Source organism: Mycobacterium sp. Dal123C01 (genome assembly GCF_052566995.1).
On the sequence record NZ_CP199580.1, the window covers coordinates 5,304,042 to 5,361,712 of the forward strand.

General features: G+C 66.0%; 45 protein-coding genes (2 of these 45 cut by a window edge). 14 read left to right on the forward strand and 31 right to left on the reverse strand.

Annotated features, from left to right (window positions below; translation table 11 throughout):
* Together ACTXG5_RS24805 and ACTXG5_RS24810 are read right to left on the reverse strand one after the other, a co-directional pair.
* Positions 1 to 728, reverse strand: partial view of a GMC family oxidoreductase gene (locus tag ACTXG5_RS24805; protein ID WP_445164580.1) — the 5' end (the start) only. 826 nt of this gene lie to the left of the window's left edge; the window shows 728 of its 1,554 coding nt (coding positions 1-728); it begins with the start codon at positions 726 to 728; its stop codon lies off the left edge, out of view.
* Between the two features lie 196 nt (positions 729 to 924).
* Positions 925 to 1,905: an AraC-like ligand-binding domain-containing protein gene (locus tag ACTXG5_RS24810; protein ID WP_445161307.1), complete on the reverse strand. Its 981-nt coding sequence runs from the start codon at positions 1,903 to 1,905 to the stop codon at positions 925 to 927.
* 858 nt (positions 1,906 to 2,763) lie between these two features.
* Here ACTXG5_RS24810 and ACTXG5_RS24815 point away from each other — a divergent pair.
* On the forward strand, positions 2,764 to 14,109 hold the full coding sequence (locus ACTXG5_RS24815) for a WXG100-like domain-containing protein (RefSeq protein ID WP_445161308.1): 11,346 nt from the start codon (positions 2,764 to 2,766) through the stop codon (positions 14,107 to 14,109).
* A 72-nt stretch (positions 14,110 to 14,181) separates the two neighbouring features.
* Here the strand turns inward: ACTXG5_RS24815 and ACTXG5_RS24820 are convergent, their stop codons facing one another.
* The 3 genes from ACTXG5_RS24820 to gatC are packed head-to-tail and all read right to left on the reverse strand — an operon-like array spanning position 14,182 to position 17,044.
* Positions 14,182 to 15,213 carry an ATP-dependent 6-phosphofructokinase gene (locus ACTXG5_RS24820; protein ID WP_445161309.1) on the reverse strand — a complete coding sequence of 344 codons (1,032 nt, stop codon included), beginning with the start codon at positions 15,211 to 15,213 and terminating at the stop codon, positions 14,182 to 14,184.
* A gap of 47 nt (positions 15,214 to 15,260) precedes the next feature.
* Positions 15,261 to 16,748, reverse strand: a complete 1,488-nt coding sequence (gene gatA / locus ACTXG5_RS24825) for an Asp-tRNA(Asn)/Glu-tRNA(Gln) amidotransferase subunit GatA (RefSeq protein WP_445161310.1) — start codon at positions 16,746 to 16,748, stop codon at positions 15,261 to 15,263.
* Positions 16,745 to 17,044: an Asp-tRNA(Asn)/Glu-tRNA(Gln) amidotransferase subunit GatC gene (gatC, locus tag ACTXG5_RS24830; RefSeq protein WP_445161311.1), complete on the reverse strand. Its 300-nt coding sequence runs from the start codon at positions 17,042 to 17,044 to the stop codon at positions 16,745 to 16,747. The genes gatA and gatC overlap by 4 nt, the downstream gene beginning before the upstream one ends.
* Positions 17,045 to 17,186: 142 nt before the next feature.
* Between gatC and ACTXG5_RS24835 the strand changes: the two genes are divergently transcribed.
* The gene (locus ACTXG5_RS24835) at positions 17,187 to 17,846 is read left to right on the forward strand and encodes an amino acid-binding protein (RefSeq protein WP_445161312.1); all 660 of its coding nucleotides are present in this window, start codon (positions 17,187 to 17,189) and stop codon (positions 17,844 to 17,846) included.
* Between the two features lie 6 nt (positions 17,847 to 17,852).
* Here ACTXG5_RS24835 and ACTXG5_RS24840 read toward each other — a convergent pair whose 3' ends face one another.
* The 7 genes from ACTXG5_RS24840 to ACTXG5_RS24870 all read right to left on the reverse strand — a co-directional run bounded on the left by ACTXG5_RS24840 (position 17,853) and on the right by ACTXG5_RS24870 (position 26,020).
* The gene (locus ACTXG5_RS24840; protein ID WP_445161313.1) at positions 17,853 to 20,777 is read right to left on the reverse strand and encodes an MMPL/RND family transporter; all 2,925 of its coding nucleotides are present in this window, start codon (positions 20,775 to 20,777) and stop codon (positions 17,853 to 17,855) included.
* The gene (locus ACTXG5_RS24845; RefSeq protein ID WP_445161314.1) at positions 20,774 to 21,205 is read right to left on the reverse strand and encodes an MmpS family transport accessory protein; all 432 of its coding nucleotides are present in this window, start codon (positions 21,203 to 21,205) and stop codon (positions 20,774 to 20,776) included. Before ACTXG5_RS24845 ends, ACTXG5_RS24840 begins: the two co-directional genes overlap by 4 nt.
* Positions 21,206 to 21,376: 171 nt before the next feature.
* Positions 21,377 to 21,973 carry a TetR/AcrR family transcriptional regulator gene (locus tag ACTXG5_RS24850; protein ID WP_445161315.1) on the reverse strand — a complete coding sequence of 199 codons (597 nt, stop codon included), beginning with the start codon at positions 21,971 to 21,973 and terminating at the stop codon, positions 21,377 to 21,379.
* Positions 21,974 to 22,021: 48 nt separating this feature from the next.
* Positions 22,022 to 24,106 carry an NAD-dependent DNA ligase LigA gene (ligA, locus tag ACTXG5_RS24855; RefSeq protein ID WP_445161316.1) on the reverse strand — a complete coding sequence of 695 codons (2,085 nt, stop codon included), beginning with the start codon at positions 24,104 to 24,106 and terminating at the stop codon, positions 22,022 to 22,024.
* Between the two features lie 42 nt (positions 24,107 to 24,148).
* On the reverse strand, positions 24,149 to 24,478 hold the full coding sequence (locus ACTXG5_RS24860) for an ArsR/SmtB family transcription factor (protein ID WP_445161317.1): 330 nt from the start codon (positions 24,476 to 24,478) through the stop codon (positions 24,149 to 24,151).
* Positions 24,475 to 24,966, reverse strand: a complete 492-nt coding sequence (locus ACTXG5_RS24865; RefSeq protein ID WP_445161318.1) for an SRPBCC family protein — start codon at positions 24,964 to 24,966, stop codon at positions 24,475 to 24,477. The genes ACTXG5_RS24860 and ACTXG5_RS24865 overlap by 4 nt, the downstream gene beginning before the upstream one ends.
* Positions 24,967 to 25,033: 67 nt before the next feature.
* Positions 25,034 to 26,020: a methionine synthase gene (locus ACTXG5_RS24870; protein WP_445164581.1), complete on the reverse strand. Its 987-nt coding sequence runs from the start codon at positions 26,018 to 26,020 to the stop codon at positions 25,034 to 25,036.
* A 138-nt stretch (positions 26,021 to 26,158) separates the two neighbouring features.
* On the opposite strand from ACTXG5_RS24870, the gene ACTXG5_RS24875 reads away from it, so the two are divergent.
* Positions 26,159 to 26,800 carry a sensor domain-containing protein gene (locus ACTXG5_RS24875; RefSeq protein ID WP_445161319.1) on the forward strand — a complete coding sequence of 214 codons (642 nt, stop codon included), beginning with the start codon at positions 26,159 to 26,161 and terminating at the stop codon, positions 26,798 to 26,800.
* Positions 26,801 to 26,910: 110 nt separating this feature from the next.
* Here ACTXG5_RS24875 and ACTXG5_RS24880 read toward each other — a convergent pair whose 3' ends face one another.
* From ACTXG5_RS24880 to ACTXG5_RS24910, 7 genes are all read right to left on the reverse strand, one after another.
* On the reverse strand, positions 26,911 to 27,186 hold the full coding sequence (locus ACTXG5_RS24880) for a DUF4190 domain-containing protein (RefSeq protein WP_445161320.1): 276 nt from the start codon (positions 27,184 to 27,186) through the stop codon (positions 26,911 to 26,913).
* A 108-nt stretch (positions 27,187 to 27,294) separates the two neighbouring features.
* Positions 27,295 to 28,371: a tRNA 2-thiouridine(34) synthase MnmA gene (gene mnmA, locus ACTXG5_RS24885; protein WP_445161321.1), complete on the reverse strand. Its 1,077-nt coding sequence runs from the start codon at positions 28,369 to 28,371 to the stop codon at positions 27,295 to 27,297.
* On the reverse strand, positions 28,368 to 29,546 hold the full coding sequence (locus ACTXG5_RS24890; protein ID WP_445161322.1) for a cysteine desulfurase family protein: 1,179 nt from the start codon (positions 29,544 to 29,546) through the stop codon (positions 28,368 to 28,370). The genes mnmA and ACTXG5_RS24890 overlap by 4 nt, the downstream gene beginning before the upstream one ends.
* A gap of 34 nt (positions 29,547 to 29,580) precedes the next feature.
* Positions 29,581 to 30,411, reverse strand: a complete 831-nt coding sequence (locus tag ACTXG5_RS24895; RefSeq protein WP_445161323.1) for a lysophospholipid acyltransferase family protein — start codon at positions 30,409 to 30,411, stop codon at positions 29,581 to 29,583.
* Complete coding sequence (locus tag ACTXG5_RS24900) at positions 30,408 to 31,256, reverse strand: GNAT family N-acetyltransferase (protein WP_445161324.1); 849 nt, start codon at positions 31,254 to 31,256, stop codon at positions 30,408 to 30,410. Before ACTXG5_RS24900 ends, ACTXG5_RS24895 begins: the two co-directional genes overlap by 4 nt.
* 228 nt (positions 31,257 to 31,484) lie before the next feature.
* Positions 31,485 to 32,441 carry an electron transfer flavoprotein subunit alpha/FixB family protein gene (locus ACTXG5_RS24905; RefSeq protein ID WP_445161325.1) on the reverse strand — a complete coding sequence of 319 codons (957 nt, stop codon included), beginning with the start codon at positions 32,439 to 32,441 and terminating at the stop codon, positions 31,485 to 31,487.
* A gap of 53 nt (positions 32,442 to 32,494) precedes the next feature.
* A complete protein-coding gene (locus tag ACTXG5_RS24910) occupies positions 32,495 to 33,286 on the reverse strand; it encodes an electron transfer flavoprotein subunit beta/FixA family protein (RefSeq protein WP_445161326.1) in 792 nt (263 codons plus the stop codon).
* A 228-nt stretch (positions 33,287 to 33,514) separates the two neighbouring features.
* Here ACTXG5_RS24910 and ACTXG5_RS24915 point away from each other — a divergent pair, with 228 nt between their 5' ends.
* The 4 genes from ACTXG5_RS24915 to ACTXG5_RS24930 all read left to right on the forward strand — a co-directional run bounded on the left by ACTXG5_RS24915 (position 33,515) and on the right by ACTXG5_RS24930 (position 38,584).
* Positions 33,515 to 34,345, forward strand: a complete 831-nt coding sequence (locus tag ACTXG5_RS24915; protein ID WP_445161327.1) for a class I SAM-dependent methyltransferase — start codon at positions 33,515 to 33,517, stop codon at positions 34,343 to 34,345.
* Positions 34,342 to 35,910, forward strand: a complete 1,569-nt coding sequence (locus ACTXG5_RS24920) for a 1,4-alpha-glucan branching protein domain-containing protein (RefSeq protein ID WP_445161328.1) — start codon at positions 34,342 to 34,344, stop codon at positions 35,908 to 35,910. The genes ACTXG5_RS24915 and ACTXG5_RS24920 overlap by 4 nt, the downstream gene beginning before the upstream one ends.
* On the forward strand, positions 35,907 to 37,163 hold the full coding sequence (locus ACTXG5_RS24925) for a glycosyltransferase family 4 protein (protein WP_445161329.1): 1,257 nt from the start codon (positions 35,907 to 35,909) through the stop codon (positions 37,161 to 37,163). Before ACTXG5_RS24920 ends, ACTXG5_RS24925 begins: the two co-directional genes overlap by 4 nt.
* Before the next feature lie 62 nt (positions 37,164 to 37,225).
* A complete protein-coding gene (locus tag ACTXG5_RS24930; RefSeq protein WP_445161330.1) occupies positions 37,226 to 38,584 on the forward strand; it encodes a TIGR01777 family oxidoreductase in 1,359 nt (452 codons plus the stop codon).
* Positions 38,585 to 38,604: 20 nt separating this feature from the next.
* On the opposite strand, the gene ACTXG5_RS24935 is transcribed toward ACTXG5_RS24930, so the two are convergent.
* Positions 38,605 to 39,114, reverse strand: coding sequence for a MarR family winged helix-turn-helix transcriptional regulator (locus tag ACTXG5_RS24935; RefSeq protein ID WP_445161331.1), 510 nt, complete (start codon positions 39,112 to 39,114; stop codon positions 38,605 to 38,607).
* Between the two features lie 71 nt (positions 39,115 to 39,185).
* Between ACTXG5_RS24935 and ACTXG5_RS24940 the strand changes: the two genes are divergently transcribed.
* The 4 genes from ACTXG5_RS24940 to ACTXG5_RS24955 all read left to right on the forward strand — a co-directional run bounded on the left by ACTXG5_RS24940 (position 39,186) and on the right by ACTXG5_RS24955 (position 43,798).
* Positions 39,186 to 41,291 (forward strand): MMPL family transporter, encoded by a 2,106-nt coding sequence (locus ACTXG5_RS24940; protein WP_445164582.1) that lies wholly within the window; start codon positions 39,186 to 39,188, stop codon positions 41,289 to 41,291.
* A complete protein-coding gene (locus ACTXG5_RS24945; RefSeq protein ID WP_445161332.1) occupies positions 41,288 to 41,776 on the forward strand; it encodes a TspO/MBR family protein in 489 nt (162 codons plus the stop codon). Before ACTXG5_RS24940 ends, ACTXG5_RS24945 begins: the two co-directional genes overlap by 4 nt.
* Positions 41,776 to 43,107 (forward strand): cryptochrome/photolyase family protein, encoded by a 1,332-nt coding sequence (locus tag ACTXG5_RS24950; RefSeq protein ID WP_445161333.1) that lies wholly within the window; start codon positions 41,776 to 41,778, stop codon positions 43,105 to 43,107. Before ACTXG5_RS24945 ends, ACTXG5_RS24950 begins: the two co-directional genes overlap by 1 nt.
* Positions 43,108 to 43,249: 142 nt before the next feature.
* A complete protein-coding gene (locus ACTXG5_RS24955; RefSeq protein WP_445161334.1) occupies positions 43,250 to 43,798 on the forward strand; it encodes a DUF4333 domain-containing protein in 549 nt (182 codons plus the stop codon).
* A 23-nt stretch (positions 43,799 to 43,821) separates the two neighbouring features.
* Here the strand turns inward: ACTXG5_RS24955 and ACTXG5_RS24960 are convergent, their stop codons facing one another.
* Both ACTXG5_RS24960 and ACTXG5_RS24965 read right to left on the reverse strand, forming a co-directional pair.
* Positions 43,822 to 44,130 (reverse strand): hypothetical protein, encoded by a 309-nt coding sequence (locus ACTXG5_RS24960; protein WP_445161335.1) that lies wholly within the window; start codon positions 44,128 to 44,130, stop codon positions 43,822 to 43,824.
* A gap of 53 nt (positions 44,131 to 44,183) precedes the next feature.
* Entirely contained in the window at positions 44,184 to 44,921 is a 738-nt protein-coding gene (locus ACTXG5_RS24965; RefSeq protein WP_445161336.1) for an acyltransferase, read from the reverse strand.
* A 78-nt stretch (positions 44,922 to 44,999) separates the two neighbouring features.
* Between ACTXG5_RS24965 and ACTXG5_RS24970 the strand changes: the two genes are divergently transcribed.
* Positions 45,000 to 46,349 carry an outer membrane protein assembly factor BamB family protein gene (locus ACTXG5_RS24970; protein ID WP_445161337.1) on the forward strand — a complete coding sequence of 450 codons (1,350 nt, stop codon included), beginning with the start codon at positions 45,000 to 45,002 and terminating at the stop codon, positions 46,347 to 46,349.
* Positions 46,350 to 46,352: 3 nt separating this feature from the next.
* On the opposite strand, the gene ACTXG5_RS24975 is transcribed toward ACTXG5_RS24970, so the two are convergent.
* The 8 genes from ACTXG5_RS24975 to ctaD form a co-directional block, all read right to left on the reverse strand.
* Complete coding sequence (locus tag ACTXG5_RS24975; protein ID WP_445161338.1) at positions 46,353 to 47,036, reverse strand: esterase; 684 nt, start codon at positions 47,034 to 47,036, stop codon at positions 46,353 to 46,355.
* A 72-nt stretch (positions 47,037 to 47,108) separates the two neighbouring features.
* A complete protein-coding gene (locus tag ACTXG5_RS24980; RefSeq protein ID WP_445164583.1) occupies positions 47,109 to 48,365 on the reverse strand; it encodes a THUMP-like domain-containing protein in 1,257 nt (418 codons plus the stop codon).
* Positions 48,323 to 49,306 (reverse strand): class I SAM-dependent methyltransferase, encoded by a 984-nt coding sequence (locus tag ACTXG5_RS24985; RefSeq protein ID WP_445161339.1) that lies wholly within the window; start codon positions 49,304 to 49,306, stop codon positions 48,323 to 48,325. Before ACTXG5_RS24985 ends, ACTXG5_RS24980 begins: the two co-directional genes overlap by 43 nt.
* Positions 49,278 to 50,030, reverse strand: a complete 753-nt coding sequence (locus ACTXG5_RS24990; protein ID WP_445161340.1) for an enoyl-CoA hydratase — start codon at positions 50,028 to 50,030, stop codon at positions 49,278 to 49,280. Before ACTXG5_RS24990 ends, ACTXG5_RS24985 begins: the two co-directional genes overlap by 29 nt.
* The gene (locus tag ACTXG5_RS24995; protein WP_445161341.1) at positions 50,027 to 50,866 is read right to left on the reverse strand and encodes an NUDIX hydrolase; all 840 of its coding nucleotides are present in this window, start codon (positions 50,864 to 50,866) and stop codon (positions 50,027 to 50,029) included. The genes ACTXG5_RS24990 and ACTXG5_RS24995 overlap by 4 nt, the downstream gene beginning before the upstream one ends.
* Positions 50,863 to 51,741 carry an ABC transporter ATP-binding protein gene (locus tag ACTXG5_RS25000; protein ID WP_445161342.1) on the reverse strand — a complete coding sequence of 293 codons (879 nt, stop codon included), beginning with the start codon at positions 51,739 to 51,741 and terminating at the stop codon, positions 50,863 to 50,865. Before ACTXG5_RS25000 ends, ACTXG5_RS24995 begins: the two co-directional genes overlap by 4 nt.
* 58 nt (positions 51,742 to 51,799) lie before the next feature.
* Positions 51,800 to 53,035 (reverse strand): phosphoserine phosphatase SerB, encoded by a 1,236-nt coding sequence (gene serB, locus ACTXG5_RS25005; RefSeq protein WP_445161343.1) that lies wholly within the window; start codon positions 53,033 to 53,035, stop codon positions 51,800 to 51,802.
* A 25-nt stretch (positions 53,036 to 53,060) separates the two neighbouring features.
* Positions 53,061 to 54,806 carry an aa3-type cytochrome oxidase subunit I gene (gene ctaD, locus ACTXG5_RS25010; RefSeq protein WP_445161344.1) on the reverse strand — a complete coding sequence of 582 codons (1,746 nt, stop codon included), beginning with the start codon at positions 54,804 to 54,806 and terminating at the stop codon, positions 53,061 to 53,063.
* Positions 54,807 to 55,030: 224 nt separating this feature from the next.
* Between ctaD and ACTXG5_RS25015 the strand changes: the two genes are divergently transcribed.
* Entirely contained in the window at positions 55,031 to 56,110 is a 1,080-nt protein-coding gene (locus tag ACTXG5_RS25015) for an iron-siderophore ABC transporter substrate-binding protein (RefSeq protein ID WP_445164584.1), read from the forward strand.
* Positions 56,111 to 56,231: 121 nt separating this feature from the next.
* Entirely contained in the window at positions 56,232 to 57,272 is a 1,041-nt protein-coding gene (locus ACTXG5_RS25020; RefSeq protein WP_445161345.1) for an NAD(P)-dependent alcohol dehydrogenase, read from the forward strand.
* On the opposite strand, the gene ACTXG5_RS25025 is transcribed toward ACTXG5_RS25020, so the two are convergent.
* On the reverse strand, positions 57,261 to 57,671 hold the 3' portion of the coding sequence (locus tag ACTXG5_RS25025; protein WP_445161346.1) for a DUF3349 domain-containing protein. The gene runs 12 nt beyond the window's last position; the window shows 411 of its 423 coding nt (coding positions 13-423); its start codon lies beyond the right edge, outside the window; it ends in the stop codon at positions 57,261 to 57,263. The genes ACTXG5_RS25020 and ACTXG5_RS25025 overlap by 12 nt on opposite strands.

The following is a 57,671-nucleotide window of genomic DNA, read 5'->3' on the forward strand; positions in this document are numbered from 1 at the left end:
CGAATTTCCACGCCGACGGCTTTGCCGCCTTCGACAACGATCCGCTGCACGAGCGCATGGGTGAGGACGGTGAGGTTGGGCCGATCCATCAACGGGAAAGTGTAGGAGCGAAATACGGACTCCCGCTGCCCATTTCGTATACGAAGATCTCCGAGCGCCGCGCCCGCAGTGCCCTCCATCATCCGCCCGTTGGCGGACGGATACACCGCTGTGCCGGTAGCCTTCGCGGCGTCCAACGTCGCCAGGGCAAGCGGATGGGGATCCGGTGCGGGCTGGACGAAAACCGGCCCGCCGAGTCCGCGGTACGCCGGATCCGGGGTGCCCTGCCAATCTTCGATGTCGCGGTAGATGTCGAGGACGGACTCGTAGTTCCACGCCGGATCGCCCGCTTCGGTGGCGAAATGGTTCCAGTCGTCGCGGTGACCTCGAATCCAGGCCATCACGTTGATGCTCGAGCTGCCGCCGAGCACCTTGCCCGTCGAGTACATGATCGAGCGGTTGTTGATGTCGGGGTTCGGTTCGCTCCGATAGCCCCAGTCGCGTTCGGAACCGAGGTTGGCGGGCCATTGACCCGGGGCGACGACATCGGCGACGTTGTCGTCGCCGCCGGCCTCGACCAGCAGGACGTCGGCAGCTGGGTTCTCGGCCAGCCTGCGCGCGACGACCGAACCCGATGAACCCGAACCACACACGATGAAGTCGTACCGTGGCTTCAGTGCCGCGGTCAGCCTGGCCTGATTAGCCGCTACCCGCTCCGCGAGGGCTTTGTCTACGTTGAACCCACGGTCGGCCGCGAATTCGAGGGCCGTGTCTGGCATCTGGCCTCCGTTACGTGGGCAGTCGCCCATCAGCACCCACTATCGTCCCGGCCACAACGCACGTCTTGCGCGCACGCGACACACCATTGCGCGACTGCGCCGCGCCTCAGGTCAAAGCCCAGAGGCGATACTCCCGCGGCGACAGGCCGTGTGCCGCCTTGAACAGCCGGGAGAAATGCGCGGCATTGACCAGACCCCACCGTGCGCCAATCTCGCTCACCGGTATCGCGGCCAATTCGGCGTTCGCAAGGTCCTTGCGGCAGTGCTCAATCCTGCGGCTCCTGATCCAGTCGGTGACGGTACGACCGTCGCTCTCGAACAACCGTTGCAGCTGGCGAATCGAAATATGCTGCGCCGCCGCGACTGCCATGCCATCCAGGCCGGGGTCACCGAGGTTTTGTTCGATGAAAGCAAATGTTCGCAGCATCAAGTCGGATTGGACTCGGCTGCGACCCTCAGGGCGGTCACACGCCAACTGCTCGCACAACGCCGCCTCCAGCATGTCGAACACCGCATCGGCCAAACGGATGTTGGCCGGCCGCGCTTCTTTGGTTGTTTGGCGTCCGAGTTCAACGAGGAATGGAGCCAGCAGCGCGCCCATTCCCTCTCGACCGTTGAAGCGGCGAGCCGTGAGCCGAGAGAGTTTCGCCGGCGGAATACGCACTAGTTGTCGAGGAAGAATCGCGCTGCACATCTCGAATTTTCCGCTCACCGCGAAGTCGAACGGTCGCGCCGTGTCGTACACGACGTATTCCCCGGGCGACAGGTTTGCCTCACGGCCGTCTTGCCGGATCACGCAGCGCCCCCCGATGTGCACGGCGACCTTCACATACTCGGGGCTGTGGTGCGCTATCAGCCGAGGTGCGTTCCGCAACAGCTGCCGAGGCGTTCGGCGCATCACGATGTCACCGTCGAATTGCATCCGGTTCATCCGCACCGTGCCGAGATTTGACGTACGCAGGTTTGCCCGCAGCGAGTCGGTGTCGGCGACCGACAGCGCCACCGGAACGAACGTGTCGTCGGTGAGGCGTTGAAACGCCTCGAAGCGCTCCGCCCCGCTTCGCCGCACGGATTTGCTATCGGTCATAACCGTTCACAACGTCTTCGGCGCGGAATTTGTTCACCGGTGTTAGCCGAAGAACGCGGCGCCTCGTGGTGGCGGGCGTCTTGACCGGCGTCGGGGTGGTTCCGCAGCGACTGGCGCCGGCGACCACGACAGGTGTTGTGCACAGTTGGCTTTGGCGTTGCATCCCCAGGCGTGGCTTGCTGGGCGGCCAAATCAGGTCAGCAACCCAGAATCGATTGGGCGCCAGTGATCCAAAGCGGCGCTGCACAGATCGGCCGGGCGAGACACCGCCGGCGATGGCAAGCGCCGACCGAGCCTAGTGCGCGCCTGGTTACCGGCTGTTTACGTCGGCGTGACGTAGGCCGGTCTCGGCGTGGTTAGCGTTATCCCCGGGGTTGCCTTACCACTTGGACGTCGGGGCGGGATCATCGTACAGCGGTGGCAGTCATTCCCGGATGCGGGTCGCCGCTGGCATCGATGTGGTTGCGGGTGAGTCGATCTCGACGCCAGGATGGGCCAATTCACTAGCTGAGCAGCATCGACGCGGACGTACGGTGGCCGTCCCCAGAAGAAGGATTGGCGCTTGCGCGCATCCGACGGTGAGGAGATATCTGGTGGACCGTGAACTCAGCGCTAATCTCCAGGATCGGTCTGCTGCGCGTGATCAGCTTGGGGGGACGACGCGGTCGGTACTCGTTTGCCAACGGACCCAGCGGTTTACCTCATGCAGCGGGACTGGATATTTGGCGTGATAGCTAACAACGCTGATCTATTTGATGGTTACTCGGCGTCGATTATCGACTCGGCGAAAATGTTGAACGACAGCATAACTCGTAAGCAGCTTCCTGGCTGGAAACTGAGGCGTCCGCGGAGGCCTTCATGACCATTCCGTTCCCGCCAGACTTGCAGTGGGTTGCTTATTTGGCGGGCTCGGCGTGGCCGAAGGGCGATGAGACCGCGATGTTCAACATGGGCGATGACTGGAACGCTGCGGCCCAACAACTCGAGGCCCTGATCCCCAGCCTTAAGCAGGTGTCTTCGAAAATATTGTCAGCGTTATCTGGTGCCACTGGTGATGCGGTCGCCGCACAGTTCCAGATGCTGCTCTCCGGTGACAATTCGATCCAGAGTCTGGTGACCGCTATGTCGACACTGGGCTCTCTGTGTCGAAATACCGGCACCCAGATCGAATACACCAAGCTGCAGATACTGAGCACGCTGGCGATCGCGGCGGTCGAGATTGCGTATCTACTGGCCATGGCCGACTGGACGCTCGGGCTATCGCTTTTGCAGATTCCGATGGTTGAGGGCATCACCATGGCTGCGATACGCACGATGGTGTCGCAATTAATGCGGCGGATTGTCACCGCTGTGGCCGAGGCGATGACCAAGACCGCGGTCAAGATGTTCATCAAAGACCAGGTGCCTAAGTTGCTCGCTGCTGGTGTGCGCGAAGCGGTGCAAGAAACGGTCATCTCCGAGGTTCAAGAGTTCGCGATCGAGGGCTATCAATGGGCGGCGGGGCATCGTGATGGCTTTGACTTCAAGCAACTAGTCGACGCCGGCGGCGGCGCCGCCCTGGGTGGTTTCACCGCCTCTTTGCTGCACGGGCCATTGACGCATGCTCTGGGTGAATCGACAACCATCGCAGGCAAAGTCGTCAATGGTGCGATCACCCACTACGGGCTGGGTTTTGTCGGCAACGTCGTGGGATCAGCGGCGACCGGAGGTCTGGACACCGTATCGCTGTTCTTGGGCCCGGCCACCGGCGGCATTCACGGCGCGCTGCATGGCGTGGCACACGGCGGCATTCACGGCGGTACCGGGGAGCCCCACGTGGGCACTGTGAAACCGGTTGACCCTGGTGTGGATGGCGATTCGGGGACTCCCAACGTGGATTGGGCGAAGATGGTCAAGCCCGATCTCGGCAGCGATGGGGATAGCGATACCCAAACTCTCGTTGGCGATGACGGAAAGGGATTCACCGACGACCCACACGAGGAGGGCTGGGGCAGCGACACGGCAACCCTCAACGGTGACCCGCGCGGCAACCAGAACATCCGGGGATCGGATGAGGGCACGAGCAGCGGGTCGCACCCACCGTCGTCACCGATGAGCAGCTCCGGCGAGGGTACTTCTACTGGTAGCCAGAAGACCGGCGCCCTCGGCCTGGAATCCGACCTCGCGAATTCACCCGAAGGTGCCGGCAGCAACGGATCTCCGACCCAGGGTGCTACCGGGTCCAGCATCTCGGGATTGGGGCCAACCTCCGGTTCGACCGCTGCGCCAACGATCAACAATGCGTCAGGGTCGCACGGCGATGCCGAATCGACTGCGCCAGCCGTCCAACAACGCCCGAATTCGGTGGCGCCCGCACACGGTGTTTCCCAGGCTGGTTCGCCGAACTCATCCCTGTTGAATCCGCCTGGAACTGGCGCGCGCGCAACCGCCACGGGACAACCGAACGAGACGCTAAATTCAACGCCGCCTGCGCGGACATCGTTAGCGGGCTCGCCGTCAGCCTCAAAGATCGACGCCACAGCCGGTACGCCCGCCGCGCGCAGCGCACCTACCGCTGTACTCAAGGCCGGGGATGCCCCAAAATCAAACGATCTCCGCCACCCAGCGCCGGGGGCCCTACAGCCGGTCCGTTTGCAGCCATCACCGGGCTTAGAGACGAATGGGGGCGATCGCTCTTCGGAGACCGAAGGCGCTGTTCCGGGTTTGTCGGGTGATGACATCGGGCAGGCGGTGCCGAAAACGGTTGATCAACAAGATCTTTCGCAAGGTTCTTCGTTGCCGGGGGTCGAGGCAAGGCACTACAACGATGGCGATGGGCGTCAAAGCGAACGTGTCAGCGCATTTGAGGACGAGGAGTTGAGTTCCCGACGCCGACGCGATGTGGCCGGTGATGAGTCGTGGCGGCATAGTTCGGTGTCGTCGGCGACGTGGTTTGATCCTCGTGATCCGGTGTTGGTGGAGGCGTGGTGGTCGCGTCGTGACGGCGCGCATGTAGCGACGGTGGATACCGAGATTGCCGATGTGTTGTCACACAGCACGCCGGCCAAGCCGGTGTCGATCGTCGGTTTGGTCCGGTATGACTTACGGCGTATTGAGGTCGCCCCGGGTCGGTTTGTGCAGGACTACACCGTCAAGATTCATCTCGGTCCCGCCGGTCGTGGTGATGGCGGTGTGGTTGCGACCACCGTTGGTGAGCTCAAAGATCGGGCGATCGTGGGCGTGGAGAAGATGCTCAACCAGGGGTATCGGCTGCCCACCGGGGACCAATTCCACGTCAGTGTCGAGTTCACTGACAATGCCGCTGACGCGCACACCGTGATCAAGGTGGTCGGTGAGGGCGACACCGATCAAACGCATTGGCGTGCCGATGCCAGTGGCGCGGTGTTGGCGCATGAGATTCTGCACTATTTGGGCGTTCCTGACGAGCACCGCGACCCCGAACGGGTGTTGCTTCGTTCTGATCGCAACGCCGGGGTGCACCGTCACGACGGTGGGGTGATGGGCGCCGGCGTGTGGGGTCACGATCCGCGTGTGATGCCGCGGCATCTGTGGTTGGTGGAGCGCACCGCGCGCAGTCAGGTCGCCGTCACTGACACGCTGGTGCAAGGCACCGGGGGGACCCACCATGTCCGGCAAAGCAGCGATGACACCGCGGCGAGACCCATGAATGCCACACGGCCAGCGCCTAAACATCCCCGTGGGGGCGCGTCTGGCAGTGGTGATCGGCGTCGGCGTCCCGTCGCGGGCGCCTCGAGGAGTCAACACAGCCCGCCTGATAGCCAAGCCGCTGCCGCTGATGTCGAAATGGTCGACGTCAACGATCACCAGGAGAGCAGTTCGGAGCGACCCGAATTAACGGTCGGGCCCCAGGAATTGCGTGTGCCCCCTGACGGTTGGTGTTTGCTGTATTCGGTGGTGGCCAGCACCCCGCCGCACTGGTGGCCCGCCAGGTTGTATCAAGGCTGGGCCAACAGCGCCCACGATGCCCACCAACAAGTCATCGACCAACTTCATGACTTTCAGCGGGGGCCCGGGCGGGTCGCCCCGACCTCGCCGTTGAGACGCGCCGCGCGCGCACTGCATGCGATGGTGGTGGACTGGGTAACAACCCACGGACACGAGGCTGTGCCTGCCGAGGCGATACAGCCGTTCCGCAGCACCGAATCCCAGGAGCAAGCACGGTTTCACCGGGTGTTCGGTGAAAACGTGCCGACGTTGCGCGCTCAACTCCACGCACTCGGGGTTAACGAGGTGCGATCGGGCGATTGGCTGGATTGGGAAGATTTACGTTCCTACTACATCGAGGAACGCGCCCGCGAAATCTCTGCCGAACTGGGCCTTGACGCCGAAACTGCCCGGTACAACGCGCAATTGGCGGTCCATCTGATAGTACAGACGGTAAGTGGGCAACAAAGGGCCAGGTTGGCCGATGACGCCCTCTCGGTTCGAGATCAGTACGAGTATCTTCGGCAGCGTCAAGCGCTGCCGTCGATCGATGATCTCGACGAGGACGGCGTGCGCCAAGCGGTGATGGATGCCGAACGCCATCAACCCCTGACCATCAGGGAGTTCAACCGGCTATCTCGAGCACTGGAACGCTGGCAACCGGAGACCGCTGGCTGGAACACCGCCGAGGGTGAGATGTTTCCCGCCCTGGTGGCTCACACCCTGGGCGTGCAACTGCACAACCCCGGCTACCACATGGATCACATCGGCCCGCCAGGCCGCCCAATCCACCTGTACTACAACGGCTTCGACCACTGGAACGCAAGCCAACCAACCCACCACACCGCCCCAACAACGACCCACGCCGCATCAGACTCCTCCGAACTCAGCGAGCCACCTTCCGACTCCTCGGAACTCAGCGAGCCTGCGTCCTCACGCAATAGCGACGACGACGCCTACCAGCCTGCGACCACGTCACCGTCAATAGGGGGTCGCGTTAAACGCACTGCACCCGCCGCCAGGTCGTCTAAACACAGCCGAGACGACCAACCCTCCCCCACCGAGCCGCCGAGTAAACGACCCAAAACGGGGAGCGCTGTCGACACGTCATCCTCAGTACTTCGCGCGGAGGATGCCAACGTCGTCAGTGCGCAGCGCGTCTGGTTTTTACTTGACGCGCTGTCGACGGCGAGAGCGAGTTCGAGCAGCGTGACCGCAAACGAGATTGCTGAGCGCCACGGAGGTTTGGGCACCGAGGCGGTGACATCGGCTGATTGGCTGAGGCGACGCGAGTGGCCTCACCGTGGGTTGACCGGTCGATTGAGTCGTATGCCGGACTATCCACAGTATCGGGACCGTATTCAGCAATTGGTCCGGGAGCTTGGGATATATGACGGGGTGCTTCCTGAACCGGTCGTCACTTTCGGCGCCAAGCATCTGCTCGATGCGCTGAACGCGCTGATCGAGTTTCGTGGCACACCGTCTTCATCGAAGGTTTACTCGGGCGCGGGAAATGTTATGGCTGAAAAAGCGGGCATTCACCGGGGTGCGATTGAGAGGTGGATTAAGACGGACGGGACATTGAAAGTCGCGCCACAGCGTCTGAATAGCCTGTCAGAATTTGGTAGGTACCGTGACGATTTAAAGAACGCTTTCGAGCAGCTGGGGCACGATGAGACGGCACGACAACTACCCGAGCCGGGCGCACGGATCTTCCACAATAAGATGACTGCCGATGACCTGTTGAACGCGTTGGAGAAGTTGGTCGAAGACCCGGGGAAGTCGCTGGGGCAACTCGCTAGGGATGTCGGGAAAACGCCCGATACGTTAAGTCAGTATCTTGATACCACCAAGGGAACATTACGCAAGACCCAGCACGACCTTCAAAAACTACCCGGGTACGCTGCTCAGCGCACTTCCATCAATGCATCGTTGGCCAGAGCGCAAAAGCGCATACAAGAAATGCAGGCGTCGCTCCGCGGCTCCCAGGCAGACGAGCTCCACAGTCGAAGTGCACAAAGCGTATTGCAATTACTGAGCGAGTTTGAGTCGGCGAAAAAGCAGTCGAGCAGTGTCACGGCGGTCGCTATTGCTCGGCGACACGGGGAATCGGTTGATACGCGCGGTGGGATCGCAGACTGGTTGCGAGCGTCTAGTTGGAGGTCGGGTGGGATAAATGCGCCTCATCGTCTCAGACGTTTGCCGGATTACCCACAGTACCGTGAACGTATTCAAGCCGTGGCCCAACGTCTCAACTTTCTCAGTGGTAACCTGCCCGATCCGGTCACCCCTTTCGGTGCCTCACATCTACTGGCCGCGCTGCGAGCGCTGCAAGATTTCAGAAGTGACGTGAAGCTGCAGGCAGAGATTGGGGAGAAAGAAAGGGCGGAGTACCCCAGGTATCGATACCCTGTCGGTGCATTACTGGCTAAAAAGGCAGACGTGAATTTGACCACGTTGGAGAGCTGGATCAGAACCGATGGGTCGCTCACTGGGGCCCCGCAGCGGCTGCGGACGCTGTCGGACTACGCCGATTACCGTGACCAGTTGCGCGACGCTTTCGCGGAACTCGGTCTCAGCCTGACAGCGAGTCAACTGCCCGAGGTCGATGGCAAGACCGCACACAGGGTGACGGGCGATGACGTGGCTGATGCGTTGGCGAAACTGGCCGACGACCCCACCAAACCGCTACGACAAGTCGCCGCCGAACTCGATGTTTCGCCGGACACGCTGAACACCTACATCGCTCCCGGCACCGGCGGACTGCGCAAGGCAGAGGCGGACATGCAAAAATTGCCGGGGTATTCCGCCCGCCGCCGCTCCATTCAGGCCTCACTCGATAGATTGCGGGAATACGGGCAAGCGATGGTTGCCGAAGATTTCCTGACCACGATGCGCCAAGGCCGCGATCAGGTCGCGGATGCCATCGACCGGATGCGACGCGACTCGACGCTGACGCCGCACGACGCCGCAGTCGCCGCTGGCGCGCCCAGGCAGGCTTTCGCGCTTGCGGTCAACCGTGGCCCCACCGTCCGTGACCAGCACGACGTCGAATATCGATTGCGGAACGTCACTCCCGAACTGAGGCGGGGGCTCGACCGAATCTTCGAGCAACTGACCACCCTTGCCAGGGGCGAGTCGATCGCTCACACCATGGGCATGAACCAGGTGACGCTCACCAGGCAGGCGATGTTCGGCGGTAGGAGGGGATCAGGGTTCAAAGCACCGTCCCGGATTTTCATCGTCGATCATCCTGAATTTAATGGCAGAGAAAATCACAGCGTGCTCAAGCGTCTGTATGCGTCGAACCCGGCTTTCATGCGAGGGCCGCGATCGTACCAGGACGACCGACCCCGGCAATTGCTGCGCTGGATTTCCAGCGTCTTGAAAGAGCACGTAGAAAAAGCGGGAGAGGTACAGGCCTACTTCGACGCCGACACTGAAACGATCTACGTCTCGGCAAATACCGTCAGAGCCAACCACGAACTTCGTCGTCTTCTCGAGAGGGGGGGAGATGGTTTACAACGTTTGTTGGATCGTCGCCAACTTCAGGATCGAGAATTTGAGGGTCGCATCAGCAGGGAGACACGCCACTGGAACAAACTTAAAAGCACTTTATCTGAATCGGGCGCGGACGTCTTCGACGATGATCTTTTTAATCGAGTCCGCTCCGCGATTCACCAGGGCAGATTTGTGGTTCCGGTCGAGCATTTCTGGCGAGGCCCCAATAGGGAAGTGGATCTGCATGGCGAACGACGCATTAGCAGGGCGTTAGCCGACGCAGGCCGCAGTCGCATGGATCTGAGCCTGCTCGCGGGGACCATGAGGGCCTGTGGGTATTGCGGCGACGCTCTGGGACTCAACGACGCGGACCCGCGTGGCCCTTTCTGGCAGTCAGAATCGGCGCGCTATGGCCTCGACGACGAGGGGATCCTCACCCACAACACGCAGAAATCCATCGGCACCTACGTCACCCGGTTGCGAGACGGCAAGGTTACCGCCAATTACAACACCGACAGCGCCTCATCCTCAGATGAAGCAACCGGGTCGCATGGCCAACTCGTCGGCAACCAGATGACGGCCGATATCCTGGCCGACGTGCTGCAGAAGCTGGCGCAGCACCCAGGCGCGCTGGGCCAGATTGGTCGCGAACTCGGGCTTGACCCTGGGACCCTGGGCGACTGGATCGACCCTGAATCCGCGGGACTCGCAGCCACAACAGAAGAGTTGTTGCCGACGTTGCGCAACTATGCCACACGGCGGGGGGACATCGAGGCCGCACTGACTGCGCTGGGCCGTCACGAGCAGGCCGAAAGCCTGCCGTTGCCAGTGATCACCGCGCCGGAATTTCTTCGGACGCTGCGAGATCACCGCGCTGAGGTTTCCGAGGCAATTGAGCGTATGCGACGCGACGCCACTATATCGGCACGCTCTGCTGCGCAGGCGGCGAACATGCCGTGGGAGGCGTTCGCGATGGCAGTCGACCGTGGCCCGACAATTCGCGACTTTTCGAGTCTTCAGAGCACACTGTCAGATGTTGAACCGTGGCTGCGAGACGGTATCGAAGACATGCTTGACCGCCTCAATCGCCTAGCCGACGGGGTGAAAATCGACGATAGCGGCATGACCGTGGTGCGGGTTCGACGTCAATTGACCAGCCGGTCGTTCATCGTGGACAATCCAGGATCCGAATCGCACGGAAACGTTAATAATTCAAGTGCGAGACGGCTGTTCGAGCAGAATCCCGATTCGGTCAGGCCCCCACGATCCTACGAATCCGACCGGCCGGTGCAACTCCTGAGGTGGATTTCCTCTGTCTTGCTGGCCACACGCCGGAGTGGCCAGGAAGTGCAAGCCTATTTCGACCGGGCACGTCAAACGGTGTACGTGTCGTCGAATTCCCTCGAAGACAACCGGGAAATAATGCGGGCGCTCCGCGACGGTTCTGGTCTGCGAGGCCTGGCCGATTCGTTATCGAGGGCGGGTCATGACGCGCGCGCGACTCGCCACGCGCTCAAACTAAGAAATGCGCTGTCGGAAGGAGCGCCAACAAATCAGGATGAACTGGTAGACGAGATCTTGACGGCGATCAGGTCGAACCGTTTTGCGATCCCTGAAGATCGCGTCCTCGGCGCGGGTTTTAGCGAAGTGGGCCTTCATGCCGAACGCCGAATCAAACGCTTGGTCGAAAGCCACGAGCGCGGGCCTTTGGACTTGGGCCTTCTCGCGGGCACCAAGCGAGTCTGCGGACAATGTGCCGCCGCCCTCGGATTCGAGCCCGCCAGACGACGCGGGCCGTTCTGGCTGACGAAAAACGCCGGCTTCGAGCTTGACAGTGACGGGATCGCCGAGAACAACCGCAGGCAACGTATCGGCAGTTACGTCTCCAAGACGCGCGACGGCAAGCTCACCACCGACTACAACACCGACAGCAACTCCGAGGCCCCATCCACCAGCACCGAGTCCGACGCGGGCACCGAATTCGACGCGGACACCGAGTTCGACCCTGACTACGAGTCCGATCCGGACACACATTCCGATACGAGCTCGGTCACTTCTGATTTCGAGCCGTCACGAACCCGGCCTGTTCCGCGAAGGGCCGCGTGGTCCGCGCCACAGGATGCAGCCGACCGGCCTTCGGGGCACGGCGCGTCCACCCAATCGTCGTTGTCTCGATCAGCGCCCGCGCCCGACAACACCCAAGTGACAGCTTCGCACCACATTGCCCCAGCGGCGCCCCACCCGGCATCGGACTCCTCGGAGCTCAGCGACGCCATGTCCGTCGACGACATCGCAGACGCCGATTACACCCCGCCGGTTGCACGGCTGTCTTCGCACACTCCAGCCGTGCTGCCAGTTACGCATCGAGCAGATGGCAAGAGGCTCACTACGGCGACGACCAAACGCGCCCGCACCGATGAGCAGTCGACACGAAACGGCGACTCGGTCAAGCGACCCAAAACGAGCGCTCTGCCAACCACGCCGTCGACGACAGCCGGTTCGTCGGGCAGAACTGACGCCACTGCAGACCAGGTCGTTGAGCTACTCACCGAATTACTCACAGAGCGAAACAAAGGAGTTCTCGGCCGCAGTTCAGGCCAAATCGCCAAGAGTCACGGCGGTAACAGCCGTAAATGGTTATTTGCTTCCAAATGGAATGACCGCGCCACCGGGCTGGACAGATCCGTCAGTCGAATGCCCGATTACTTGACGCATCGTGCGACCATTCAACAATTACTAGCTGATCTTGATTTTTATCATGGCCGTCTGCCTGAACCCCCCGCGGCCCAGCGCGTTCTCGGCGCTCAGGACGTACTCGCTGCGTTGCAATATCTGATTCGACGGCAACAAGAGCCAGAAAGTCAGCGCGGAGACTTCGGTCGAGACGTTGCGGAGTCGACAGGAATAAGTCGCACAACCGTACGGCGACACATAGCATCTCGCGATGGCGCGTGGTTGAAATCATTAGATCAGCTGAGGGCGTTGCCGGACTACGTCGAATACAGTGATCGACTCGCAGATGCCTGGGAACGCCTCGGACACAATACGTTTGCGAGGGCGATGCGTGACTCCCAAGAATCTCTTGGGACCGAATACGAAGATGCAGAACCGCACAGGGTGACAGTCGAACACGTGGCCTCCGCGCTTGCAGCCCTGGCCGTGGACAACCAAACTTCGATAAGCGAACTTGCCTCAAAACGGCACTTCGCCGACAAGGCATTCCTTCGAGTTGTTGCTCCAGCTTGGGGCGGTCTACGCGTTGAACCGGACTGGCTGGTCAGACAACCGACCTACCCTGCATATTGGGAGTCGATTCGAGACTCCTTGCACACCATGGGTCAACATGAGCAAGTCGATAGTCTGCCACCGCCATTCACCGCTGGTGATCTCGCGCACGTTCTCAGCGACCACGGCGGTGCGTTCGCCGACGCGATGACGCTCATGCGGGCTGACGTTGCGCTGACGCCGCGTGTCGCCGCGGAGGCGGTCGGCTTGCCGCCTGTGGTCGCGGCGGCGTTCGCGATCGTGGTCGGTCATGGCCCAACGGTTCAGGAACTGAGCAATATTGAGGCTCATCTCCGCGATCTGTGGCCGCGCCAGCGACACGAGGTGGCTACGGCATTGCAGGACTTGGCGGAACGTGCCCAAGGGCGCTGGCCTCGCGAAACAACGGCCGACAGCGTGACTGCGGCCGACCAGGATTCGGGTGGTCGCATGTCACTCCACGAGCGTCCAGCTCAAGGCTTTAGACGACCACCGCAGCGGTTCATCGTCGATCGCGAGTCGCCAGAGGATTATGTACAAGCTCCCCGAACGTACGAACATGACCGGCCGCGCCAGGTATTGCGGTGGCTAGCGACGGTTATCAAGCACAGGTTCGTCGATACTGGTGGCGATCACACGTTCGGCGACGTGCAAGCCTATTTTGACGAGCACGCCGATGTGATCTACCTATCGTCGAACACCGTCGGCGTGAATAAACAAATTGATGCTTTGCATCGCAATGGCGGTCTTGACCGTTTATTAGCCGACGGCCCAAACAGCGATCTGTCTTCTCGACAGGCCAGGCATTGGCACAATTTGGAACGTAAGCTTTCCGAAGCATCTGACGGCCAGGATGCAATCGTTGATCGGATCGTGGCAGCCATTAGGAATCAGAATTTTAGAGTTCCTCTCGCGGAATACCGAAGGCCCAACCCCACAGGTGGAAGGCCGCTCTTCGTCCATCTTCATGCCGAACGTCGCATTTTGCGAGCGTTGCCACGGGGTAGCCTGATCAACTTAGATCTACTTGCCGGAACAATGCGTGCATGCGGATTCTGCGCGGCCGATCTGGGATTCGAGAAGGAACGGCGACGGGGGCCATTCTGGATGTCGCAAAACGCTTCCTATGATTTAACACCTGAAGAAATCATCCAGGGGGACCTCGAAAATTCCATCGGAACCTACTCCACGCGCCTCCGAAATGGTGAGATTACCGTCGACTACAACACTGACAGCGCTGACAGTGATGCCGGTTTTGAGTCGGACCTAGACGAGCCCGATCTAGACCGCGCGGGGAGTGCGGAGAGCAGCTCTGAATTGAGTGAGATCGGGTCGTCGTCGGAGTGGTCGCAGATGGGTGCGGTCGGCCGGTCATCGGCCTCTCAGGCTCCCGTCGCCCTTTGCGTGGCTGTCGCTTCGTCGAGAACTGTTAGCGGGCAGAATGGTTCGCGTGTTGCCGCCGCGGGCACCGACGAGAACGATGCGCCGGAGTAGCGCTGACGAAGGCGTCGGCTGCGGGCGGTCCGAGCGCCGCGGCATTTGTTCACCGCACACACCGCGGGCGCCCTAACCGAAGAAGGCGGCGCCCTCGTCGTAGCGGTCGTCGGGCACCAGCTTGAGGTGGCGAGTCGCGTCGGCCAGGGACACCCGGCCGATGTCCTGCCCCTGCAGCGACACCATCTGGCCGTATTGGCCGGCATGCGCGGCGTCGGCGGCGTTGACCCCGAACCGGGTGGCCAGCACTCGGTCGTAGGCCGTCGGCGTACCGCCCCGCTGGACGTGGCCCAGCACGGTCACCCGAACTTCCTTGTTGATCCGCCTCTCCACCGCGATACCCAACTGCTGGGCGACGCCGGTGAAGCGCTCATGCCCGAACTCGTCAATCCCGCCCTCACGCAAGGGGATCGAGCCGGGGATCGGCTTGGCTCCCTCGGCCACCACGCAGATGAAGTGCGAGTCCCCGCGCTGGAAGCGGCGTTTGACGAGCCGGCACACGTCCTCGATGTCGAAGGGCTGCTCGGGAATCAGCGTCATGTGCGCACCGGAAGCCAGCCCGGCATTGAGCGCGATCCAGCCGGCGTGGCGGCCCATCACCTCCACCAGCATCACCCGCTGGTGGGATTCGGCGGTGCTGTGCAACCGGTCGATGGCGTCGGTGGCCACGGTCAGCGCGGTGTCGTGACCGAAAGTCACGTCGGTGCAGTCGATGTCGTTGTCGATCGTCTTGGGCACGCCGACCACGGGAACGTTCTCCTCCGACAGCCAGTTCGCGGCCGTCAGCGTGCCTTCACCGCCGATCGGGATGAGCACATCGATGCCGTTGTCGTCCAGGGTCTGCTTGATCTGGTCCAGCCCGGCCCGCAACTTGTCGGGGTGCACGCGGGCGGTGCCCAGCACCGTTCCACCCTTGACCAGCAGCCGGTCGTTGCGATCGTCGTTCTGCAGCTGTATGCGGCGATTCTCCAGCAACCCGCGCCACCCGTCCTGGAAGCCGACCACCGACGAGCCATACCGGGCGTCGCAGGTGCGCACCACTGCCCGGATGACGGCGTTGAGCCCAGGACAGTCGCCGCCTCCGGTGAGAATTCCGATCCGCATCCCTTTATCTTGCCCGTGCAGGCCGTCGCCGGGGCAAATTGGGCCCGCTAAACGGTCGGAGCCGCGGGCAGCGGTCCGCGCGCGGCCTCATAGGCGGCACCCACCCGATAAAGACGGTCGTCAGCCAGGGCGGGCGCCATGATCTGCAGCCCCACCGGTAGCTGGTCGTCGGGTGACAGCCCCGACGGCACCGACATCCCGCAATGGCCGGCCAGATTCAGCGGCAGCGTGCACAAGTCGAACAGGTACATGGCCAGCGGATCGTCAACCTTCTCGCCGAGTGGAAACGCTGTGGTGGGGGTCGCCGGCGAGATCAGAACGTCGACGGAGCGGTAGGCCTCGTCGAGATCGCGGGCGATCAGGGTGCGCACTTTCTGCGCCTGGTTGTAGTAGGCGTCGTAGTAGCCGGACGAGAGCGCATAGGTGCCAATCATGATGCGGCGCTTGACCTCTGGTCCGAAGCCCGCGGATCGCGTCAGTGCCATCACTTCCTCGGCGCTGTGGCTGCCGTCGTCACCGACCCGCAGCCCGAAGCGCATCGCATCAAAGCGCGCCAGGTTGCTCGACACCTCCGACGGCAGGATCAAGTAGTACGCGGCCAGCGCGTAATCGAAGTGCGGGCAATCGACTTCGCTCACCTCGGCACCCAGCTCGGTCAGCTGCTTGACCGCGGCCTCGAACGACGCCAGCACTCCCGGCTGGTAGCCCTCGCCGCGCAGTTGCCGGACCACGCCGACCCGCACGCCGCTCAGATCGCCGGCCGCGCCGGCCCTGGCCGCGCCGACCACGTCGGGCACCGCCGCCTCGATGGAGGTGGAGTCGAACGCGTCGTGCCCGGCGATCACCTGATGCAGCAGCGCGGTGTCCAGCACGGTGCGCGCACACGGACCACCCTGATCCAGCGACGACGCGCAAGCCACCAGCCCGTAGCGGGACACCGTGCCGTAGGTGGGCTTGACCCCGACCGTCGCGGTCAGCGCGGCCGGCTGGCGGATGGAGCCCCCGGTGTCGGTGCCGATGGCCAGCGGCGCCTGAAAGGCGGCCAGTGCCGCCGCGCTGCCCCCGCCGGAGCCGCCGGGCACCCGCGCGAGGTCCCACGGGTTACGGGTGGGGCCATAGGCCGAGTTCTCGGTCGAGGAGCCCATCGCGAACTCGTCCATGTTGGTCTTGCCCAGGATCGGGATGCCGGCGGCACGCAGCCGCGCGGTGACGGTGGCGTCGTACGGCGGACGCCAGCCCTCGAGGATCTTGGATCCGCAAGTGGTGGGCATGTCGATGGTGGTGAACACGTCTTTGAGCGCCAGTGGAACGCCGGCCAGGGCCGAGGGCAGCGGCTCCCCGGCCGCCACCGTCGCGTCGACGGCGGCTGCCGCCGACAGCGCCTCGTCGGCCGCGACGTGCAGAAACGCGCCGTAGCGGTCGTCGGTCGCCGCGATCTGGTCCAGGTAGGCCTGGGTGATCTCGACCGACGACAGCTCCTTGGCGGCGACCTTGGCGGCCAGCGTCGCGGCGTCGGATCGGATGATCTCGTTCATGCGCTGTCCCCGAGGATCTGCGGGACAGCGAAGCGGCCGTCCACGGCCTCGGGTGCGGCGGCCAGCGCCTGCTGCTGCGTCAGTGACGGCCTGGTCTCGTCCGGGCGAGTGACGTTGACGTCCTTGAGCGGGTTGTCGGTCGGTTCGACGCCGGTGACATCGACCGCCTGGATCTGGCTGACGTGGGTCAAGATGGCGTCGAGTTGGCCGGCGAAGCTGTCCAGCTCGGTATCGGTCAACGCCAACCGGGCCAGCTTGGCCAGGTGCGCTACCTCGTCGCGGGAGATCTGGGACACGAGCGAAAAGCCTATCCGGGCTCCGGTCGCGAACGTGCAGCCGGCCGCACGCTCGCCGCCCACCGTGAAGCTGGTTTCACGCTCGTTGGCAACCCCGCCCTGCGGAAATGCCGTGCGCGCGGCTCTGTGCAAAAGTGGGCGCGTGCCGTCGTATCTGTTGCGCATCGAGCTCGTCGATCGCCCGGGAAGCCTGGGCGCGCTGGCGGTCGCGCTCGGTTCGGTGGGTGCCGACATCCTGTCGCTCGACGTGGTGGACCGCAGTGCGGGTTATGCAACCGATGACCTGGTCATCGAACTGCCTGTGGGGGCGATGCCCGACACGCTGATCACCGCGGCCGAGTCGCTGAACGGTGTGCGGGTGGACAGCGTCCGCCCACACACCGGCCTGCTGGACGCCCACCGCGAGCTGGAACTTCTCGACCACATCGCCGCGGCGCCCCGCGACAAGGCGTCGCGGCTGCAGGTGCTGGCCGACGAAGCGCCCCTGGTGCTGCGGGTGAGCTGGTGCACGGTGTTGCACGATTCCGACGGGGAGCTGCAGCGCCTGGCCGCCAGCCCGGGCGCGCCGGAAACCCGCGCGGTGTCGGCCCCGTGGCTGCCGCTCGAGGAGGCCGCGATGCTGGACGGTACCGCCGACTGGGTGCCGCAGGCCTGGCGCGATATGGACATCACGATGGTCGCCGCGCCGTTGGGCGATCCGCACACGGCGGTGGTGCTGGGCCGTCCGGGTCCGGAATTCCGGCCTTCGGAGGTGGCCCGCCTGGGCTACCTGGCCGGGATCGTGGCCACGATGCTGCGCTGAGCCGAATCAGTGCGACTGCGACTTCGATCCGGCCAGCACCGCGTCGTCGTCATCCCACAGCAGCAGCTGACGCACCGCCGGGCGCGGGCCGTAGGGCCGAAGCATGGTGCTGGCCGGACGCGGACGCACCAGTTGGGGCCACCAGAACCAGCGCCCGAGAAGCCTTGCGATAGACGGCGTCATGAATGAACGCACGATCAGCGTGTCGAACAACAAGCCAAGGCCGATCGTGGTCCCGATCTGACCGAGCACCAGGAAACCGCTGAACACAAAGGCGCACATGGTGACGGCGAAGACGATGCCGGCCGAGGTGACCACCGATCCGGAGCCGGCCATCGCCCGGATGATGCCGGTATTCAGCCCGGCGCCGATCTCCTCCTTGAACCTCGAGATCAACAGCAGGTTGTAGTCGGATCCCACCGCCAGCAGTAGGATCACCGCCAGTGCGAGCACGACCCAATACAATTGGATGCCGAACATGTACTGCCACACCAGAACTGACAGCCCGAACGAGGCACCCAGCGAGACGGCTACCGTGCCCACGATGACAACTGCCGCAATCAGGCTGCGCGTGATGATCATCATGATCAGCAGGATCAGGCTCAGCGCGGCGAATGCCACGATCAGCAGGTCGTACTTGGCGCCGTCCTGGATGTCCTTGTACGTCGCCGCCGTCCCGCCAAGATAGATCCCCGCGTCCGCCATCGGCGTACCCTTCAAGGCCTCATGCGCGGCCTTCGCAATCGGATCGATGTGTGAAATGCCTTGGGTCGTCGCGGGATCGCCCTCGTGGGTGACGATCATGCGAGCGGCCTTGCCGTCCGGCGAGAGGAACAGTTTCAGCCCGCGCATGAAGTCGGGGTTGTTGAACACCTCGGGCGGCAGATAAAAAGTGTCATCGTTCTTGGCCGCGTCAAAGGCCCGGCCCAGCGCCGTCGCGTTGTCGATCGCGGCAGCAGTCTGCGCGTAGATGCCCGACAGCGTGGCGTAGTTCGCCAGGGTCAGATCGCGATTGGTCTCCTGGCTTTGGATCTGGGGCGGTATCAACCCCACCAGCTTCGGTTGCAGCGCATCGAGTTTGTCCAGCGTCGCCGTGAGGTCTTCGAACTTTTCACTGAGCTGGTCGGTAGCGTCGAGAGCCTCGAAAGTGGACCGAAATGCGGCGCAGGCGGGGATGTCGTAGCAGTGCTTTTCCCAATAGAAATAGCTACGAATCGGCCGCAGGAAGTCATCGAGATTGGCGAGCTTGTCGCGCAGATCATTGATCGTGTTGATCGTGTCGTGAAAGCTTTGGGTCTCGCTGTGGGTGGCGTCGGCCAGTTGCTGCTGCAGGGCATACTGCTGCTTCAAAATGTTGATCGTCTTCGACAATTCGTTGGCTTGCTTGAGGGCGTCGTCGGCCCGATCCCGTTGATAGGGCAGGTTTTGCTGCTGCGCCGCGCTCTGATTGCTGACCACGAACGCGAGCGAGCTGTGGACGAGCGGGGTACCCAACGGCCTGGTGATGGTCTGCACCTGCGCGACCCCGGGCACGTGAAACACGGCCTTGGCCACCTTGTCCAGGATCAGCATGCTTTCCGGGTTACGCATGTCGTGATCCGTCTCGACCATCAGCAACTCGGGCTCCAGCCGGGCCCGCGAGAAGTGCCTCTCGGCGGCCGTGTAACCGACATTGGCCGGGGCGCTGGCCGGCATGTAGGGACGAGTGTCGTAACTGGTCTTGTATCCGGGCAAGGCGATCAGGCCCACCAGGGCCAGCGCGCATGCGGCCGCGAGAACGGCGCCGGGCCAACGGACGATCGCGGTGCCGATCCGCCGCCAGCCGCGGGTTCTCATCGCCCGCTTGGGGTCGAAGATGCCCGCCTTGGCTCCCAGCGTGAGGATCGCGGGCCCCAGTGTCAGGGCCGCGAAGAGCGCAATCAGCACCCCCAAAGCGGCCGGAATGCCCAGACTTTGGAAGTAGGGCAACCGGGTAAAGCTCAGACAGGCCACCGCGCCGGCCACCGTCAGCCCGGAGCCCAACACGATGTGGGTGGTGCCGTGATACATGGTGTAGAAGGCGTTTTCCCGGTCCTCACCGGTCCCGCGCGCTTCCTGGTAGCGGCCCGCGAAAAATATTGCGTAGTCCGTTCCGGCGGCGATCACCAACAGGGTCAGGATATTCGTCGCATACGTCGACAGCCCGATGATTCCGGCGTTACCCAGAAACGCGACAAGACCTCGGGCGGCGGACATTTCGATGAGGACCGTGGCGAGCACCAGCAGTGTGGTGAGCACCGATCGATAGACGAAGAACAACATCAACGCGATCATCCCGATGGTGATCGCGGTGACCTTCGCGGTCCCCTTGCTGCCGACATCGAACTGATCGGAGATCAGCGGCGCCGCGCCGGTCACGTAAACCTTGACTCCCGGTGGCGGCTTCATGTGCTCGACGATGTCGCGGACGGCGCCCACACCCTCGTTGGCCAATGCCGAGCCCTGATTACCGGCGAGGTTCACCTGAACGTAAGCGGCCTTGCCGTCGCCGCTCTGCGATCCCGCCGCGGTCAGGGTGTCGCCCCAGTAGTCCTGGACATGTTGGACGTGCTTTTTGTCCTGCTCGAGCTTGCGGACCATCTCGTCGTAGAAGCGGTGGGCGTCGGCGCCCAGCGGCTTGTCGCCTTCCAGCACGAGCATGGCCTGGCTGTCGGTGTCGAACTCATGGAACGCTTGGCCGATGCGCTTGATCGCCTTGAGCGACGGGGCATCCGGCGAGTTCAGCGCCACATTGTGGGTTTTCCCCACCTCTTCGAGCTGCGGCACCGCAATGTTCGTGAGGGCGGCCAGCGCCACCCAGAACAGCAGGATCGGTAGCGCAAACCGGCGGATGTTGCGCGGCACGAAGGGCCGCGTCTGCTGCTGGTTGGTTTCGTTGCTGTGGTTGCTCATCCCGACTTATCCAGACAGAAGGTGTAGGCGTCGACTTTGTTGACGGTGCGTTGGTCTTTGACTTCGCCGTTGATGGTGATCCGGCAACCGAGGGTGTCTCCGTCGCCTTGCGCCACGACGTTGGCGACGACCGCGGGCTCGGTGGTGGTGATCGTGAACGACCAGGGCAGCGGCGCGTTTTTGACTTGCTGCGGCTGGGCGTTGACGTCCAGGTAGTTGATGGTTGCCACCGCGCCCGGTGCACCGAAGACCTCGAGCACTACCTGCTTGGGGTTGAACGGGACGATCTCGTTGGACAGGCCGCCGTTGGCCGAGGTGTTGTTGTGCGAGCCGAAGATGCCGTGCAGGCGATAGATGCCGAATGCCGCGACTGCGACGACCATTACCGCGACCAAGACCATCCACCCCTGCCTGAGCACGGCGGACATTGAAATCGCCTTCACCCGTCGGCCTTTCGATGGTCGGGGCGTTCTCGATCACTCTATGACTACGACGGTTGTCTCGCGCGAGCGCGATCAACGGATCTCACAGTACGGTACTGGACCGTACTGGACAAGAGACGCGCCCGTACACATCGAACGGCGCATGATGCCTGGCTCTTACTTGTTGAATCGGGTGAGGCCGGGGATCAGGAACCCGTCGACGAGTGCCTGCACCGTGTCACGAGTGGGCGGGCGCCCGGGGATGATGGACCGGAAGATCAGGTAGCCGGGCAACAGATCCCAGAGCTCATCGGTGACGACGTCTTGGGCGATCTCGCCACGGTCGACGGCCTGTTGCAGCACATGCTGAATCATGGCCTTGCGTTGCTTGAGGAATTGCTCCTGTAGGGCGTCGTTGAGCGCTGGATGGCGCGACACCTCCATCATCACTGCGCGGACGGTGCTGGCGTGCTCGAGGCCATGCTGACCGCACGCCTCCCCCAGCTGGAGCAGATCCCCCCGCAGGGTGCCGGTATTGGGCATCACCGCCACCTGGCGGACGCCCTCGATGAAGGCGGCCAACACCAATTCGGCTTTCGACGGCCAGCGCCGGTACACCGTGGCTTTGCTGGCGTGCGCGGCGCTGGCGACCGCGTCGATCGTCAACTGGTCATAGCCGTGTTCCTGCAGCAACCGCAGGGTGACGGCCAGCAGTTCGGCCTCGCGCGCAGACCACGGCGAAGCCTCCGCGCACGGATCGGCCGTCTGGGTCATAGCGCCCACGATAGATCCACTAGGGCAGTACGGACCAGTACTGCCCTGCTAATCGGCCGTGGCGTCGGCGGCAGGGCCCTTTTCGAGCAGCCGGCGAAATCCGGCTTCGTCCAGGATCGGCACGCCCAGTTCCACGGCTTTGTCGTACTTCGAACCCGGCGAATCGCCGGCGACGACGTACGCGGTATTTTTCGACACCGCGCCGGCGGCCTTGCCGCCACGCGACACGATTGCCTCCTTGGCGTCGTCCCGGGAGAACCCGGGCAGCGAACCCGTGACCACGATGCTCAGCCCGGAAAGCGTGCGCGGCACGCTGACGTCGCGCTCGTCGGCCATCCGCACGCCGGCCGCTTGCCACTTGTCGACGATCGCGCGATGCCAGTCGACGGTGAACCACTCGGTGACCGCGGCGGCGATGGTCGGCCCGACACCCTCGACCGCGGCCAGCTGCTCGGTCGAGGCCGACGTGATCGCGTCGAGGCTGCCGAACTCGGTCGCCAGGGCGCGGGCGGCCGTCGGTCCGACATGCCGGATCGACAGCGCCACCAGCACCCGCCACAGTGGCTGGGCCTTGGCCTTGTCGAGGTTGGCCAGCAGCCGCTTACCGTTGGCCGACAGCGTGCCGGCCTTGGTGGTGAACAGCTCGGTGCGCAGCAGGTCGTCCTGGGTGAGGGTGAACAGGTCTCCCTCGTCGGTGATCACCGCAGCCGCCAGCAGGGCGGTGGCGGCCTCGTAGCCCAGGCCTTCGATGTCGAAGGCGCCGCGGCCGGCGACGTGAAATACCCTCTCCCGCAACTGCGCCGGGCAGGATCGGGAGTTGGGGCAGCGGATGTCGGCGTCGCCCTCCTTGGCCGGGGCCAGCAGGGTGGCGCACTCGGGACAGTGTGTGGGCATGACGAATTCGTGTTCGGTGCCGTCCCGCAGATCGGCGATCGGACCGAGCACCTCGGGAATCACGTCGCCGGCCTTGCGGATCACCACGGTGTCGCCGATCAGCACGCCCTTGCGCTTGACCTCGGCGGCGTTGTGCAGGGTGGCCATCCCGACCGTCGAGCCGGCGACCTTGACCGGAGTCAAGACCGCGTACGGCGTCACGCGTCCGGTCCGGCCGACGTTGACCCGGATGTCGAGCAGTTTGGTCTGCACTTCTTGGGGCGGATACTTGTACGCGATCGCCCAGCGCGGTGCTCGCGAGGTTGAGCCCAGCCGGCGCTGCAGAGTCACGTCGTCGATTTTGACGACGACACCGTCGATTTCGTGATCGACGTCGTGGCGGTGCTCGCCCCAGTAGGCGATCCGCTCCAACGCACCGGGGGCGTTGTCCACCCGGGTGGTGTGGGTGGAGACGGGCAGACCCCAGGCGCCCAGCGCGAGGTACGCGTCGTGCAGGCTGGCCGGCCGAAATCCTTCGGTGTGCCCCACCCCGTGGCAGATCATCCGGAGCTTGCGGCGAGCGGTCACCGCGGGATCCTTCTGCCGAAGTGACCCGGCGGCGCTGTTGCGCGGGTTGGCGAACGGTGTCTTGCCGTCTTCGACCAGCGCGGCGTTGAGGGCTTCGAAGTCGGCGAGCCGAAAGAACACCTCACCGCGCACCTCGAGGACATCGGGTATCGGAAAGCTGTCGCTGGCCGTCAGCCTTTCCGGGACATCGTCGATGGTGCGCGCGTTGTTCGTGACGTCCTCGCCGGTGCGCCCGTCGCCCCGGGTGGCCGCCCGGACCAGCCGACCCTTGCGGTAGACCAAGGCCAGCGCGACGCCGTCGATCTTGAGCTCACACAGAAAGGGCACGTCGTTACCGACCTCGGCGTGGATGCGTGCGGCCCACACGTCGAATTCCTCGGTGCTGAACACGTTGTCCAGGGACAGCATCCGTTCCAGGTGCTCGGCCGAGGTGAAATCGGTGGCGAAGCCCGCACCACCGACAAGTTGGGTGGGCGAATCGGGTGTGCGCAGCTCGGGATGCTGTTCCTCGAGCGCGGCAAGCCGGCGCAGCAGCTCGTCGAAATCCGCGTCGGAGATAGTCGGCGCATCTCGCACGTAGTAGCGGAACTGGTGTTCGCGCACCTCGTCGGCCAATTCACGCCAAAGACGGCGAGCCTCGGGCCCGACGGGGTCAGCTTCTGGCGAACTCACCTTGGCAGGCTATCGAAGAGCGCCGCACCGATCGCGAGGCGCTCAGTCCCCTCGTTCCACGAAAACCCGCAACCGGTCCTCCGCCGCGTCCCACCGGCGAGACAGCTGGATCAGATAGTCGCTGGCCCGCGCCAGAGGTTCGGTCTGCACCGTCCACACGCGTTCGCGACCGCGACGGTTGCTCGTGACCAGCCCGGCCGACTCCAGCAGCTGCAGGTGTTTGGTGGCCGCCTGCCGGGTGACCGGAATGACGTTGGTGACTTGCGATGTCGAGCTCGGACCCAGATCGCAGAGCCGGACGATGATGCGTAGCCGGTTGGGATCCCCGAGTGCATCGAAGAGTGGTGCGGTTACCGCGGTTTGGGCACTCATACCCGCGCGTCCTCGGTGTACCGGCGCACCATGTCGGTCTGGATTGCCCAGCCTTCTGAGTTGGCCTCGAACGAGGCGGAGCGCCGCGACGCCGGGATGGCGTCGAACCCGGATTCGGCGATGGTGAGCAGCACGCCGTCGGGGGCTTCGGTCAGGGTGAACTCGACGAGTGTGGTCGGCTCGGATTCGTAGTCGACATCGGGATCGATCGCGAATGGATGCCAGCGGTAGGCAAATCGCCGCTTGGGTTCGATCGCGACGATCTGCCAGGTGCTTTTCGCCCCGGTGTGCGCCTCCTGGCGCTTGGCGACCTCGTCGTCGACGGTGGTGGGAACGATCGCCGCACCGACCGCGGCGCCCGCCACGAAGGGGCCGTCGAACCGGACGCCGAACCAGCGCCCGAACTGCTCGGCATCACTGATGGCCCGCCAGACCCGGTCCAGTGGGGCACGCAACACCACGCGTTTCTCGATCCGATCCGTGTTCATAGGCAACCTCCTGGTTGCCTTTTAGCTCATCACGCGACGACAGCAAAAGCAACCAATTGGTTGCCTATCAGATGGAGTCGGGGTCCTGGGCGAACGCATCGGCGGCCTTGCGGGCCAGTTCGATCGCGGTGCGGGCCCACTGCGGCGTCGCCGCGGCGAGGCCACACGCCGGGGTGACACCGATGCGCTCGCGTAGCTCCAAGCGGCCGAATCCGAGTCGGTCGGTCACCGCGACCACTGCGGCGGCCACCTCTCGCACGGCGGGCGGGTGCTCCGGAGCGGTGGCCGCGACCACGCCCAGCATCACGGGGCGACCCGATTCGACGAACCCCGCGATCCCGTCCAAGTCCGCCGCCTTGAGCGTTCCGACGTCGACAGATATCGCGCTAATAGCACTGCGCTGCAACAGGTTCCACGGCAATCCTGGCGCGCAACTGTGCAGCAGCACCTCGGCGCCCACCGTCTCGGCGCAGGTGTCGAGCAGCGCGGCGGCCACCGACTCTTCGAGCGCCGCAACCGGACTCAGCGCGGTGACCCCGCTCAGCCGACCGCTCAATGCCGCCGGTAAGGACGGCTCGTCGAACTGCACCACCACCGGTGTGTCCAGCCGGCGCGACAACGCCGCACGGTGTGCGGCAACGCCTTCGGCCAGTGAGGCAGTCAGGTCTCGCAACGCGCCGGGATCGCTGATCGCCCGATGGCCGTTGGCCAGCTCGAGCCCGGCGGCCAGCGTGATCGGGCCGGGAGCCTGGACCTTGACCACCCGGCCGTTGCCGCGCAGACCGGCGATCTCCCAAGCTTCCTCCAGGGCGTCCATGTCCTCGTCGAGGAGGCTGACCGCCCTGCGCATCACCGCGCCGGGACGATCGGCGATCCGGTAACCGCGCGGCACGGTGTCGATCGCCACGTCGATCAGGAGCGCGCCGGCCCGCCCAAGCATGTCGGCGCCCACTCCCCTGGCGGGCAGCTCGACGATATGGGCCAGCGCCGCAGCCAACTCGCCGACGACAACCTCCGCCGACGGCCGCGCCGCGGTGCCGGGCCACGATCCCATGCCGCTGGCCTTCGGAAAGATATCCGCGAAAACACTCACCGGCCAACCGTATTCGACGTCACATCGCGCCCCGACGGCCAGGGGTGTTTGCCGCTGGCCAACGCGGCTACTCTCGGAGGTTTGGAGGGATGCAAAACGGTGTGGCGCAGAGCGAGATTCGCGTGGCCGCTGCTCATCTGCAGCGCGGTGGTGCTGACTGCGGCATGCACCCGGGTCGTAGGTGGTACGGCACTGCCGGGGTTTACCGGCGGCGCCAGGGGTGTCAACGGCGTCAACGTCGACACGATCCTGCTCGACCAGTCGCGGATGCAGGCGATTACCGGCGCCGGCGAGCACCTGTCGATCATCCCCTCGATGGACGGCACCAATCCGGTCGACATCGACACTCTGGCCGACACCACACCGCGGCCGTGTCGCTTCCTCTTCGCCGAGACCGCGACGTTCGGGCCCGATATCGAAGAGTTCCACAAGACCACGTTTCAGGACCCACCCGACGGCGCGCTGATCTCTGAGGGCGCCGCGGCCTATCGCGATGTCACCACCGCGCAGCACGCCTTCACCGCTCTGGTCTCGACCGTCACCGACTGCGCCGGCTCGGCCGGCCAGGTGTTCGTCGGCGACTGGAAGGCCGATACCAACTCGCTGCACCTGGGGCCCGGCGGCTGCGGCCGCGACTACCGGGTGCTGTCGGTGACCTTGGTGGAAGTCACGTTTTGCGGCTTCCCGCAATCGGTGTCCGACATCGTGATGACCAATATCGCCGCCAACGTACCGCGCTAGCGCGGCGGGCTCCGCGTTGGTGCGCAACAGCCGCCTGGCTCGTGTCTCGAGGGGTGCCAGGCGGCTGCGCGGCTTTCATGGAAGTGCTTTTACGGCAACGGCAATCGTCGTCACCAGTGCGCCGTGGTCGTCAACTCGAAATTCGGGTGGCCACATTCGATCCACATCGTGACGTGCAGGGCGGTGACGGCCGCCGAAACCACCAGGGCGGTGATTGCCAGCCCGAAACCCTGCTGCCCACGCTGTTTGACCTGCCAGATTCCGGCGAGGGCGAGGATGCTGCTCACGATCGGGCTGGCGTACATGCCCAGGATGCTCAGCACAAAAGCCGCAATGGCCAGGCCGTTGGTAGGCACCGCCGGTGCTCTGACCTGGTTTTCGCTCATCGTCGCTCGTTCCTTCCCGCGCTGGGGCCACCCGCTTGCCGAGATATATATTCACCGACAGCCCTTGGAGAATTCTTGGAACGCGGCGACGTCCGCCGGCGAGAAAGATCAGCGCGAAGTACTGGCGATGGTCGCGCTGCCGAGCACCTCGTCGCCCTCTGAATCCGGGCGGTACAGCACCACCGTCTGACCGCAGGCCACCCCGCGCAGCGGAGCGCACAATTGCACGACAAGCTCGTCGCCGGCCAATTCGGCCACCGCACTCACGGTTTCACCATGGGCCCGCACCTGTACCGCGCACTCGATCCGACCCTGGGGCGCGGTTCCCGCGGTGAAGACCGGAGCGCGGCCCGTCAGCGCATGCATTTCGAGGTCGGCGGCACTGCCCACGTGCACCGTCGCGGTATCGGCATCGATAGCCGTCACGTAGCGCGGGCGACCGTCCGGTCCCGGACCGGCGATGCCCAAACCCTTGCGCTGACCGATCGTGAAACCGTGCACCCCGTCGTGGGTAGCCAGCACCGCGCCGTCCGCACTGACCACGTTGCCCTGCCGAACGGCGATGCGCTCCCCGAGAAAAGCCTGGGTGTCCCCCGACGGGATGAAGCAGATGTCATGGCTGTCGGGCTTGTCGGCGACCGCCAGGCCGCGACGAGCCGCCTCCGCACGGATCTGCGGCTTGGGAGTGTCGCCAATCGGAAATGCGGAGTGGCGCAACTGCTCTGCGGTCAGCACGGCCAGCACGTAGGACTGATCCTTGTCCAGGTCGACGGCGCGGCGCAGCCGCCCTTGCGACAGCCGAGCATAGTGTCCGGTGACCACAGTGTCGAAACCCAATGCCAGGGCGCGCGCAGACAGGGCGGCGAACTTGATGCGCTGATTGCAACGGATGCACGGGTTGGGCGTCTCGCCGCGCGCGTAGGACGACACGAAATCGTCGATCACGTCTTCGGCGAACTTCTCCGCGAAATCCCAAACATAGAACGGGATTCCGAGCACATCGGCGACTCGGCGCGCATCCGAGGCGTCTTCTTTCGAGCAACAGCCACGCGAGCCGGTGCGCAGCGTGCCGGGCGCCGACGACAGCGCCAGGTGCACGCCGACCACGTCGTGCCCGGCATCGACCATGCGGGCGGCGGCGACCGACGAATCGACGCCACCGCTCATTGCGGCAAGAACCTTCATCCGGATGCTCCCGCAGCGGCCAGGGCAGCTCGCCTGGCCCGATCCACCGCACCGGGAAGTACTCGCAGCAACGCATCGACATCGGCGTCAACGCTGGTGTGCCCCAACGACAGACGCAGCGACCCCCGGGCAGTGGCGGGATCGTCGCCCATCGCGATCAGCACGTGCGAGGCTTGCGGGACGCCGGCGGTGCAGGCCGACCCGGTAGAACACTCGATTCCGTTGGCATCCAACAGCATCAATAGGGAATCGCCTTCGCAACCGCGAAAAGTGAAGTGGGCGTTGCCCGGAAGCCGCGGCTCGCTGGACCCGTTGAAACGGACGTCGTCGATCGCGGCCAGCACACCCTCGACCAGACGATCGCGCAACGCGCGCAGCCGTGCGGTGTTGGCCTCCAGGCCGTCGACCGCGAGCCGGACCGCGCTTGCCATTCCGACCGCACCAGCGACATCCGGTGTGCCGGAACGGATGTCACGCTCCTGTCCACCGCCGTGCAACAGCGGCACACACGTCACGTCACGGCGCAGCAGTAGGGCGCCCACGGCCGGCGGACCGCCGAACTTGTGCGCCGCAATGCTCATCGCCGAGAGCCCGCTGGCGGTGAAGTCGACGGGCAGCTGCCCGACCGCCTGAATGGCGTCGCTGTGCATCGGGACGCCGAACTCGGCGGCGACGGCCGCGAGTTCGGCGATCGGCATCACGGTGCCGACCTCGTTGTTGGCCCACATCACCGACACCAGCGCCACGTCGTCGTGGCTGCGCAGCGCATCCCGCAGCGCGTCCGCCGACACCGATCCGTCCGCGGCGGTGGGCAGCCAGGTCACCTGGGCACCTTCGTGCTCGACGAGCCAGTCCACCGAGTCCAGCACCGCGTGGTGCTCCACCGCACTGGTGATGATGCGGCGATGACTCGGATCGGCGTCGCGGCGGGCCCGGTAGATCCCCTTGACGGCCAGGTTGTCGCTCTCGGTGCCGCCCGCGGTGAAGATCACCTCCGAGGGGCGCGCGCCCAGCTTGTCCGCGATGAGCTCACGGGACTCCTCGATGCGGCGCCGCGCCGCCCGGCCGCTGGTGTGCAGCGACGAGGCATTGCCGACGGTGCCGAGCACAGCCGTCATCGCCTCGATGGCGACAGGGTGCATCGGGGTGGTGGCAGCGTGATCGAGGTAGACCATGACGCGCCCCAGGATACCGGGCCGGTCAGGAGCCCTAGGCCACCAGCACGTGGCGTTGACCTGGACGCTGCGACACTCCTACGCCGACCGCCGACTGGCAGCGGCGGGCCAGCGCCCGCCGATCGGTGCCCGGCAGCTGCAGAGATTCCACATGAACATGCGCCAGGGTGCGGCGCGCGGCCAGCAAGCGGCCCATCGCCCGCCACAAGGTGTCGTCACCGACGAAGGCCGGAGCGGTCGAGATGAGGCCGTCGACGTGGTGGTAGGTCAACCGGAGGGGCTGCACCGGGCGACCGGCATCGATCGCGGCCTGGAACATCGCCGGGTAGAACGACCCGCAGGCCACCCCGCACCACGTGGTGCCCTCGGGAAAGGCGACCACGGTCTGGCCCGCGCGCAGCCGATCCGCGACGGTATCCACCACCGCGGGCAGCCGCCGCAGGCTGGCCCGCTCGATCGGGATGATGTTGAGCAGGCGCACCGAGAGGGCGCCGAACATGTCAGCGCGGGCCACGAACGACCCGGGCAGCACCGAGCAGATGGCGAAGACGTCCAACCAGGACATGTGCGGACTGACCACCAGGACCCCACGCAGGTTCCGGATCGGAGCCCCCGACACGCTGATCCGGACACTGAAGAAGCGCAGCACCATGCGGCAGTAGAACCGCTTCACCCGCATCTGGCCGGGCAGTGGCATGAGCGCCAGCGGAACCCCCGGCGCCAACAACAGGGCCGCCACGACGCGAAGCGTTACCCGCAGCACCACCAGCCACCGCGGCGACGCGGGGCCGGCACCCACACAGCTGCTGTCGCACGTCGCGCGCGGCAGCCAGGCGTGATCGGTGGCGACTGCGGGAGCGGTCATCGCGCGCCGCCGGCCATCTCGGAGGCCGCCGATACCGACCGCAGTCTTCGCAGATATCGGGTATCGGCGTGGCGTTTGTCCAGCAGAACGCAGAAGTCGCCCACCCCGAAGTCCACGTCCAGGGCGGGCTCCCCGCAGGCTTTGGCACCCAGCCGCAGGTAGCCGCGCATCAGTGCCGGCACCGCGGGCCGCCGCGGCGGCGCAATCTCGTCGAGAGTCCGGCCGTCCACGACCACCGGCCGGTACGGGTACACCTGGTATTCCGGTGGTGCGACATGACGGCTCAGGACGAAGTCGCGGACACCCCGAAGCTGGCTGCCCGGCGCCTCGTCACCCGATTCGCTGCCGATCGGTACCGACACACACCCGGTGACGTAGTCGTAGCCGTAGCGGTCCAGGTAGGCCAGGATCCCCGCCCACATCAACAGCACGACGCCACCGTTGCGGTGGCCGTCGCGGACCACGGCGCGGCCCATCTCCACCAGCGACGGCCGCAGCGGATCGAGCGCGCGAAGGTCGAATTCCGTCGCGGTGTACAGGCCCCCGGCCGCGATGGCACCCGTCGGCGCCAGCATCCGGTAGCAGCCCACCAGCTCGCCGCTGTCGTCGTCGCGGACCAGCAAGTGGTCGCAGAATTCGTCGAAGCGGTCGACGTCCCGGTCGCCCGCACCGGCCGTCGGCAGCGCGAAGCCCGGGGTGCTGGTGAATACGTCGTACCGGAGCCGCTGTGCTGCCTCGACCAGGCTGGGGTCGGTGGACAGCAGCAGCGAATAGCGCGGCCCAGCCAAACTGGTCGCGGTTCCGACCGGCTTGTCACTCGGGATCAGGACAGAAGCAATGCTCATGCCAACAACGTGGCGTAATCGAGGAGCGAATCGGCATCGGTGCTGTGACGTGTTGGTGCACGTGAGATGACCAAATGTCGCGGAACGCGCCCTGGCTGGCGCGGATGCGACCTGCGTCACAGACCGTGCCGGCTCAGGCAGGCAGCGCTGGCGCGCGGCAGCAAAAGGCCGTGACGCAAAAAGCCCCCGACGCGACCTGCGCGCGGGGGCTTCTGCGTGACGCGAAGATCAGCCCTTGCGAGCCTTGATCGCGTCGGTCAGCTGAGGAGCCACCTTGAACAGGTCACCCACCACGCCGTAGTCGGCGATCTCGAAAATGGGTGCCTCTTCGTCCTTGTTGACCGCGACGATGGTCTTCGAGGTCTGCATGCCCGCCCGGTGCTGGATCGCACCGGAGATGCCCAGCGCGATGTAGAGCTGGGGCGAGACCGTCTTGCCGGTCTGGCCGACCTGGAACTGGCCCGGGTAGTAGCCGGAGTCGACGGCGGCACGCGAGGCCCCGACGGCCGCACCCAGCGAGTCCGCCAGCGCCTCGATCACGTTGAAGTTCTCCGCGCTGCCGACGCCGCGGCCACCGGAGACCACGATGGTGGCCTCGGTCAGCTCCGGGCGGTCACCGGCGACCGCGGGCTCGCGGGACGTGATTTTGGTGGCGTTCTCGGCGGGAGCCGGCACCTCGACGGTGACCTGCTCACCCGCGCCCGCGGACGGCTCCGCGTCGACCGCGCCGGCCCGCACGGTGATCACCGGGGTGTCGCCGTTGGCCTGCGCCTCGACGGTGAACGCGCCACCGAAGATGGAGTGGATGGCTTTGTTGCCCTCCTTGACCTCGACCACGTCGACCAGCAGACCGGAACCGAGCCGGGCCGCGAGCCGGCCGGCGATCTCTTTGCCGTCGGCGTTGGCGGCCAGCAAGACTGCGGCCGGGGAGTTCGATTCGACCAGCGAGGCCAGCACATCGACGACCGGGGTGACCAGGTACTTGTCGACGTCGTCGGATTCGGCGACGTAGATCTTGACGGCGCCGGCTTCCTTCAGTCCGTCGGCCAGCGGCGCGGCCGTGCCCGACGCACCGACGACGACCGCGGAGGGCTCGCCCAAAGCGCGTGCGGCGGTGATCAATTCGGCGGTGACCTTCTTCACCGCGCCTTCAGCGTGCTCGACGAGCACCAGTACTTCAGCCATGGGTTATATCGCTCTTCTCGTGTTTTGGGGGACCGTTTGAGGTTGGTGCGGTGTTAGACGATCTTCTGTCCGACCAGGTATTTGGCGATGTCGTTGCCGCCTTCACCTTCGTCGGTGACCTTCTCACCCGCGGTCTTGGGCGGCTTCGGTGTCGACTCCAGCACGGTCGACCCGGCATTGGCCAGACCGACCTCCTCGCCCTCGACGCCGATTTCGGCCAGGGTCAGCACCGTGACCTCTTTCTTCTTGGCGGCCATGATGCCCTTGAAGGACGGGAAGCGCGGCTCGTTGATCTTCTCGGTGACGCTGACCACCGCCGGCAGGGTTGCCTCCAGGGTGAACAGGCCGTCGTCGGTCTCCCGCTCGCCGGTGACCTTGTCGCCCTCGAGGGACAGCTTGCGCAGGTGGGTCAGCTGCGGCAGGCCCAGGTACTCGGCGATGATGGCCGGGACCGCACCGCCGGTGCCGTCGGTGGCCTCATTACCGGCGATGACCAGCTCGGTGCCCTCGATGGTGCCCAGCGCACGCGCCAGCGCCCATCCGGTCTGGACCACGTCCGAGCCGTGCAGGCCGTCGTCCTTGAGGTGCACGGCCTTGTCGGCCCCCATCGACAGCGCCTTGCGGATGGCCTCGGTAGCGCGTTCGGGGCCCGCGGTCAGCACGGTCACCGAGCCCTCTCCGCCTTCCCGCTCCCGGATTTGCAGGGCCTCTTCGACGGCGCGCTCGTTGATCTCGTCCAGCACCGCGTCGGCGGCCTCGCGGTCCAGCGTGTAATCGCCGTCGGTCAGCTTGCGCTCCGACCAGGTGTCTGGGACCTGCTTGATCAGGACCACAATGTTCGTCATGAGTGTGGTTCGTCCTCCTTGAAGGAGTCTCGCAGCCTTCAACCACGAGACTTTCAGTACGCGTTTAGCAGCGCACGGTCGTGTTACTACTGGGTAACTTTGTGCAGCCTGCCATCACACCATAGCGGGTCGTACTGCACGTTCTTGCGGCCTGTCTCTCCCTGCCAGCGGGGGGCTACCCCACTGGCGGTTCGCTAATCCGACACTTAGCGTTAGCCTCCCTATGCAATGAGCGCATTCGTCCCCGACGTTCCCCACGGCATCCCCGACGGCACCGCACCGGCGGTCTCACCAGGCACCCCAGCGGTGTTGACGCTGACGGGCGAGCGCACCATCCCTGACCTGGACATCGAGAACTACTGGTTCCGGCGCCACCAAGTGGTGTACCAGCGCCTGGCAACGCGCTGTGTGGGCCGTGACGTGCTCGAGGCCGGATGTGGCGAAGGTTACGGAGCCGATTTGCTCGCCGACACCGCCCGGCGGGTCGTCGCGGTCGATTACGACGAGTCGGCGGTGGCCCACGTGCGGAGCCGCTATCCCCGGGTAGAAGTCATGCAGGCCAACCTCGCCAAGCTGCCGCTGCCCGACGCGTCAATGGACGTCGTGGTGAATTTCCAGGTCATCGAGCACCTGTGGGACCAGGCCCAATTCGTCACGGAGTGCGCCCGGGTGCTGCGTCCTTCGGGGTTGCTGATGATGTCGACGCCCAACCGCGTCACCTTCTCCCCGGGCCGTGACACCCCGATCAACCCGTTTCACACGAGGGAACTGAACGCCGGCGAGTTGACCGAACTGCTGGTCGACGCGGGTTTCTCCCAGGTGTCGGTCAGCGGCGTGTTCCACGGCGCGCGCCTGCAAGAGATGGACGCCCGCCACGGCGGCTCGATCATCGACGCGCAGATCGCACTGGCGGTGGCCAGCGACGAGGGAGTGCCATGGCCGCCCGAGCTGGCGGCCGACGTCGCCGCCGTCACCACCGACGACTTCGACCTGGTGGCATCCGGCGACCGGGACATCGATGGCAGCCTGGATCTGATCGCGATCGCGGTACGGCCGTGAGCACATCCACCACCCCGGTACCCGGCATGTTCACGCTGGTGCTGCATACCCACCTGCCGTGGCTGGCCCATCATGGCCGCTGGCCGGTCGGCGAGGAATGGCTCTACCAGTCCTGGGCGGCGGCCTATCTGCCGTTGATGCGGGTGCTGCGCACGCTGGCCGACGAGGATCGTCACCGGCTGATCACCCTCGGCATCACGCCGGTGGTCAATGCCCAGCTCGACGACCCGTACTGCCTCGACGGCATGCATCACTGGCTGGCCAACTGGCGACTACGGGCGGCAGAGGCCGCCAGCGTGCGGTCGATTCCCAAATCGAAGTCGGCCGGCTACCTATCCTGCACTCCGGAAGCCTTGCGGGAGTTCGGGGTTCTTGAATGCGCGGAGGCGGATCGGGCGCTCGACGACTTCGCCACCCTGTGGCGGCACGGCGGCAGCCCACTGCTGCGCAGCCTGATCGACGCCGGGACGGTGGAGTTGCTCGGCGGCCCGCTGGCCCACCCGTTCCAGCCACTGCTGGCGCCGCGGCTGCGCGAGTTCGCGCTGCGCGAAGGCCTCGCCGACGCGCAGCTGCGGCTGGCACATCGCCCCGCCGGCATCTGGGCGCCCGAGTGCGCCTACGCCCCCGGGATGGAACATGACTACGCCGCCGCGGGGATCACCCACTTCATGGTCGACGGCCCATCGCTGCACGGCGACACCGCGCTGGGCCGGCCCGTCGGCGACAGCGACGTGGTGGCATTCGGACGGGACTTACAGGTCAGTTACCGGGTGTGGTCACCGAAATCCGGCTACCCCGGGCACGCCGCCTACCGTGACTTCCACACCTACGACCACCTGACCGGGCTCAAGCCGGCGCGGGTCACCGGCCGCAACGTGTCCTCGGAGGCCAAGGCGCCCTACGACCCGGAGCGCGCCGACCGCGCCGTCGACACCCACGTCGCCGACTTCGTCGACATGGTCCGGAACCGGCTGTACAGCGAGTCCGAGCGCATCGGGCGCCCGGCGCACGTCGTTGCCGCCTTCGACACCGAGCTGTTCGGCCACTGGTGGTACGAGGGCCCGACCTGGCTGGCGCGGGTGCTGCGGGCGTTGCCCGCCGCCGGTGTGCGGGTAGGCACCCTCAGCGACGCGCTCGCCGGCGGATTCGTCGGCGAGTCGGTCGCGCTGCCGCCCAGCTCGTGGGGTTCGGGCAAAGACTGGCAGGTGTGGGCCGGCGACAAGGTGGCCGACCTGGTCCAGCTCAACAACGAAGTCGTCGACACCGCGCTGAGCGCCGTCGACAAGGCACTGTCGCTGGACGGGCCCATCCCCCGTGATCGCGTCGCCGACCAGATCCTGCGCGAGACGCTGCTCACCGTGTCCAGTGACTGGCCGTTCATGGTCAGCAAGGACTCGGCCGCCGACTACGCCCGCTACCGTGCTCACCTACACGCACACGCCACTCGCGAGATCGCCGGAGCGTTGGCCTCGGGCCGTCGCGACACCGCGCAGCGGCTGGCCGAGGGGTGGAACCGCGCCGACGGCCTGTTCGGCGCCCTGGATGCCCGAAGGCTGCCCCGATGAAGATCCTGATGGTGTCGTGGGAATACCCGCCGGTCGTGATCGGCGGGCTCGGCCGCCACGTGCATCACCTGTCGACCGCGCTGGCCGCCGCCGGCCATGACGTGGTCGTGCTGTCCCGGCGTCCGTCGGGCACCGATCCCAGCACGCATCCATCGTCGGACGAGATCAGCGAGGGCGTCCGGGTGATCGCGGCCGCACAGGATCCGCACGAATTCGGCTTCGGCACCGACATGATGGCCTGGACTCTGGCCATGGGTCACGCGATGATCCGCGCCGGACTGCCTCCAAAGCTGCACGAGCAGAAACACGGCACCGACCGGTCCTGGCGTCCCGACGTGGTGCACGCGCACGATTGGCTGGTCGCCCACCCCGCCATTGCGCTCGCCCAATTCTACGACGTGCCAATGGTTTCCACGATTCACGCGACCGAGGCCGGCAGGCATTCGGGCTGGGTTTCCGGAGCGATCAGCCGCCAGGTGCACGCGGCCGAATCGTGGCTGGTGCGTGAATCCGATTCGCTGATCACATGTTCGGCGTCGATGAGTGACGAGATCACCGAGCTGTTCGGTCCCGGCCTGGCCGAAACAACCGTGATCCGCAACGGTATTGACGCGGCGCGCTGGCCGTTCGCGCCGCGGCGCCCACACACCGGGCCGGCCGAACTGCTCTACGTCGGGCGCCTGGAGTACGAAAAGGGCGTGCACGACCTGATCGCCGCGCTGCCGCGGATCAGGCGCACCAACCCGGGTACCACGTTGACCATCGCCGGTGATGGAACCCAGCAGGACTGGCTCGTCGAGCAGGCTCGTAAATACCGGGTACTCAAGGCAACTCGTTTCGTCGGGCACCTTCACCATGACGAACTGTTGGCGGCGCTGCACCGGGCCGACGCCGCGGTGTTCCCCAGCCATTACGAGCCGTTCGGCCTCGTCGCGCTGGAGGCCGCCGCGGCCGGCACTCCGCTGGTGACGTCCAATATCGGCGGCCTGGGCGAAGCGGTGATCAACGGGCAGACCGGAGTGTCGTGTGCGCCCCGCGACGTGGCGGGACTGGCGGCGGCGGTGCGCACCGCGCTCGACGATCCGGCCGCCGCCCAGCAGCGCGCTCGCGCCGCCCGCGAACGGCTCACCTCAGATTTCGACTGGCACACGGTGGCCGACCAGACCGCGCAGGTGTATGTGGCGGCCAAGCGCGGTGAGCGTCAGCCGCTGCCCCGCCTGCCCATCATCGAGCACGCTCTGCCCGACCGCTGAGCCGCACGCATTACCCCGATGCCCCGGCGCATGCCCGCGTGGTCATTGGGTAACCCTCGACAATGGGACTTGAGTATTCGAGCGTGGTCGACGCGCCGCGCGACGACGTGTTCGCCTGGTACGCACGACCAGGTGCCTTCGAGCGGCTATCGCCGCCGTGGGCGCCGATGCGGCTGGTGACTGAGGCCGGCTCCCTGAAGGACGGGCGAGCTGAACTCTCCCTGCCGGGCGGCCTGCGCTGGGTGGCCGAGCACCAGGCCGACTGCTACGACCCGCCGCGGCGCTTCGTCGACGCCATCGGCAGTGCCGGACTGGCCTCGCTGCCGGCCCGCATCGCCGTACGGTGGCGACACATCCACGAATTCGAGGACCTCGGCGACAACCGCACCCGGGTGATCGACCGCGTCCAAACACCGGTGCCCGGTGCCGCGCTGCGTCCGATGTTCATCTATCGGCACCGCCAACTGGGCGACGATCTGGCCGCGCACCGGCTGGCCGCCGAGCGGGGCCTGGCCCCGTCAACCGTCGCCATCACCGGGTCGTCGGGACTGGTCGGTTCGGCGGTGTCCGCGTTTTTGCGTACCGGCGGCCATCGCGTGATCCATCTGGTTCGCGGCACCGCACACGGTAGCGACGAACGCCAGTGGAATCCCGGGGACCCTGACCCGGATCTGTTGGCCGGGGTCGACGCGGTTATTCATCTGGCCGGCGCGTCGATTGCCGGCCGGTTTACCGACAAACATCGGAACGCGGTGCGCGACAGCCGTATTGGCCCGACCCGCCGATTAGCCGAACTGCTGGCAAACACCGCAGATCGCCCTGCGGTCCTGGTTTCGGCGTCGGCGGTCGGCTATTACGGATACGACCGCGGCGACGAGGCGCTCACCGAGGCAAGTGAGCGCGGCGACGGGTTTCTGGCTGACGTCGTCGAAGACTGGGAGAACGCGACCGCGCCGGCCACGCAGGCCGGGGTGCGAGTGGTGCGGGTGCGCACCGGCATCGTGCAGTCCCCCCGCGGCGGCACGCTGAAGCTGATGCGTCCGCTGTTCAGCGCCGGGTTGGGCGGCCGGCTCGGTGACGGCCGACAGTGGTTGTCCTGGATAGGGATTGACGATCTGGTCGACGTGTATCACCGGGCGCTGTGGGATACCACCCTGTCCGGTGCGGTGAATGCTGTTGCCCCACAACCGGTCCGTAACGCCGAATACACCCGCACCCTGGCCCACGTGCTGCGGCGGCCCGCGGTGCTGCCCGTTCCGTCACTGGGGCCCCGGCTATTGCTCGGCGCGCAGGGCGCCCGCGAATTGGCCTGCGCCAGCCAGCGTGTCATTGCCCAGCAGCTCAGCCAGGCCGGACACCGGTTTCGCCAACCCGACCTGGACGGCGCCTTGCGCCACCTGCTCGGGCGTAGCGCGCCGTGAACCGGCCCGGATGCCGCGAATCACGGCCGGGCAGTGCCCAATCCGCCCTGGAAGCGTTGCATCGCGGCGACCAGCGCGGCAAAGACCCGGTGTGCGGCCGCCAGATCGGCGTCGGGCAGGTCCTGCATTGCCTCGCGGGTGTGCACGCCCAGCGGGGTGAAGAACGACCGGGCCGTGTCGAGGCCGGGTTCGGCAAAACGCAGGATGACTTTGCGCCGGTCGCCGGGATGCGAGTCGCGCCAGATGTGGCCGGACTCGATCAGCCGGTCCACCAGATAGGTGATCGCGGCACCCGACAGACCCATCCGCTGGGACAGGTCGCCCGACGTCATCGGCCGCCCGCTGGTTTCGGCGACCATGATGTGCAGCAGGGCGCGGAAATCGGTGGCCCGCACATCGTGAGACGCCGCGAACAGTCGGCCGATCTGGTCGGATTCGGTTGACATCTCGCGCAGATCGGCCGACATCAGCGACTCCAAGGCCTCCCGGCCGGAGCGTTGCTCGTCAGCGTCCATACCCGTGCGCAGCATATCTTCATTTACTGGCCATTTCAGTTATTTAATGTTTAATTCACTGAATTGCTGGAAATGCTGAGGTCGTGATGTGGCAGCGTCTGTCCGCGGCCGTGACGGGCCGCCGCCCGTGGCGGCTCGGATTGGCCGCGGTCCTGCTGGGTATCGGCTTCATCGCATTGATCGGCGGGAACGCGGCAGCCGGCCAGGCGCCACTGTCGGTGCCGGTCGGCTCGGACTCCGCAAAGCTCGACGCCTTGGCCCGCCAATTCCCCGGGGGCGACCGGGTTCCCCTGCTTCTGGTGGTCAGCCGCGCCGACGGCGCGGCGCTGAACTCCGACGACGTTGCCGCGGCCCGTGCCGCCCGCGACCGGATGCAGGCCGTCGTTGCGCCCTTCGGAGCGGCTGACCGGCGACCACCCATGGTGTCGGCGGACGGCAAGGCGGCCATCGGCGGGGTGCCCATCCGCACCGATTTATCCGGAATGGTCCTTTCCGACGGCGTCACCGCACTACGCACCGCCGCCAACGCCGGCTTGGCCGCCGGTCTGCAGGCCCACATCACCGGCGGCCCGGCATTCGGCGCCGATATCGCCAACGCGTTCACCGACGCCAACATCACCTTGCTGGCGGTGACGGCATCGGTGGTGGCGCTGTTGCTGATCGCCACCTACCGCTCGCCGGTGCTGTGGCTGGCCCCGCTGCTCGTGATCGGATTCGCCGATCGGGTCGCGGCGGCGCTGGGCACCGCGGTGGCATCGCTGACCGGGTTGAGCTTCGACGGCGCGACCTCCGGCATCACCAGCGTGTTGGTGTTCGGGGCGGGCACCAACTACGCGCTGCTGCTGATTTCCCGCTACCGGCAAGAGCTTCGGAGCCACGCCGAGCACCGTGACGCGTTGCGCCGCGCGGTGCGCACGGCCGGGCCGGCCATTGTCGCCAGCAATGCCACCGTGGTGCTGGCGTTGCTCACCCTGCTCTTCGCGTCGACGCCCAGCACCCGCAGCCTCGGGGCGCTGGCCGCCTGCGGACTGGTCGTCGCCGCGGGATCGGTCTTTGTGGTGCTGCCGCCGCTGCTCGCATTGTGCGGCAGGCGACTGTTTTGGCCTCTCATCCCCCAGCCCGACGGCGCCGCGACCCTCGATTCCGGAGCCTGGCACCGGGTCGCCGAACGGGTGGCCCGTCGCCCCGCCGTGGTCGCGGCCGTCGCGATCGCGGTGCTGGCGGCCCTGGCCAGTGGCCTGCTCGGAACCCGAATCGGCTTGTCGCAGACCGAGCAGTTCCGGGTGCAGGCGGACTCAGTGTCCGGCTACGACGTGTTGGCCGCGCACTTTCCGGCCGGCCTGGCCAACCCCACGCTGGTCGTCGCCCCGACCGCCCGGGCGTCGCAGGTGCGGGCTGCGATCGTCGCTACCCCCGGTGTGGTCTCGGCGACCGAAGCGGGTCAGTCGACATCCGGCCTGACGAAGTGGTCGGTGGTGACCGAGTCCGCGCCGTCATCCGATCGGGCATTCGCAACCGTTGCGGGGCTGCGGAATTCGACGAAGTCCGCCGCCCCTGACGCGCTGGTCGGCGGACCCGATGCTGCGGCGCTCGACGTCCGTGACGCCGCCGCGCACGACCGGCTGATGTTGATCCCGGCGATCCTGGCCGTGATTCTGATTGTCCTGTACGCGCTCCTGCGCTCGGTGGCCGCGCCACCGATTCTGCTGACCGCAACGATCCTCGGTGCGCTGGCCGCGCTCGGCCTCGGCAGCTGGATCAGCCTGCACGCCTTCGGGTTTCCCGCCCTGGACAACAGCACCCCGCTCTTCGCGTTCCTGTTCCTGGCCGCTCTCGGCGTGGACTACACCATCTTTCTGGTCACCCGAGCGCGCGAGGAGGCGGCGCGGCACGGCGCCCGCGACGGCATGGTCCGCGCGGTGTCGGCCACCGGTGGCGTCATCACCAGCGCGGGAATCGTTTTGGCCGCCGTGTTCTACGTGCTGGGAGTATTACCGCTGATCGTGATGGCGCAGCTCGGCATCATCGTCGGCCTGGGCATCCTGCTCGACACCTTCGTGGTGCGCACGCTGGTCATCCCCGCGCTGTTCGCCTTGATCGGTCCGGACATCTGGTGGCCCACCGATCCCGCCAACGCTAACACTGTTGAGCAGCAAGATAATTCGATGCCACAGGAAAGGAGCTGGCTATGAAGCGCTCGACCCTGGCCGCGACGGCACTTGCCGTTGCCGTGGCCGCAGGCACCGGAAGCATCGCCAGCCCACGACGCGTGCCCGCCTGGTACTCGCGGCTGCGCAAACCCGCGTACCAGCCACCCGGTGCCGCCTTCCCCGTGGTGTGGACCGCTCTCTACGCCGACATCGCGACCACCTCCGCGGTGGCGCTGGACAAGCTCCGCGCGACGGGACAGCACGACAAGGCGCGTAGCTATGCCGCGGCATTGAGCATCAACCTGCTCCTCAACGCCGGATGGAGTTGGCTCTTCTTCCGTTTTCACAAGCTCGGGGCTTCGGTGCTCGGCGCAGCCGCACTCACGCTCAGCAGCGCCGACCTGGCCCGCCGGACGGCCGCGGCGGATCCACGCGCCGGCGTGGCGCTGTCGCCGTACCCGGTGTGGTGTGCCTTCGCTACCGTGCTGTCCACCCATATCTGGCGACTCAACCGCCACGCCCAATAGTGCCCGCGCTGTTGTGGTTTCGCCGCGACCTGCGACTGCGCGATCATCCCGCGCTGCTCGCCGCGGCCGACAGCGACGACGTGCTTGCCTGCTTTGTGGTCGATCCACGGCTCGAGCGGTCGTCGGGCCAGCGCCGCCTGCAATTTATGGGTGACACGCTGCGGCAACTGCGCGACGACCTCGATGGTCGGCTGTTGGTGACTCGTGGGCTCGCCGAAGAGCAGATTCCACGCATTGCCAAGAAGGTCGAGGCGACGTCGGTGCACATCTCGCAGGATTTCGCGCCGTACGGAAGGCGCCGCGACGAACGGGTACGCACGGCGCTGGGTGCGGTGCCTTTGGTGACGACGGGGTCGCCGTACCTGGTTTCGCCAGGCCGCGTCACCAAGGACGACGGCGAGCCCTACCGGGTATTCACACCGTTTCTCCGGAAGTGGCGTGCAGTGGGATGGCGGAAACCGGCGCAATCGAGTGCCGATTCCGCACGGTGGCTCGATCCCGCCCGCGTGGTCAAACAGTGCAAGATCCCCAACCCCGGAATCGCGCTTGGCCTCGATGCCGGTGAGGCGGCGGCACTTTCGCAATGGGAGGCTTTTGTCGACGGCGGGCTGAACCGCTACGCCCAAGACCGTGACCGGCCGGACCTCAAAGGCACCAGCCGGATGTCGGCGCACCTGAAGTTCGGCACCATCCACCCCCGAACCATGCTCGCCGCGATGAATTTGCGTACGGCAGGCGCGCAAACATACGTGCGGGAGTTGGCTTTTCGCGACTTCTACGCCGATGTGCTGCACCACTGGCCGGCCAGCACCTGGCGCAACTGGAACAGCGACTTCGACACCATCGTGACCGACACCGGCGCCGAAGCCAAACGCCGCTTCGAGGCCTGGAAGGCCGGCGAAACCGGGTTTCCGATCGTCGATGCCGGCATGCGTCAACTCCGCGAGACCGGCTTCATGCACAACCGGGTGCGAATGATCGTCGCGTCGTTTCTGGTCAAGGACCTGCATCTGCCGTGGCAGTGGGGTGCCGAATGGTTCCTGGACCAACTCACCGACGGTGACATGGCCAACAACCAGCACGGCTGGCAGTGGTGCGCCGGGTGCGGCACCGACGCCGCGCCTTACTTCCGGGTGTTCAACCCGATCACCCAAGGCGAAAAGTTCGATCCCGCTGGGGATTACATTCGGCGCTGGATTCCCGAGCTGACTACCGCGGACAACGTCCATCTAGGCAAAGGCGAACGGCCGCAAGGATATCCGAAACCGATCGTCGACCACGGCGCCGAGCGGGCCGAAGCCCTGCACCGCTATCAGGGCATAGGTTCCTAACCGGGCGACTCACCCGTGCCGGCACCGGCAACCCGACGTCGTTACGGGACACCGAAACAATCTTGTCGGATTCCCCTACCCGAAGCTGTTTGGCATGTAATTATCAGCCGATTCACAGTTGTCGAAGCGCCAGGGAGGCGATATGGCCCGCTCGATCGTTCGGACGTTGCTGGTTTCAGGTGCTGCCGCGGGCCTGATGGCCAGCGCCGGCGCCTGTTCGTGTTCGATAGGATCGTCGTCGCACGCGGTCGGCAAGAGCGATGTCGCCAGCCAGATCACCCAGAAGCTGACCGACGCCGCGGGCAACAAGCCCGACTCGGTCGACTGCCCCAATGACCTGCCCGCAAATGTGGGCGCGCAGCTGAACTGCTCGATGAAGGTCAAAGGGGCCACCTATAACGTCAACGTGACGGTGACCAGCGTCAACGGCACCGACGTCAAGTTCGACATGGTGGAAACAGTCGACAAGGACCAGGTCGCCAGCGCGATCAACGACAACGTCACGCAGCAGGTCGGGACCAAGCCCGAATCGGTGACGTGCCCCGACAACCTGAAGGGCGTGCAGGGCGCGACGCTGCGCTGCAAGCTCGTCACCGACGGCAAGACCTACGGGGTCACTGTGTCCGTCACCGGCGTCGACGCCGGCACCGTCGACTATCACTTCGTGGTCGACGACCAGCCGTCGTCATAGCCTGAGGACCTGCCCCCGAACGATCAATGACCAACCGCCGCAAAGTAACCCACGACGCCAAGCAGTTCGACCGCGGCGGACAGGGCTAACGTCGCGACAGCATGCGGCCAGGCCGCCCGTCGGCGAACCAGCCGGATGATCGTCCAAACGGACCCAATGAGCGTGACGGCGGCCGCCACCGTTATCGACGTCACGACCGACGTCGCGGCGTGTTCCGCGCTGCACCGCTCGGGGGGACAGTAGTCGGTGAAGGCCAGGAACATGACTTCCATGCCGGCGGCCACGGCCCAGCCGATGACGGCGAGGACTACCAGCACGATGGACAGCGCCACATCCCACCCGGGGCGCGCCGGCTTGGCACCCGAGGTGCCCGGTCCCGGCGAGGTCAGCGTGCAGCCTTCTTGCGTTCGATATCGGCCAGGGCGGCGGCCAGTTCGGCGCGCTGCGCGGCCGAGCTTTCCCAGGACAGCTGCCGGTTCTTGACCACCTTGGCCGGTGCGCCGACCGCGATCGAATAGTCGGGAACGTCGCCGCGAACCACGGCATGCGAGCCGAGCACGCAACCCCGCCCGATGGACGTGCCACGCAAGATCGTCACCTTGACCCCGACCCAGGTGTCCGGTCCGATCCGAATCGGGGACTTGATGATGCCCTGATCCTTGATGGGCAGCGTGATGTCGTCCATCCGGTGGTCGAAATCGCAGACGTAGCACCAGTCGGCCATCAGCACCGAATCGCCGAGCTCGATGTCGAGGTAGGCGTTGATCACGTTGTCGCGGCCCAGCACGACCTTGTCGCCGAACCGCAGCGAGCCCTCATGCGCGCGGATCGTGTTCTTGTCGCCGATGTGCACCCAGCGGCCGATCTCCAGCTGCGACAACTCGGGTGTCGCATGGATCTCGACGCCCTTGCCGATGAACACCATTCCGCGGGTGATGATGTGCGGATTGGCCAGCTTGAATTTCAGCAGCCGCCAATAGCGCACCAGGTACCACGGTGTGTAGGCACGGTTTCTCAGCACCCACCTCAGCGAAGCCAGCGTCAGGAACTTGGCCTGGCGTGGGTCCCGCAGGTTTGATCCACGCCACCGGCGATGAACCGGAGCACCCCACATGGATGTCATGGCCGGAAATCCTAGCCCGGGCAATCAGCGGCCTGCGAGCCGCCACGGGTTACCCTCACGTGTACTCGATCGCTGCACATGCCAACGCCCCGCGGAAGGATTTGGGAAACCGAGGTGCTTGCCCGACAACTCGTTACGGGGCTTCGGCGGTGGTCATCCGTATTGCTGACGGCCTTGCTTGCGGCGGGGCTCGGCGGTTGCGGCAACACCGACTCGTGGGTCGAAGCCGCAGCCGCGCAAGGGTGGTCGGCGCAATACGCCGACGCGGCCAACAGCAGCTACACGACGACGAGCGGCGCCAACAAGCTGTCACTGCAGTGGACACGGTCGGTCAAGGGAAGTTTGGCGGCCGGACCCGCGCTGAGCGCGAACAACTATCTCGCCCTGAACGCGCAAACCCCGGCCGGATGTTCGCTGATGGAATGGGAGAACAACGACGAGGGCCGGCAACGCTGGTGTGTGCGCCTGTTCCAGGGCGGCGGCTTCGGCGGTCCCCTGTTCGACGGCTTCGACAATCTCTACGTCGGCCAACCGGGAGCCTTCCTGTCTTTCCCGGTGACCCAGTGGACACGGTGGCGCCAACCGGTGATCGGGATGCCCTCCACCCCAAGGTTTTTGGCGGATGGCCAGCTGCTGGTCAGCACACACCTGGGACAGGTGCTGGTTTTCGACGCGCACCGTGGCGAGGTGGTCGGCAGCCCACTGGACCTGGTGGACGGGATCGACCCGACGGATTCGATGCGCGGGCTGGCCGATTGTGCCCCGGCGCGGCCGGGCTGCCCGGTCGCGGCCGCCCCCGCCTTCTCGACGGCCAACGGGATGGCGGTGCTTGGCGTTTGGCAGCCGGATGCTCCCGCGGCGGGGCTGGTCGGACTCAAATACCACCGCGGGCAGAATCCCCTGCTGACCCGCGAGTGGACCAGCGATGCCGTCGGCGCCGGTGTCATCGCCAACCCGGTGCTGTCCGCCAACGGATCGACCGTCTACGTCAATGGCCGCGACCAACGGTTGTGGGCACTCAACGCCACCGACGGCAAACCCAAGTGGTCGGTGCCGCTGGGATTTTTGGCCCAGACGCCGCCCGCGGTCACCCCGCAGGGCCTGATCGTGTCCGGTGGCGGACCCGACACCCGGCTGGCCGCCTTCAAGGATTCCGGGGATCATGCCGATCAGGTCTGGCGCCGAGATGACGTCACCCCGTTGTCGTCGGCGGCCCTGGCCGGTACCGGTATCGGCTACGCGGTGGTCAGCGGCCCCGATGCTCCGGGTATGTCGTTGCTGGTGTTCGATCCGGGCAACGGCCACACGGTCAACAGCTACCCCCTTCCCGCAGCCACCGGTTACCCCCTCGGGGTCGCGGTCGGCAACGACCGCCGGGTGGTGGCCACCACCAGCGACGGCCAGGTCTACGGATTCGCCCCGGCCTGAGGCCTATAGAGCCAGCGGCGGGATGGCGTTGCGCGGTACCTGCGCTTGGCCGGGGCCGGCGAACGCGGGCAGCATCTCCCCCGGAGCGAAGTAGAAGATCAGCTGGTCATCGGTGATGGCGAAGTTCTGATAGTGCGACGGGTCGCGGCCCGACGAGGGCAATATCGCGGCACCCAGCGCGTTCTGGCGTTCCAGGTCACGCTGGACCAGCGGGAAGATCGCGTCCAGCGGCGACGTGCCCGGGGCGAAGAGATTGTCGAAAGTGATCGGCTGCTTGGTCGCGAGGTTGTAGTTGAACGCTTTGTACCAGGTAGACGTGTGTGACCCGCCGACGTCCTGGAAGAACTTCAGCACCACGCTGCGGGTGTTGTGCGGTGGCTGACCGGCATTGTGCTGTTCGGTGGTCGCCTCCATTTGGTAGGGCTGGTCGCGGGGCCCGGACGTCTGTGCGACCGCCATGAACCCGTCGCGGTTTTGCGTGATGTAGTCGGTCAGCGGCTGTAGGTCGGGGTAGTCGGCGGGAAAGGTCATGTTCAGCGTGTACATCGGACCGGCCGCGTGCAGATGGCACAGCTGTCCGGCCTCGACGGTGCCGCCCAAGCTGGCACACGATGGCGGCGCGGCGGCGGCCGGCCAGCCCAGCAGGGCGGCGGTCACCAGCACCGCGGCCGCGATCAGATAACGCATAACTCGAATTGTCCTCGTCGACTTCAAATGGCGAGGTCCCCCGGAAAGTGACCGCCGACAGCGTACAGGGCGCTACCGCGACGGACGGCAGACATACGCCGTCGCACGAGCGGCGGCCCCGGAGCCGATGCGGGTGATGACCAGCGACAAGGACTGGCTGCCGCGCGGTCGCAGCCGTCTCCGCAACGCGTCGGGGTCGACCTGCACACCGCGCACCAGAATCTCCAGCGCCCCGCAATCCAGCGCCGACAGGGCGTGGCGGAGCCGGCGCTCATCGAACTCCAGCTGCTCGAGCACCTCGAAGCCGCGCACCGCCGCCGGCAACCGGTCGCCGGACAGATAGGCGATGTCGGGATCGAGTTGCCACAGCCCGTGCCGCACGCCGTAGTGGCGCACCAGCCCGGCCCGGACCACGGCACCGTCCGGGTCGACGATCCAGCGTCCGGCCGCCCGCACTCCGCAGTCGTCGGGCTCGGTGTCGGTGAGCTGTTCGTTGCGATCAAGGACGCTCGCCCGCCGCCGCACACCCGGCTCGGCCAGCCGGCCGGACCACAGGCACGCTTCCCGAACCGACCCGTCATACGACGTCACTTCGATTTCGCAGTCGAAACCGAGGCGTCGTAGCTGATCGAAATCTATTCCAGGAGCACACTTTACGACCAAATCGCGACCCCGGTAGCAGTCGATCAGCTGGCCCAGGCCGGGTTGGTAGTCAGCGGGATTGAACCGACGCTGCCCGCCGCGGCGGCGCGCCGGGTCGACGACGACCACCGAGTCGCGGGTCACCGGGTGCAGCGCGTCGGCGCGGCACAGACCGGCGCCGGGGCCGAGGTTGTGGGCCGCCATCGCCAGGCGCACCGGATCGATATCGCTGCCCACCGCGTGAACGCCCGAGTCGCGCAGCGCGGCCAACTCGGTGCCGATGGAACAGGTCGCGTCGTGCACGGTGACGTCCGGGCCACCGGGGCCGCTGACGATCCGTTCGGCCCGGTGCCGCGCCACCGGCGCCGCGGTGGCCTGCTGCAGCGCCTCGTCGGTGAACAGCCATTTCGACACCTGAAATTTCGGACCCAAAGCCCCTAGCTTGCCGGTGGCACGCCGGCGCAGCAGCGTGGTTTCCACCAACACCGGCCCCCGGTCACCGAAGCGGGCCCGCACCGCGGCGATGTCGGCGATCCGGGTGGCATCCGTCAACGCGAATTCAGCGACCTCGGCAAGCGCCGCGGCACCCGATTCCGACCGCAGGTAACCGACGTCGTCGGTGGTGAAGCGCAGGCCAGCGCCGCTCAGGAGGGTTTGACCCCGGTGACCATCACGTTGTAGAACCAGCCCTTCGGCGCCACGTGCCGCCAGATGTTGGCGTCCACCCAACTCAGCGTCTTCCAGCCGTTGAACGCGAATTTCGCCCAGCCCCAGCCCAATCGGCCGGGTGGCACGGTGGCTTCGAATGTGCGCACCGGCCAGCCGAACATCGCGGCGGTGAACTCCTCGCTGGCAGTGTGAACCTGCACGGCGCCGGCGTTGCCCGCCATCCGCTCCAGGTCTTTCGGCTCGAAGGTGTGCAGGTCGACCACCCACTCCAGGGCCGCCGCCCGGGAGTTCTCGTCGATCTCGGCCTGCGGCCGCCGCCAACCGCCCAGTCCGGGCAGCTTCACGGCTCGGATGGTGAGGTTCCAGGTCAGGTCCGCCAGCCCGCGCGCGTAACCATTGCCGACGGTGGTCGGCTCGCCGGCGAACACGAACCGGCCGCCCGGCTTGAGAACCCGGATCGCCTCGCGCAGCGACAGTTCCACGTCGGGAATGTGATGCAGCACCGCATGCCCGACCACCAAGTCGAAGGTGTTGTCGTCGTACGGGATGCCCTCGGCGTCGGCGACCCGGCCGTCGATGTCCAGTCCCAGCGACTCACCGTTGCGGGTGGCGACCTTGACCATGCCGGGTGAGAGGTCGGTGACCGACCCACGTCGCGCGACTCCGGCCTGGATCAGGTTGAGCAGGAAGAACCCGGTCCCGCAGCCCAGTTCGAGGGCGCGGTCGTAGGGCAGCTCGGCGACCACCTCGTCGGGCACGATGGCGTCGAACCGGCCCCGGGCGTAGTCGATGCAACGCTGGTCATAGGAGATCGACCATTTGTCGTCGTAGCTTTCGGCTTCCCAGTCGTGGTAGAGCACCTGCGCGAGTTTGCTGTCGTTCCTCGCCGCTTCCACCTGCTCTGCCGTGGCATGGGGGTTGGGCGCGGCGTCAGCGGGGATTTCCGAACTCCTCGTCATGTTGGGCAGCGTAATGGCTTCGTGGGCCACCCTCATCGCCGCCTCCCTGACCAGCGGCGAATCCGAAGACGGCGTCGATGCCGACCTTGGCGGCGGCCAGCGCGTGTCGTGGGCCGTCGAGGAAGCGTCGCGCCCACACCGCGGCGGCGTCGTACACGTCGTCCGGGGCCACCATCTCGTGGATCAGGCCCAGCTCCAGGGCCTCCTCGGCGTCGACGAAGCGGCCGCTGAACACCAGTTCCTTGGCATGGCTCGCCCCGGCCACGTGGGTCAGGCGCGTCATGCCGCCGCCACCGGGGATCATGCCGGCCAGGATCTCGGTCGCCCCGAATTTCACGTTGTCGCCGCTGATCCGCCAATCGGCGGCCAGCGCCAGCGTGAGGCCGGCACCCAACGCGTATCCGGTGACCGCCGCGACGGTCGGCTTCGGAATGGCCGCGACGGCTTCGACGGCCTCGGCGCGCACCCGGGCCGCGATGTCCGCCTCGGCGGCGGTCAGTGTCTCCAGCTCGGACATGTCGTCGCCGGCGGAGAAGATCTGGTGTCCGCCGAACAGGATCACCACGGCGACGTCGTCGCGCCGCCCCACCTCGGCGGCCGCGTCGGCGATCTCCCGGTAGACCTGCCGGGTCATCGCGTTGGTGGGTGGCCGCGACAGCAGCAGGACGGCCAGGCCGGCGTCCTGTGAGCCGTCGCTGACCACGACGTGGACGAACTCACTCAATGCCGCCACCCCATCCCGCCCGATTTCCGTGCCCGGTGATAGCGGTCGGAGTCGAAGAACTCGAAAATCCAGTTGTCTCCCTGGATCTCCAAAAGCGGTTGCACCGTGACGATCTGGCGCTCGACGGCCAGCACATCGGCGACGGTGCGCCCGGCCAGCGAGTCCAGCTGGGTCCAGGTTGGCGGCAGCAGGAAATTGCGACCGGCCTCGAAGTCGTCGATGGCGGCCTGCGGCGTCGTCCACCCCGCGCGATCCGATTCGCTGTTCTCGCCGTCGGCCCGTTGGCCCTCCGGCAGGGCGCCCACGAAGAAGTAGGTGTCGTAACGACGGGTGCGCTCGGCTTCCGGGGTGACCCAGTTGGCCCAGGGCCGCAGCAGGTCGGATCGCAGCACCAGCTTTTCGCGGCGCAGGAAGTCCGCGAACGACAGCGAACCCTCCGCCAGCGCGCGGCGGGAGTCGCCGTACACGGAGGCATCCCCGACGATGCCGTCCGGGTCGTCGACGGGCCCGGCGAACAGCACCCCCGATTCCTCGAAGGTTTCCCGGGCGGCCGCGCAGACCAGCGCCTCGGCCAGGTCGGGTTCGATGCCGAACTGCTGCGCCCACCACTGCGGCGGCGGGCCGGCCCAGGCCCCCGTCGCCCCCAAGTCGGCATTGCGGTCGCGGTCGTCAACGCCGCCGCCGGGAAACACCATCGTCCCCGGGGCGAACTCCATCTGCGAGTGCCGGCGCATCAGGAACACCGCTAACCCGCCCGCTGAGCCCTCCGGACTGTCGCCGACCAGCATCACGGTCGCCGCCGGCCTGGCGACTAAGGGTTCGTCTGGTGAACTCATCCGAGCCTCCGGTGGGCCGCGCGGGTGCGAATGCGCCGCGCGAAGTACCGCCCGTCGATGACGTCCAGGGCGATCGACTGGCCGAACGCGGCCGAGAGGTTGTCGGCGGTCAGCACATCGGACAGCAAACCGGCGGCGACCACCTGTCCCTCCGACAGCAGCATGCAATGGCTGAAGCCCGGCGGGACCTCCTCGACGTGGTGGGTGACCAGCACCAGGGCGGGCGCGTCGGGGTCGGCGGCCAGGTCCGTCAACCGGGCCACCAATTCCTCACGGCCACCCAGATCCAGACCGGCGGCGGGTTCGTCGAGCAGCAGCAGCTCCGGGTCGGTCATCAGGGCACGGGCGATCAGCACCCGTTTGCGTTCCCCTTCGGACAGCGTCCCGTAGGTGCGGTCGGCGAGGTGCTCGGCGCCCAGGCTCTCCAGCATGTCGACCGCGCGCTGGTAGTCGACGTCCTCGTAACGCTCCCGCCAGCGACCCAGCACCGCATAGCCGGCCGAGACGACCAGGTCGCGCACCACCTCGTCGCTGGGTATCCGCTGCGCCAGAGCCGATGAACTCAGCCCGATCCGGGCCCGCAATTCCGACACGTCGACCCGGCCCAGCCGCTCACCGAGCACGAACGCGATGCCGGACGACGGGTGCTCGGCCGCCGCGGCGATCCGCAGCAGCGACGTCTTGCCGGCCCCGTTGGGGCCGAGGATCACCCAGCGCTCGTCGAGTTCGACCGCCCAATCCACCGGCCCGACCAGGACGTGCCCGCCGCGGCGCAACAAGACATTTCTGAAGTCGATCAGCAGATCGGGGTCGGCTGCGGCAGTGCCAGTTTCGGAGCCAGTTTCGGGGCCGGTTTCGGGGCCGGTTTCGGGCACCCGATTATCGTGCCGTACCGCAAGAGTGCGACGGCTGCCGGGTCGGTCGAGCGCTCCCCTATTCGGGGGGAATTTCGACGCGGCGCACTTCGCCGTCGACGGCGTCGGCGGCCTCGATCTCCCCGCGGGTGACGCCGAGCAGAAACAGCACCGTGTCCAGGTACGGACTGCTCAACGATGCGTCGGCGACCGCGCGCAATGCCGGCTTGGCGTTGAATGCCACGCCCAGGCCGGCCGCGGACAGCATGTCGATGTCGTTGGCGCCATCGCCGACGGCGACGGTCTGCGCCATCGGCACCCCCGCCTGCTGCGCAAAGTCCCGCAGGGCCTTGGCCTTACCGGGCCGATCGATGATCGGGCCGATGACCCGGCCGGTGAGTTTGCCGTCGACGATCTCGAGTTCGTTGGCGGCGACGAAGTCCAGCATCAGCTCCTCGGCCAGCGGTTCGATGATCCGCCGGAACCCGCCGGAGACCACACCGCAGTGAAAACCCAAGCGCCGCAAGGTCCGCAACGTGGTGCGGGCGCCGGGCATCAGCTCGAGCTGATCGGCGACTTCGTCGATCACCGTGGCGGGCAGACCCGCCAAGGTCGCCACTCGCTGGTGCAGCGACTCCGCGAAATCCAGCTCGCCCCGCATCGCGGCCTCGGTGATCGCGGCGACCGCGCCCTCCGCGCCCGCCCTGGCGGCCAGCATCTCGATGACCTCGCCCTGCACCAGCGTCGAGTCGACGTCGAACACGATGAGCCGTTTCGCCCGCCGTTCCAGGCTGTAGTCCTCGACCGCCACGTCGACACCCTCATGGGAGGACACCTTGTTCAGAGCGGTCCGCAGCAGGCCGTCGGCTCCCGGCGGTACCGAGACCCGCAACTCGAGCCCCGTCACCGGATAGTCGGAGACGCCGCGGATGAGGTCGATGTTGACGCCGAGCGCCGCCACTTCCCGGGCCACCGCGCCGAACGCTCCGGCGGTGATCGGTCGGCCCAGCACGAAGATGGTGTGGGTCGAGGGCTCCCGGATGATCGGCACGGCCTCGCTGCGCTCGATGGTGACTTCGAGGCCCACCGCGTGGATGGCATCCTCGACGTCGTCGCCCGCCACGATGCTTTCGGCGACCTCGGGCGGACAGCACAGCAACACACCCAGCGTCAGCCGCCCCCGGATCACCACCTGCTCGACGTTCAGCAAGTCGATTCCGTGCCCGGACAGCGCATCAAAGAGCGCCGACGTCACACCCGGTTGATCCACACCGGTGACGGTGATCAGCACCGACACCTTAGGAGGCGTGTTCACTCGCGATTGTGGTCGCGATGGGCCATCAGCTGCGGACGTCCACGTCGTCGAGTTTGGTCACGTCGTGGCCCTCGCTGCCATGGCTTCGACCGACATGCGATTCGGCGCGCATCCGCTCCACCATGTGCGGGTAGTGCAGCTCGAACGCGGGACGCTCCGAGCGGATCCGAGGCAGCTCGGTGAAGTTGTGCCGCGGCGGCGGGCAACTGGTTGCCCACTCCAGCGAGTTGCCGTAACCCCACGGGTCGTCGACGGTGACGACTTCGCCGTAGCGCCAGCTCTTGAAGACGTTCCACACGAACGGGAACATCGAGGCGCCCAGGATGAAGGCCCCGACCGTCGAGACGATGTTGTAGCCCTGGAAGCCGTCGGTGGGCAGGTAGTCGGCATAGCGGCGCGGCATGCCCAGGTCGCCCAGCCAGTGCTGAATCAGGAATGTGGTGTGGAAGCCGATGAACGTCAACCAGAAGTGCAGTTTGCCCAGTCGCTCGTCGAGCAGCCGGCCGGTCATCTTCGGGAACCAGAAGTAGATGCCCGCGAAGGTGGAGAACACGATGGTGCCGAACAGCACGTAGTGGAAGTGGGCGACCACGAAGTAGCTGTCGGTGACGTGGAAGTCCAGCGGCGGGCTGGCCAGCAGCACACCGGTCAGACCGCCCAGCAGGAACGTGATCAGGAAGCCGACCGAGAACAGCATCGGCGTCTCGAACGTCAACTGGCCCTTCCACATTGTGCCGATCCAGTTGAAGAACTTGATCCCGGTCGGCACCGCGATCAGGTACGTCATGAACGAAAAGAACGGCAGCAGAACGGCTCCGGTGGCGAACATGTGGTGGGCCCACACCGCGACCGACAACGCGGCGATCGACAGCGTCGCGTAGACCAGCGTGGTGTAACCGAAGATCGGCTTGCGGGAGAAGACCGGGAAGATCTCCGAGACGATGCCGAAGAACGGCAGCGCGATGATGTACACCTCGGGGTGACCGAAGAACCAGAACAGGTGCTGCCACAACAGAACTCCGCCGTTAGCCGAGTCATAGACGTGGGCGCCCAGGTGACGGTCGGCGGCCAGCCCGAACAGCGCCGCGGTCAGCAACGGGAAGGCGATCAGCACCAGGATCGAGGTCACCAGGATGTTCCAGGTGAAGATCGGCATCCGGAACATCGTCATCCCGGGTGCGCGCATGCACACGACGGTGGTGATCATGTTGACCGCGCCGAGGATGGTGCCCAGACCCGCGACGATCAGTCCCATGATCCACAGGTCGCCACCGGCGCCCGGTGAGTGGATCGCGTCGGTCAACGGCGTGTAGGCGGTCCAGCCGAAGTCGGCGGCGCCGCCCGGTGTGATGAAACCGGCCATCCCCATCGTGGCGCCGAACAGGAACAGCCAGAACGACAAGGCGTTCAAGCGCGGGAATGCCACGTCGGGTGCGCCGATCTGCAGCGGCAGCACCAGATTGGCGAAGCCGAACACGATCGGGGTGGCGTAGAACAGCAGCATGATCGTGCCGTGCATGGTGAACAGCTGGTTGAACTGTTCATTCGACAAGAACTGCAGACCCGGCGCGGCCAACTCGGTACGCATCAGCAGCGCCAGCAGTCCGCCGATGAAGAAGAAGATGAAGCAGGCGACGCAGTACATGATGCCGATCAGCTTGTGATCGGTGGTCGTGATCAGTTTGTAGATCAGGTTCCCTTTGGGACCGGTCCGAGCCGGGTACGGGCGAACGGCCTCGAGTTCTCCCAACGGGGGCGCTTCGGCTGTCAACAGCTCCTCCAAACATCCATCCCAGACAGGGTTCCCTCGAATCTTAGCTTCCGATCAGGCCGCTGGCAGGCCTGGTCCTACAAACTGTCGTAATTGGCTCATCGCGGACGCCGGGCCGCGTCCGCAGACCGGTTCCGAGCTGGCCGGATGTTAGCGTCGAACCCGTGCAATCCGGCGGTAGGCGACCCACCCTGAGGCCCGTGCAGGGACCGATCAAGGGACGCCTGGGGGCCGTCGCCGCGATCGCAGCGGCCGCGGTCGTGAGTTGCAGCGGTTGCGGGTCCGGGCAGACCGGATCCACGGGTCCGTCGACCCGGTCGCTGGTCACGCCCACCACGCAAATCGCGGGGGCCGGGGTGCTGGGGAACGACCGCAAGCCTGACGAGTCGTGCGCACGGGACGCGGCCCCGGCCGATTCTGGGCCGGCGACCCGGCAGGCCCACAACGCCGCGGGGGTCACTCCGGACGCGGTCCAGGTGCCCGCGGAGGCGCAGCGCATCGTGGTGCTCTCCGGCGATCAGCTCGACGCCCTCTGCGCGCTGGGCCTGCAATCGCGAGTGGTGGCAGCGGCACTGCCGGAAGACTCGTCGAGTCAGCCGTCCTATCTGGGCAACGCCGTGCACGGACTGCCCGGCGTCGGCACTCGCAGCAACCCCGACCTGCGCGGAATCGCCGCGGCTCACCCGGATCTGATCCTGGGCTCAGTCGCGTTGACGCCGAGGCTGTATCCGAAGCTGGCGGCGATCGCCCCGACGGTCTTCACGGCGGCCCCCGGGGTGGCCTGGGAAGACAACCTGCGTGGTGTCGGTGCCGCGACGGCGCGCGGCAGTGCTGTCGACGGGCTGATCAATGGCTTCACGCAGCGGGCCACCCAGATCGGGGCCTCCCACGACGCCGCTCACTTCCAGGCGTCCGTTGTCCAGCTGACCGCCAACAGCCTGCGGGTTTACGGCGCCAACAACTTTCCGGCCACCGTGCTCAGCGCGGTCGGGGTGGATCGGCCGGCCGCCCAGCGGTTCACCGACAAGCCGTACATCGAGATCGGCGCCACCGACGCCGACCTGGCGAAGACGCCGGATTTCTCGGCGGCCGAGGCCGACGTCATCTACCTGTCGTGCGCCACCCCGGCCGCTGTGGACCGCGCCGCGGCGTTCCTGGACAGCGCCCCGTGGCGCAAACTGTCGGCCAACCGGGACAACCGGGTTTACGTCGTCAACGACGAGGTATGGCAGACGGGTGAGGGCATACTCGCCGCCCGGGGCATCGTGGATGACCTGCGGTTGGTCAACGCCGCGCTCAATTAGCGCCGGGGCCGATACCCACAGCTGGACATGAGTTCATTTGCCGCTGTACGGACCGATTGGCCTGAAACCTTTACCTTAGCTAAGCTTTTCTAGGACGCAACCGAACCGAAGAGGGATTGCTATGAGCACTGTTTCCGCGTATGTCGCCACCTCGGCGACCGAGCCGCTGACCAAGACCAGCATCACCCGCCGCGAACCGGGTCCGCACGACGTCGTGATCGACATCAAGTTCGCCGGGATCTGTCACTCGGACATCCACACCGTCAAGGCCGAGTGGGGCCAACCCAACTTCCCGGTGGTCGTCGGCCACGAAATCGCCGGCGTGGTCACCGAAGTGGGCCCCGAGGTCACCAAGCACAAGGTGGGCGACCACGCGGGTGTGGGCTGCATGGTGAACTCCTGCGGTAAGTGCGGTAGCTGTAAGGCCGGGCTCGAGCAGTACTGCAAACCGGGCGCGATCTTCACCTACAACTCCATCGACAAAGACGGCACCCCGACGATGGGCGGCTACAGCCAGGCCATCGTCGTCGACGAGAACTTCGTCCTGCGCATTCCGGACGCGCTGCCGCTGGACAAGGCGGCGCCGTTGCTGTGCGCCGGCGTCACGCTCTACTCGCCGCTGCGCCATTGGAAAGCCGGCAAGGACACCCGGCTGGCCATCATCGGCCTGGGCGGACTGGGCCACATGGGTGTCAAGCTGGGCGCGGCGCTGGGCGCCGAGGTGAGCGTGCTGTCGCAGTCGCTGAAGAAGATGGAAGACGGGCTGCGGCTGGGCGCCAGCCACTACTACGCAACCTCCGACCGCGACACCTTCCGCACGCTGCGCGGCAGCTTCGACCTGATGCTCAACACCGTCTCGGCCAACTTGCCCCTCAACGACTTCGTGGGCCTGCTCGATGTCGATGGCACGCTCGTCGAATTGGGCATCCCCGAGCACCCCATGGAGGTGGGGGCGTTCCCGCTGGCTCTGGCGCGGCGCAGCCTGTCCGGGTCGAACATCGGCGGCATCGCGGAGACCCAGGAGATGCTCGACTTCTGCGCCGAACACGACGTGACCCCCGAGATCGAGGTCATCGATGCGGATTACGTCAACGAGGCCTACGAGCGGGTGCTCGCCAGCGACGTGCGCTACCGCTTCGTCATCGACATCTCAACCTTGTGAGACGCCCTCTGGCACGTCGCGCCGGCAGGCGATCTCTTCGGCAGCCTCCCCGTGCTCGTCACCGGGAATCACCTCGCTGACGTCGATGCCGGCCAGCGGCCAACCTGCAGCGGCCAGCGTCGCGGCCACCCGAATGATGTTCTCCCGGCCGGGGTCGCGGTGGGTCGTCTTTCTGATGAATTCGGCGATCTCGTCGCGGCTGACGACGCCGTCAGCTCCTGGCTGCGACTCCTCCACCGCGATCTTGTGAGCCACCTCTTCGAGCTGGTCCTGGGTTAGTGGGGTGCTTCGCAGCAGGGCGAACAACGCCACCTGGTCGGGGCCGGGAACGCCCTGGGGGTAGCCCACGTCCAGCCAGCGGATCACTGACTTGAGAAATTTCGCGTGCTTGTGAGAGTG

Coding starts and splice junctions, on each gene's coding strand:
- ACTXG5_RS24810 (WP_445161307.1), bottom strand. CDS start 1,905: ATGACCGATAGCAAATCCGTGCGGCGAAGCGGGGCGGAGCGCTTCGAG.
- ACTXG5_RS24815 (WP_445161308.1), top strand. CDS start 2,764: ATGACCATTCCGTTCCCGCCAGACTTGCAGTGGGTTGCTTATTTGGCG.
- ACTXG5_RS24820 (WP_445161309.1), bottom strand. CDS start 15,213: ATGCGGATCGGAATTCTCACCGGAGGCGGCGACTGTCCTGGGCTCAAC.
- gatA (WP_445161310.1), bottom strand. CDS start 16,748: ATGAACGAGATCATCCGATCCGACGCCGCGACGCTGGCCGCCAAGGTC.
- ACTXG5_RS24840 (WP_445161313.1), bottom strand. CDS start 20,777: ATGAGCAACCACAGCAACGAAACCAACCAGCAGCAGACGCGGCCCTTC.
- ACTXG5_RS24845 (WP_445161314.1), bottom strand. CDS start 21,205: ATGTCCGCCGTGCTCAGGCAGGGGTGGATGGTCTTGGTCGCGGTAATG.
- ACTXG5_RS24850 (WP_445161315.1), bottom strand. CDS start 21,973: ATGACCCAGACGGCCGATCCGTGCGCGGAGGCTTCGCCGTGGTCTGCG.
- ACTXG5_RS24860 (WP_445161317.1), bottom strand. CDS start 24,478: ATGAGTGCCCAAACCGCGGTAACCGCACCACTCTTCGATGCACTCGGG.
- ACTXG5_RS24865 (WP_445161318.1), bottom strand. CDS start 24,966: ATGAACACGGATCGGATCGAGAAACGCGTGGTGTTGCGTGCCCCACTG.
- ACTXG5_RS24870 (WP_445164581.1), bottom strand. CDS start 26,020: ATGGGATCGTGGCCCGGCACCGCGGCGCGGCCGTCGGCGGAGGTTGTC.
- ACTXG5_RS24880 (WP_445161320.1), bottom strand. CDS start 27,186: ATGAGCGAAAACCAGGTCAGAGCACCGGCGGTGCCTACCAACGGCCTG.
- mnmA (WP_445161321.1), bottom strand. CDS start 28,371: ATGAAGGTTCTTGCCGCAATGAGCGGTGGCGTCGATTCGTCGGTCGCC.
- ACTXG5_RS24890 (WP_445161322.1), bottom strand. CDS start 29,546: ATGGTCTACCTCGATCACGCTGCCACCACCCCGATGCACCCTGTCGCC.
- ACTXG5_RS24895 (WP_445161323.1), bottom strand. CDS start 30,411: ATGACCGCTCCCGCAGTCGCCACCGATCACGCCTGGCTGCCGCGCGCG.
- ACTXG5_RS24900 (WP_445161324.1), bottom strand. CDS start 31,256: ATGAGCATTGCTTCTGTCCTGATCCCGAGTGACAAGCCGGTCGGAACC.
- ACTXG5_RS24905 (WP_445161325.1), bottom strand. CDS start 32,441: ATGGCTGAAGTACTGGTGCTCGTCGAGCACGCTGAAGGCGCGGTGAAG.
- ACTXG5_RS24910 (WP_445161326.1), bottom strand. CDS start 33,286: ATGACGAACATTGTGGTCCTGATCAAGCAGGTCCCAGACACCTGGTCG.
- ACTXG5_RS24915 (WP_445161327.1), top strand. CDS start 33,515: ATGAGCGCATTCGTCCCCGACGTTCCCCACGGCATCCCCGACGGCACC.
- ACTXG5_RS24925 (WP_445161329.1), top strand. CDS start 35,907: ATGAAGATCCTGATGGTGTCGTGGGAATACCCGCCGGTCGTGATCGGC.
- ACTXG5_RS24930 (WP_445161330.1), top strand. CDS start 37,226: ATGGGACTTGAGTATTCGAGCGTGGTCGACGCGCCGCGCGACGACGTG.
- ACTXG5_RS24935 (WP_445161331.1), bottom strand. CDS start 39,114: ATGCTGCGCACGGGTATGGACGCTGACGAGCAACGCTCCGGCCGGGAG.
- ACTXG5_RS24940 (WP_445164582.1), top strand. CDS start 39,186: ATGTGGCAGCGTCTGTCCGCGGCCGTGACGGGCCGCCGCCCGTGGCGG.
- ACTXG5_RS24945 (WP_445161332.1), top strand. CDS start 41,288: ATGAAGCGCTCGACCCTGGCCGCGACGGCACTTGCCGTTGCCGTGGCC.
- ACTXG5_RS24955 (WP_445161334.1), top strand. CDS start 43,250: ATGGCCCGCTCGATCGTTCGGACGTTGCTGGTTTCAGGTGCTGCCGCG.
- ACTXG5_RS24965 (WP_445161336.1), bottom strand. CDS start 44,921: ATGACATCCATGTGGGGTGCTCCGGTTCATCGCCGGTGGCGTGGATCA.
- ACTXG5_RS24970 (WP_445161337.1), top strand. CDS start 45,000: ATGCCAACGCCCCGCGGAAGGATTTGGGAAACCGAGGTGCTTGCCCGA.
- ACTXG5_RS24975 (WP_445161338.1), bottom strand. CDS start 47,036: ATGCGTTATCTGATCGCGGCCGCGGTGCTGGTGACCGCCGCCCTGCTG.
- ACTXG5_RS24985 (WP_445161339.1), bottom strand. CDS start 49,306: ATGACGAGGAGTTCGGAAATCCCCGCTGACGCCGCGCCCAACCCCCAT.
- ACTXG5_RS24995 (WP_445161341.1), bottom strand. CDS start 50,866: ATGAGTTCACCAGACGAACCCTTAGTCGCCAGGCCGGCGGCGACCGTG.
- ACTXG5_RS25020 (WP_445161345.1), top strand. CDS start 56,232: ATGAGCACTGTTTCCGCGTATGTCGCCACCTCGGCGACCGAGCCGCTG.